This is a genomic window from Sphingobacterium corticibacter, from assembly GCF_003076635.1.
GTDB classification, from domain to species: domain Bacteria; phylum Bacteroidota; class Bacteroidia; order Sphingobacteriales; family Sphingobacteriaceae; genus Sphingobacterium; species Sphingobacterium corticibacter.
In genome coordinates, this window is sequence record NZ_QDKG01000008.1 from 57,672 (window position 1) to 115,342 (window position 57,671).

The window sequence follows — 57,671 nt, forward strand, 5'->3', positions numbered from 1 at the left end:
CACTGCTTCGCTAAGATATGGTCAACGCCAATAAAAATATCGCTTTTGATAGTTTGAAATAAAGAGTAAATGCGTGCTTCATCTAAAATAGAAAAGCCCTTCGGAGAGATCCGAAGGGCTTTATTTATGTTAGATTAACGGCTTCTGCCTGAACTGCCACCGCGACTTCCGCCGCCGCCGCCACCACGACTTGCACCGCCGCCACCGCCGCTCATACTTCCACCGGAGCTACCTCTACTCATGCTACTTCCAGAGGAGGTACGCGTTGGTTGAGAAGTTCCTCTATTTATCGTTGATCTAGATGGTGGCGTAGTTGATCTTGGCGTAGCACTTCTGCCAACTGATCCACCTTGCGACCTACCTACTGGTTGGCGTGTAGAGCCAGTAGCTCCGCGGCCAACTGTTCCCGTATTTCTCGATGGGTTGCCTGCTCCTCGTACGGTAGAGGATCCGCCGCGATTAGATGGAGTTCCGGCAGCACCACGATTGCCTGTCGTTGCACCACGACCTACTGTTCCAGCTCCACGAGGTGAAGTAGCAGTACCTCTTCCAGATGACGCACCGCGACCGCTAGACGCCGTTGCACCACGAGAACGACCTGCTGCTGTTCCATTCAATATTCTACCATTGGCATCGCGAGAAACCCCTCTTGAAGTATTCCTACCGGCAACACTACTACCACCTCGGAAATTATTTCCTGATGTACGACTACTAGCTACTCTATTATTTCGATTGGTGTAATACATATTGCCATATCCGCCGCCCCAGCCGCCGTAATAATTTCCATAATATGGATGACCCCAAGAGTTGTAGAAAGAGTTGAAGCCCCAAGGACCCCATCCGCCTCCCCAACCGAAGCCGCCACCCCAGCCCCAGCCGAAGCCACCGCCCCAACCAAAGCCCATGCGCCAAGGTGAACCCCAACCGAAGCCGCCACCCCAGCCCCAGCCGAAACCGCCGCCCCAACCAAAGCCCATAGCACCATAACCCATCCACGGATCGAACCATGGATCGTAATACATCATGCCTGGACTAGTGTAGTAGAAACGGTTAATGCGATTCGCGTACTCTAGATCACTAAACTCATCATCATAATAACCGCCAGCACCACCAGCGTACATTCCATCATCAGCATAAGCTTCATCAATTACTTCGTCGCCATAGTAATCATCTGCATAATAATCACCCTGAGCGCTAGATACGCTCCCAGCCGATCCTGTATAATAATAGTCGGGGCTTTGATAGACTCCTCTGTCGCGCGATGCTACGCTTCCGCTGTAGCGTCTGCTAGAGCAGGAACTACTGATTAGCACAAGCATCACTGCCAAAACGCCGTAGTATATTTGATTATGTTTCATGTTTCTCATCCCGTTAATCTTTCGATAATTTCAGTCCTAATTGTTAACTTAGACCCCTAATTAGGGAGGGGGTTTAATCCAGCTCACTAAAATAAATATATTTTTCGATTCAAAGATTTTATGAGTAAGGGTATTACGAGCAGAGGCGAAGATTATTCGCAATGGTATAACGATTTAGTAGTAAAAGCGGATTTGGCTGAACACTCTGCTGTTCGTGGTTGTATGGTCATCAAGCCTTACGGATACGCCATCTGGGAGCGCATGCAAGCAGTTCTAGATAAGCGATTTAAAGAGACGGGTCACTCCAACGCTTACTTTCCACTTTTTATCCCAAAATCTTTCTTTTCTAAAGAAGCCTCGCACGTAGAAGGTTTTGCGACCGAATGTGCTGTTGTAACGCATTACCGTTTGAAAAATGATGGGACTGGTAATATTATCGTTGATGAGGAGGCTAAGTTAGAAGAAGAACTCATTGTAAGACCTACCTCAGAAACTATCATCTGGAATACTTATAGAGGATGGGTAGAGTCTTATCGTGATCTGCCAATATTAGTAAACCAATGGGCAAATGTGGTACGTTGGGAAATGAGAACACGGTTATTTTTACGTACCGCAGAATTTTTGTGGCAGGAGGGACATACCGCGCATGCGACAGAGGCGGAAGCGATTGAAGAAGCAGAACGCATGTTGGACGTATATGCTGAATTTGCAGAAGGTACATTGGCCGTACCGGTCATTCGTGGTCGCAAAACAGAAAACGAACGTTTTGCGGGAGCATTGGATACCTATTGTATAGAAGCTTTGATGCAGGACGGGAAAGCCCTGCAAGCAGGTACATCTCACTTCTTAGGGCAGAATTTTGCAAAAGCTTTTGATGTGAAGTTTACCTCCAAAGAAGGTAAATTGGATCATGTATGGGCCACCTCATGGGGCGTTTCTACGCGCCTAATGGGCGCGCTTATCATGGCGCACTCCGATGACCAAGGCTTGGTATTACCTCCTAAATTAGCGCCAATTCAAATTGTGATTGTGCCTATTTTCCGTACTGAAGAAGAGAAACAAGCAATCGATAACTATGTAGACGCTTTGTCTAGCGAGTTGAAAGGTCGCGATATTTCTGTTAAGTACGACGATCGCGATACCCAACGTCCAGGCTTCAAGTTTGCTGAATGGGAACTGAAGGGCGTGCCATTACGCATTGCTTTAGGCGCTCGTGATATGGCAAATGGTACGGTAGAACTCGCTCGAAGAGATAATCAAACGAAAGAAACCGTTTCTCAAGAAGGATTAGCAGACTACGTGGTAGCGCTATTGGACGAAATTCAAGAGGCGATCTATACGAAAGCACTTACGTTCCGCGATGAACATATCACGCCAGTTGAAAGTTATGACGAATTTAAATCCGTATTGGATGGTAAAGGTGGATTTGTATCCTGCCATTGGGATGGTACAGTAGAGACGGAGAAACGTGTGAAGGAAGAAACTAAAGCTACGATTCGCTGTATTCCATTGGATGTGAAAGAAGAAGAAGGTATTTGTATTTTTACTGGAAAGCCATCGCGCCATCGCGTACTTTTTGCTAAAGCATATTAATTTATAGCAAGAATATAATACGTCGCCATGGCTCATTTCTTAATTCTTGGATGCGGATGGGTTGGTGAAGCATTTGCACAATTAGCCTTAGATCGCGGGCAAGAAGTTACCGTCACTGTAACGTCTGCCGAGAAAGCACAGCGATTGCAAGCGCAAGGCGTGAATGCATTGGTACATGATTTTGATCAAAGCGCAGACCTTCTGTTGAAGGATCTGCGCTTTGATTATGTTTTAAATAGCATACCCGCCTCGAAAAAGAACGATTTACCGACCTTGGAAAACAGATTTCAAAATCTGTATCATGCTTTGGAAGGGCTGACCTATCAAAAGCATATTTACCTGAGCTCAATCGGCATCTATCCAGAGCAGTCTCGATCGTTTGATGAGTCCTTTGCGGTAGAAGAGGAGATGAGCAAGCATTTACTACTTGCTGAAAGGAAGATGCGGTCTTTATCGCAGACTGTTGTATACCGATTAGGTGGATTATTTGGACAACAGCGCATCTTTGCAAAATATTTTCAAGGTAAGGTTTGCCAGACTGGGCAACAGTCTGCCAACTTTATTCATTTGGATGATGTTGCTCAGTTGATGTGGCTGGGTTTCACCCAATCGCTTACACACGCTACATACAATCTGGTATGTCCGCAGCATCCTAAAAAAGAAGCTGTGATCCGTGCTTCGGCAGCGAAATATGGATATGACTTACCCGCTATTTTCGAAGAGGATGCATCGTATGATAAGGTGATAATCGGCGAGCGCATTGCGCGCGAACTTTCCTATACGTTCGTGTACCCATCTCCCTTAGATTTTTAAAATAAATTTTCAGTAAAAATACATCAAAGATTAAAGACAGGCAAAACGGTTGTAAATAAAGGCTTTACAGCCGTTTTATGATTTTTTGGTAATGCGGTAAAAGGCAGTAAAAAGCGAGGTTTGGCAAAAGTAAGGTTACTAAAACATTACTTTTAAATATCTGAAACGCCTATTTTAAAATACTGTATTTCAGCTTTCTGCATAGTTTTTCACATTGTTCCGTAGCTCACATAGGTTTAATTTTATCATTAAGAATTGTGAGTATGGAAACGACAAAAAAATCAACATTTAAGGTACTTTTCTACCTTAAAAAGAACGCCCCAAAGAAAAATGGAAAAGTTACGGTTATGTGCAGGATTACCGTAAACGGCAAGCTGTCTGCATTTAGTACCAAGCTGGATATTTCCGCATCGAATTGGGATTTGAAGTACGGCAGGGTTTTAGGCAAAAGCAGGGAAGCCCAGGACGTGAACGGTAAACTTGACAAGATACGTTTGGATATCGAGGAATGCTATTCCAAAATACTGAAAAACGAGGGAGCGGTAAACAGTGCGAAACTTAAAAATGCCCTTCTCGGTATGGAAAACGGAGAACTGACCTTTTTCAAATTCTACGAACAGTTCCTGTCGGACTACGAGAAAAAGGTCAATAGCGGACTTCGAGTTATCGGAACACGCAGGAAGTACAAAACGCTTTTAAAGCACCTACGCAATTTTGCACTTACAAAATACGGTTACTTCGATATGTCGTTTAACGACCTTACCCCGGATTTTGTACAGGATTTCGATTACTACTTGCGTGATGACCAGAGTTTAACCCACAACACCATTTGGCTGTATATGATTGGTTTTACCACGCTTTGCCGATTGGCAATGAGCAGAAAGCACCTTGCCTTTAATCCGTTCAGCGAGTACAAGAACACGAAAAAGGACAAAGACCGTGGTTATCTGTTACGGAACGAGCTGGAACAGCTTGTAATGTTCAACTGCGACTTAAAGAAAGACGAGTTGGTAAAAGACCTGTTTGTTTTCAGTTGCTTTACAGGGCTTTCTTATTCGGATATGAAAGGACTTAAAAACAGCAACATCCAGGATTTTTTTGACGGTAACCAATGGATTATTGTGCGCAGGAAGAAAACGGCTACATCGTCCAATGTAATGCTGTTGGATATTCCGAAAATGATTATTGAGAAATATGTAGGATTGTCAAAGGACGGCAAGGTATTTCCTGTACCCTCAAATACAGTCTGCAATGATAGTCTAAAACGAATATCCCAACAGATTGACTGTCTAAAAGAAAAGAAAGTAACCTTTCATTTGGCACGGCATACGTTTGCAACCTTGTTTTTGAGCGAGGGAGTTCCGTTGGAGAGTTTAAGCAAGATGTTGGGGCATAAGAACATTGCCACCACACAGATTTACGCCAAGATACTTAATGAGAAAGTTGGAAAGGATATGCAAAAGGTATCACATAAATTTAAGGGTATGGAGAGTTCCTTTATTTCGCAACTCTGAACAGTGATTTGTAATTCTGATGTACAAAAGTCAATGTTAACTGCATTGGCTTTTTTTGTAATTTAGGCATTGATAAAATAATATCTACGAAAAGTTAAAATAGTATAAATATTGACCAGTTTCGGGGTTATACAAACAGTAAAGAAGATACCGAAATCAGGAGTAAAAAAGAAAGTATGACACAAGAAGAACTGATAATAAATTGGAGCGATAAAATCCTTCAACATTTACTGAAACTCAAAGAAGAAAAATATCCTGACCTAACTTTTTGGCTTAGAAAAAAAGATAGTGAAAGACTTAGAAAAGGATATTGGTTTCAAGGAAGTCATTACATTTTTCTCGGTTTGGTAAATAAAGGCGATTGGAAAAACAAAACTAGACAAGCAGGTTTGGTATTTAATTTTTGGGATATTGAAAATCCCAATGCCTATCTTGAGTTAGCATTTCAATCAGAAAAAGATACACAAATTATACAAGCTTATGAAGAAATAATTGAGAAAATAGGAGGATTCGAACAAAAGGGCAAAGGCAATTACTATAAGCATTATCCTGAAACAGATTTCATAAAAATAATTAACTCTTTCTATTCAAACGAGTGGAAAATATTTATAGAGACTTTTGAAAAATTTAATCTTACAGAAGAATTAATCATACCCGAAGACAAGTTTCAGAGCTTATTGAACAGAACATTGCAAGTTAAAGAGAATAGAGATATTGAATTACCACAAGATACTACTCACGAACCAGATGACGACATAAATTATTGGTGGTTAAATGCAAATCCAAAAATTTGGTCAATTAGTAAACATAATGTTGGGGAGAAACAGACCTACACCACCCATAATGAAAAAGGAAACAAAAGAAGAATCTACAAACATTTCGAAGCTACCAAAAGAGGTGATTTAATGATTGGGTATGAAAGTACCCCTACTAAGCAAATAAAAGCTATCTATGAAATTACACAAGGAATTCATAATACAGTCAAAGGAGAAGAAATTGAGTTTGAACTGATTGAAAAATTAGAAATTCCTATTCATTGGAATGATTTGAAAAACAATCCCTCGCTTCAAGAATGTGAAGTCTTTATAAATAACCAAGGAAGTTTATTCAAGCTGACAGAGGAAGAATATGAAATTATAAGAGAGATTATTGATAATAAAAATATTATCACAGAAAAACTCCTTCAGTCTGAAAATATCAAGAGTTACAAATTTTCTGAAGATGCAGACAAGCCATTTATCAGTGAAGAAGATTTCTCGAATACCGTTTCATTATTAAAGCGGAAGAAAAATATAATTCTACAAGGTCCTCCAGGTGTAGGAAAGACTTTTATCGCTAGAAAACTTGCTTATGAAATTATGCAAGAGATAAAAGATACTAATATTGAAATGGTTCAATTTCATCAATCTTATAGTTATGAGGATTTTATACAAGGTCTACGCCCTACCCAAAAAGGAGGTTTTGATTTACGAGATGGGATTTTTTACTCATTTTGTCAAAGAGCGTTGGCTCATCCTGACCGTCCTTTCTTTTTCATAATTGATGAAATCAATAGAGGTAACTTAAGTAAAATATTTGGCGAGTTATTGATGTTAATTGAAGCTGATAAAAGAGATGAAAAATTTGCATTAAAACTTACATATTCAGAAGATGAAGAAGACCGATTTTATGTTCCAGAAAATCTGTATATAATTGGTACAATGAATACAGCTGACCGTTCTCTTGCAATAGTAGATTATGCTTTGAGAAGAAGATTTGCTTTTGTTTCATTACAGCCTGATTATGGTCTAAACTTTCGCTCGTTTTTAAGTGGCAAAGGTTTATCAGAAGGAATTATTGAACACATATGCACTTCAATTTCAAAATTAAATATCAAAATAAGAGAAGATGTTAACCTTGGAGAAGGCTTTCAAATTGGACATAGCTATTTTTGCACATACTCAAATGCTAGAAATGAAAATCAGTGGTGGTCGGACATATTAAATTATGAACTAAAGCCGTTGCTGGAAGAGATTTGGTTTGACGACCTTTCAAAAGTTTCTGATATATTAAAACAGCTTTCAAGATAAAAAATGGCAATCCCAATCGAAAATATATACTTTTTGCTTTGCTATGCTTGGAACAAGTTAGACGAAAAAGAGCGTGTTGATGTTTCTATAGATGACAAAACAGAATTACTCGATTTATTTGCTAAGGTACTAATTACCTCTTCAAAGCTTTTACTCAAAAGAGGAATCGATAAAAGTTATATTGACCACCAAGAAGAAATTTCAGGGGTTAAAGGCAAAATTGAAATCAGTCAGACTCTCAAGAGAAATTTACTTTTCAAACAAAAAACTGTTTGTACTTATGATGATTTCTCTGCCAATATTATCACAAATCAAATTTTGGTTTCAACAATTTATAGGCTCATGAGAACAAAAGGCATTGACCCTTTCCTAAAAATGGAATTAGCAAAATTGCAAACAATGTTACTCGGAGTTGACTTAATTGAAATCAAAGAAAGTCACTTTAAACAAGTCAAATTAAACAGAAATAATCGTTTTTATGGTTTTGTGATGAATGTATGTCATCTTATTTTTCAAAGTACATTCCCATCAGAAGAGAAAGGGAAATACAAATTTTCTGACTTTACAAAGGATGAAAAGAAAATGAATCAGTTGTTTGAAGCGTTTATTAGAAATTTTTATCGTATTGAGCAGAGAAAATTTAATACTGTTAAAAAAGAAATAATTAAATGGCAATTTCAAGAAGATGATATCGAAAGTCATCAGTATCTACCTCAAATGGAAACTGATATTTCATTGGAAAATGAAGAAAAAAAGATAATTATTGATGCTAAATATTATAAAGAGACAATGACTGTCAATTACGACAAAGAGAGAATTAGGTCATCTAACCTATATCAGCTATTTAGTTATTTATTAAATCAGCAGGATGGTAGTGAAAAAACTAAAATGGCAACTGGAATACTTTTGTACCCAACTATTGAGAGAGATTATGATTTAGATTTTAAATATGACAATCATAAAATTCAGATACGGACTGTTAATCTTGACACAAATTGGAAAAATATATCGACAAGGCTTAAAGAAATAATAAACGTTTGATTTAACATTAATAAAGTAAGTTATATAATTTAAAACAACCCATCGCTTTAAGCAGTGGGCTGTTTCTTTAATTGACCGATACGGATAAGGTTCTAAACACTCTTTAGTCGGCTACCGCTGATAGTTGTCTTCCAATATCTTGATAATATCGCTTTCACGAAACAAGATTTTCCGTTCGAGCTTGATAAAAGGTATCAGTCCGTCATCCCTGTACTGTTGCAACGTTCGTTTGCTGATGTGTAGCATCTGGCAAATCTGTTCGCCTGACAGGTAGATTTCCCCTTTTAGCAATGGATGGAAATATTCCCTGATATACAGCAGTTCATTTTTGATACCTACCACAGCTTCGAGCAGGGCAAGCATATCTTCGTTTGAATTTCCAATCTGTTTCATTTCTTTTGCTTTTTTAATGGGCGCTCTCCTTGCATCAGTAATTCCACATCGGATAATCTGAAATATGTTTTCCGATTGATTTGCGTTGCCCCAAGAATGCCCTTTGCTCTGTACGTTTGTAAAGTTCTTTTACTAACATTTAGTAGTTGGCAGGCTTCCTGTTGGTCGAGCCATTTCGTTGCCTGTTGTAATGCTTTGTAGGGTGCAATCATTTCCTCAATCAATAGAGAAACTTCCTTTACTTCCCTATGCAATGCCTTTAAAATCTGAATGTCCAAAACCGTTATTTCCATATCTAATCAATTTAGACTTCAAATGTATAAGGTACTTATACAGGGATTTCCAATGTTGACGTCAGAGGTAGCGTTTGGCGTTCAGATGTCAAATACTCGGCTATAATCCCAACTTTGGTTTGTTGTTTTTCGGGCGAGCCTGTTGTGTTTTGATTGTATTGTCTATCTTCAAGGCAGGCTTTTTGTTTTTCTGTACAGTCTGACTTTTTTCATCGTTTTTGTAATCCGAAAGCATAACCGTTTTTGTTGCACCTATTATGCTTTCAGGTTCGGCAGTCTGTTTTTGTTGTTCAACACGCTTGCTCCCGAACAGTCTGTCCAGACCTAAACCCTTTGCATCTTTGAATTGACGTTTAAAGTTGTCAATGAAATTGGAAATCGGGTCGCTATGCTTATCGACCTGCATAAAAGGAGTATTCTTTTTCTTCTCGGATAGCTCTTTTTCTTTACGCTCTTTTTCGGTAATTGATTTTTGTGCCATAGGTTCAAAATTTCCCCCCAATATAGAACACAAAGGAATGTATTATTTTCATTTGGCATTATGTGGCAGTATTTGGCTTATGTTGGCACAATAGGAATGGAAAGTAATCCTTGAAAACACTTTAAATTTTCCTCCCAAAGCCCTCACACATTTAAAAGAGTTTTGTACGGATGAAGGAAAGCATACCAAAAACACCCTATCCTTAGCCCTTACGTGTTTTTTGTACCCTTTCTTTGATTGGAATTGATTAAAAAAAGAATAAAAAGATAGCAAAGATAAAGCGGACAGCCACCGCACCACCCAACCAAAAGACTACGGCATAATGGCAGGGCAAAAAAGTGGCTTCGCCGAGTTTATTGTGTGATTGCCCTGCCACCCTTCGGGATTTATTCCGTTTCCTTTTGGTTTTTCCGCCTGTCCGCCTTGTTGAAATGGCTTTCTTTTTTTTCTGTTTTTTCTTTTGGAAAAAATTTTAAGAGGGAGTTACACATCCTGACCAAAGGACGTTATCAAAACAACGGCTTGTGCTTATCGTTATAAATTTCCTTAATCAGTTCTCCGAACTCCTGAAAGTGATACTCGATAATGTTGTCCAGATAAGCATAAATTGTGAGCTTGTCGACACCCATAATGTTTGTAAGCCTGTTAAATGTTTCGTGGTGTTCCTGCCTTACATAGACAGATTTGCCTTTGCTTGCATTCCTTTTAGGGATTTTAAAGAACTCTCCGTAATAATCTTCTTTCGTCAGCTTCTTTGGTTTTGAAACGGTTCTTTTGGCATTACCTGCAATAGACTTTGTATCTTCTGCTTCTACAGATTTTTCGCTTATTTCTATCGCAGTAAGGTCATCACTATGCGGTAAGGTGTTCTGCTCTTGTGCAGGTTGTTTCTTTTCACTGCCAAGAAAATTTTCTAAAGAAAAATCTTGTGCTTCGGATTGCTGTTTTTTGTTTTCTTCATCTATCATATCTATCGTTTTTAATATTATATCAGATTCACTATTTAGTTAGCTAAACAGTCAGTTGTAAATATCATAGCACATATGTAAGTTGCTATGCACCTATATACTCTTAATTAACTGTTTCATTAGCTGAAAAATCTGTAATCCGCCTGCAATCATTCACACTGATTTGCTGTCGGAATTTTTACTGTTCAGTTATTTAATTAAGGACATAACCAATCAGCCAGCTAACCAGATACAAAGGAAATAAAAGCTAATAGACTTAAAGAAATGTGGCACTCAAAGGCACTATTTGGCGTTCATTGGCTTGATTGTAAATAGTTGTTATTCAAATAGTCTTACCGAAATTTGTAGTAGAAGCGATGGGGTTTCCCTGCTAACCCGAATCCGTTTGCAAAACGGATTTTTCTGAACTCCTGTTCAGAGCAAGTTATCTCTTGAGGTCCTCGAAATAAATTTCCGTACCTCAAGAGCACTTGCCCTTGCAGGGGGCTGGAAACGGCTCCGAAGTCGCTCGTTTGTTTAAAAATTAAAATGGATTATTATGGAAGAGAAAAACAGAAAACAGATTAGGAAAACAGGAAGGAAACCAAAGATTGACCCTGCGGTTCATCGGTATTCCATCAACCTGAATGCGGAGGACAATGCCAAATTTCTTGCCCTCTTTGACCAGTCAGAAATGAAAATAATCGCTCATTTTATCACAGCCTGCATCTTTCAGAAGACGGTAAAAACCGTCAAAATTGATATGGATGCAATAGAATATCACGAAAAGTTGACCCGATTTTTTAGTCAGTTCCGAGCAATCGGAACAAATTATAATCAGATTTTAAAGATATTGTACCGCAATTTTTCAGAGAAAAAAGCAGGAACATACCTTTTTAAATTGGAAAAGGAAACCATTGAATTGGTAAAAGTCACTAAGGAAGTTATCCGTTTAACACAGGAATTTGAAGAAAAGTATCTGAAAAAAGAGTAAAGTTATGATTGCAAAAATCGGAAAGGGAAGCAATATGTACGGAGCGATTTTGTACAATCAGCAGAAAGTGGAAACGGAAAACGGAGCAGTTCTATTGCTGAACAAAATACCCGACACTGTGGACGGTCGGTATTCCACAGCGTATTTTAATCAATGCTTTGAACCGTATTTATCAGCAAATATCAAAACGGAAAAGACGGTTCGCCATATATCACTGAACCCAGATCCTTCGGATACGGTAAGTGATGAACAGTTTACAGAAATGGCACAGGAATATATGGAACGTATGGGATATGGTAACCAACCTTATATCGTTTTCAAGCATACGGATATTGACCGCACGCACATTCATATCGTTTCAACCTGTGTAGGTATTGACGGAAAGAAAATTTCCGATGATTACGACCACCCACGCTCAATGGTAATTTGCAGGGATTTGGAACAGAAATACAATCTGTATGTCGCGACCGAGCAAGAGCAGAAAAAAGCCAATAAAGTTTTCAAGCCTGTAAATTATAAAAATGGCGACATCAAGAGCCAGATTGCTTCGATAGTACGGCATCTGCCAAATTATTATAGCTTTTCTACTATGGGTAGTTACAACGCTTTGTTATCATTATTTAACATTACAGCGGAAGAAGTAAAAGGCGAACGTAATGGTCAGACCGTAAACGGATTGGTATATGTAGCATTGGACGAAAACGGCAACAAGGTAAGTAATCCGTTCAAAGCATCACTTTTCGGAAAAGAAGCAGGAGTTGCACAGCTTCAAAAACACTTTGAGCAGTCAAAAGAGAAAATGAAAACCAATCCTGCAAGGTCTGTTCTGAAAAATGCGGTGGAACTTGCCATACATACCACAAACAACGAGAAAGAATTTAGAAAACAATTGACCGAACAGGGTATTAATATAGTTGTAAGACGTAATAACGAAGGACGAATTTACGGAATGACTTTTATTGACCACGAAAGCCGTAGTGTTTGGAACGGTTCGGCTTTAGATAGAAACCTATCTGCAAATATGTTTGAGGATTGGTGGAACAATGGAAATAAACCCTTATTGAAGATACAGGATAACCCTGTTTCCAAAACAAATGAAATAGACAACCTACCGACAAAAGACCTTTTTGAGTTTCTCTCACAGGAAAACTCGTCTAATTCCGCTTTAGGATTGTTTAGCTTGTTACCCGATGCACAAGGCGAGGATTATGAGGAAGAACAGTTTGCCAACCGAATGAAGAAAAAGAAGAAAGGGAAGAGATTGTAGAATAGAATTGAAAAATATTTATGAATTTTATTGTTTTTAGTTAGTTACTATTAACTACCATTCCAGTACATTAGCCGACACTCAGAACAAAAGAGCTTTTATGAAACAAGATTTCATAAAATACCATTATATTTGACCAAAATTAGACAAGTACATAAAGAAGCAATGACACTTGGGCAGAAAATAAGAGAATTGAGAGAACAAGCTGGTCTTAAACAAAGAGAGCTTGCATATCAACTTGGAATTGGAGAAGGTTTTCTAAGCAAAGTTGAGAATGACCAGAAACCCTTAAAAAGAGAAGATTTAACAAAATTGAATGAACTCTTTAAAACGCCAATCAAAGAACTTGAATCATTGTGGCTTGCTAACAAGGTTTACTCGATTGTTAGAGATGAAGAGTCCGCTTTATCAGCATTGAAAGTAGCCGAGGAACAAGTAAAATATAAAAATCTTAAAAATGCTTAATTCAGTCTGTGAGCCATACAAAGAATTAGAAGAGGTTGTACAAACCTTCGAAGAACAGTTGGAATTATTTTTTTCAAAGGAATTCGAAACAAAATCTAACGATCCTAAACAAGATGAAAATTTAGGACAAGTTTTTACGTCTGCAATTCTTGCCAAGTTTATGATTGGTTTATTGAAAGACACATTAAAACCAAATTCTTTTATACTTGATCCTTGCATCGGACCAAACACTTTTTTTAAAGCAATGACTGAAGACTTTTCTAAATGCAATTTAAAAGGAATTGAAATTGACAATAACTTAATCACTGTAGAAACAACGAAGTTTTACGAAAGCCCAAATAGAAGTTTAATTCAGGGTAGCTTCTTTGATTTTCCAGTTAGCGAAAAGTTTGATCTAGTTATCCAAAACCCCCCTTACGTAAGGCAAGAACTATTAACAGATGGGGCAAATTCAAAAGAAAGCATCAGATACAATGTATCTTCACTGTTATCAACTATTCCATCACAATCAAATTTATATATCTACTTTTTATTGAAGTCCATTTTGCATTTAAAGAATGGGGGTGTAATGATTGCCGTGATATATGACAGTTGGCTTTACAGTAGTTTTGGAAAATTTTTAAAAGAGTCTTTCCTAAAACTTGGAAGATTAGAAAGTATTTATCATTTTAAAAAAAGTGCCTTTGATAATGTAGAAATAGGTGCAACTGTGATAAAATTTGTAAAAGATAAGAACCATAAGAAATCTATATCATATTATTCCCTGAATGATTTGAACGATTTAAGAACTTATAATGGCTTAAATGTAAACTGTATAAAACTAAAACAGCAGGAATTACTGACTTATAGTTTCAATAATCACAGTATAATCAATTTTAAATCCAGCCTATTTAGAGAGCTTAAATCAATTGTTTCACAACCAATCCAGAGAGGAACATCGGCAGTAGTAAATAACCATTTTATTTTCTCAAAAAATGAGCTTCCCGAACTAAAACCAATTGTCAAAGATGTTTCACAAATTAAAACCTATACTGTAAACAAAGAGAATGCTTATATTTTAGCTATAAATGGATCAATCTCCAATGAAACTAAAAAGTATTTAGAATCAGTCAAGAATGAAATCTTAAAAACGCCTGCACAAAAATTTGTAGCTGTTAAAAGAGATATTGGAACTAAAATAGATTGGTATAAAATAAATTTAAAAGCAACAGGCAATTTTATTTTCAACTATTATTTAAGAAACAATATTGATTTCATTTATAACCCTAACAAATTTTTATCTTCTGATAATTTTTATATTCTCAATATAAAGGACAATGAATTAGCTAATCTTGCAATTTTAAACTCCTCTTTTACTAGATTGAATACGCTAAGCAACTCAAGAAGTCAGGGAAATGGTTTGAGAAAAATACAGCTTTACGAATTTAAAGAGGTGAAAGTATTTGACGTAAATAAACTTTCTGAGCAGACCGTAAATAAATTGAATTTACTTGGAAAAGAATTGATGAAGGCTAGCAGATATGATAACGGACAAATGTATATAATTAAAAAAATTGATTTGGTGCTAATTGACGAATACAATGAAAAAAACAGCTCATCATTAGCGATTGATGATCTAAATAATGAAATAAAAGAATACTTGAATTAAAATGATAAACCTTTGGTATAACTCTGATGAAGTTACTGGATTTCATCCTGTCGTTGAAAGTGCTATTAATAATGCAATCATAAATTGTGGTTACGATTCTGTGATGGAATTAGTGCATCATCCTGCCATTCCAAATAGCACAATCATACCTGACTTTGCAATTAAGTTAAAATCTTCAAATAGATATATTTTTGTTATCGAAGTAAAAAAAACAGCAAGAGATGTTACATCTCAAAGATTTCAAAATCAATCAAGGTCTTATGTGTCTGATTTCTCGCCTTATTGGGAACCAAATTATCCGAAGTATTTTTGTTTGACAAATATTGAGGAATTAATCTTGTTTGCAGACCGTCAAGGTCCTATTTCAACTTGCATACTAAAAGGAAATCCAAAATCACACACTCGTTTTAATCCTCAAAATCGAGATGCAACGCAAACAAGTATTGAGTTCCAATCAACTATTGAACAAATTTTGCCAATAATTTATAACCGAATACAACCCGATTGGGAAAACAATTGGCAACCTATAATTGATACGTTTGTTCAGAATTATCAAAGTGTGAGTAACAGTTTAGCTTTAAGTAAGGACTTGGCAGATGAAATCTCACTTTATGAATTTTTCAGATTATTGGCTTTTGCATATTTAAAAGATTATTACAATCAAACGAATAATCCAAATCAAAGTTTTTTCCGAACTTTTCCACTTGACAATGATAATCTACAAACTTTCATTACCAAACTAACCAATAACTACAATCGTGTATTACAGTTAGATTTTAATCAAGTATTTTCTAATCACCCGAACTCAACCGATAGAATTTTTCCTGAAAATTTTAGTTCTTCGATTATTCAATACTTCAAAAATACAATTCACGCTTTAAACAGTTATAGCTCACAAGCAGTTTCTGACAATCCTTTGCCTGAATATATTTTCAATTTATTGACTTCAAAAGTTTATGACAAAAATACACTTCATAAGAAAGGAAAAATAATGTCTGATACGGAGTTGTCAATTTTATTGGCAACTGTAACTATTATAAATGAAAATTCAACTGTAATCGACCCTTGTTCTGGAGATGGTGCATTATTAGATGCTGCATACGATTATTTGAATATTTTAAGCCTTTCAAATACCGTAACTAAATCTCATAATCAACTACTAAATCAAGTTAATGGTATTGAAATTGACCCTTTTTTAGCTCAATTAGCTACTTTTCGGCTTGTTTCAAAAAATCTTTCTGGTGTAAATAATTCCACCAATGCAAATATTATTACTGGAAATGCTTTTACAAATCCAAATATCGCTGGTTATGATGTTTTGTTGATGAATCCTCCTTTTCTAAGAAATGATAATCCTGATGCACCAATAACAATTGCAGATAAAGCTTTGATGAATAATGCAATAACAACCAATGGACAAACAAATTTCGTTACACTTGCATCACAACCTAATCTATACTTTTATTTCGTGAATTATTCTTGGCATTACTTAAACTCCCAAGGTAAGGCTGGATTGATTTTAATGGCTAAATTCTTAAACAATGAAGAAGGCGAGCATTTAAAGCAATTTATTTTAGACAAGGTTGAATCTGTTATTTTATACCCAAGAAATTATTTTGAAGATTTTAAAGTAACAACTGTAATTACTGTTTTAAGCAAACAGCCATCTAATCAGATAAAATTTTTGAGAATTATCGATTCTGATTTACTATCTCGGCCTAATGATATAAAAGCAATACTTACCTCTACCAATAATACCGTTGTAAATGCAAATTATACATTAAAAGTTACAGATAGGAATATTGACCCGTCAGCAAATTGGAAGATGTTTTTCAATGACCCTACTGATAAATTTCAAACTTTGGATTCACTTTCATTTTTAGAGCCATTAGATACTTTTTTTGTAAACAAAAGACGTGGAGGAGCAGAAAATAGCGGTGGTTCTGCAATAATCTTTCCTGATTTTAACCAATCGCCTTACTCAGGAATTATAAATTCAAATAAAGGGTATGGAATTAAAAACAGCAGAAGTGCCCGAAGATTAATCTTAGAACAAACGAATTTAGAAGAAGAACCTGCAATCCATTTCCCTGCTCAATACGATGACAGTACACCAAATGGATTAACCGCTAATCATCAAGCAGATAGTTCACTCAATTCAATATTTTCAACTAATAATACAGCGAATTCAGCCAAGTGGAAACAAATTGTAAATGCGGCATTCAGAAATAAGGTTTCATTTGATATTCTTATTCCTAGAGCTGAAAGAACTAAACACACTTGTTATTACAATCCTTTTTCGACACCAGTAGTTCTTTCTACTAATTTCTTTTATCTCTCTGGATTTCAAAATGGGAATTCCGATACTTTAATCTCGAGCGAAAGCCAGATTAAGTTTATCACAGCCTTCTTAAATTCTTGTTTTGGTCAAATTCAATTTGAAATTCATTCCAATAATCAAGAGGGTTTAAGAAAATTGGAAGGTTTTCATATTAATGAATTAAAAGTTCCTGACTTGAGACAACTAACAAAAGTTGAAATTGATTCTGTTGTAACTGCTTTTGAAAATTTCAACAATTTAAATGTATCAGTAAGCGGAGATGAAGGTTTAACTACACCAAGAAGATTATTAGATGAAGAGGTTTCAAAAATTATTTTTTCCAAGAATAATTTAGGGTTTAATTCAAGTACAGAGATGACCACCTTTTTTGAACTATTTTTAGCTGACCTAGTAGAAGACAGAAGATTATGAAAAAAAATAAGACTAAAGTAATAGGTTTATTTTCAGGATGCGGAGGTTTAGATTTAGGTTTTAAACAGGCTGGCTATGAAGTAATTTGGGCAAATGATATTTTAAAGGATGCTTGTGATACTTACAAATTGAACATCGGAGACCATATAGTAAATGAAGATATTACAAAAATTGATTTAAACACAATTCCAAGTGCTGACATTATAATTGGTGGTCCGCCTTGTCAAGGTTTTTCAGGAATTGGGAAAAGAGACCCTAACGATGATAGGTCTTCATTGGTATATTCCTATTTAGATGTTGTAAATAAAGTTCAACCGAAAATATTCCTTTTTGAGAATGTAACAGGCATTAAATCTTCTAAAGCTGTTGACGGCTCAAAAGTAATTGACAATTTAAAAAAAGCATTTGAGGATATTGGGTATCACATAAATATTTATACTCTGAATGCTGCTGATTATGGTGTTCCTCAACGAAGAAAAAGAGTATTTATAATTGGCAACAAAATGGGAATTGATATTTCTGCACCTTCTCAAACTCATTTTGAGAATGAAGAAGGAAAAAATAAATGGATTACATCTTTTGAAGCAATATCGGATTTAGATTCTCCAACAGAAAACGGAGAAACCAAATACAAACACCAACCAAATAATCCATATCAGGCTTTAATGCGTAGAAATGCAAAAAACACAACTTTGCATATAATTCCTTATTCTAGTCCAACTGATAAAGAGATTATTAGTCACGTAAAACCAGGAGGTAATTATATGGATATCCCTGATAGTGTTTCAACAAAAAGAATTATGTATTTCAAGAGTACAGGTGGAAGAACAACAACTTATGGTAGACTTGATCCTGAAAAACCTAATTATACTATAAATACTCACTTCAATCGTCCTAATATTGGCTGTAATATCCATTATGAAGAAGATAGAATGATTACTATTCGTGAAGGTTTAAGATTTCAGTCATTTCCTGATGATTTCCAGCTGGTTTCAAAGACTCAAAGAAATTATTATGTGCAAGTTGGAAATGCAGTTCCTCCTTTATTATCTAAAGCTTGGGCTGAGCATTTATTATCTTATATAGTAGACACTCCTCCCATTATAAAATCAGTAAAGATTACTAAATCTTCAAATAAGATATTACAAAAACCAGAGCTTGTTAAGGATTAACGTTTGCTTTCTTCACAATTAAATTCATTTAATTGTGAAGAATAGGTAATTTCTATTCAACTTCTGATGTCTAAAAATAAATAGAATTGATACATTATTTTTTATATTTTTGTATTGAGCGAACGGAAACACGTTGAGAAGCAAAGCAATAAGCACCGTTACCAAATCGTTACCTGACTTTTTTGATAATCTTTATAAAAGCTTAGTATTCAAACGATACAGCTTTTTCCTGAAAACTTTAAAATAAAAAACGGAACTATACAACGATATTTTTGAAATTTATTTTCAATCGGATGCAGACTTTCGTACATTTGTGACGTATTTAAAAGAGATCAACAATTTTATGGAAAATACAGTGTTTGAAAGGCCGGCAAAGACGACCGACAATAATGCAAATCGTACAGAATATTATGTAACCCTGACCTTCGCCATCATCATTGGTTTGATCGGTGTTTTTATCCGTTTTGTACCTGATGTGATTGTAGCGCTAGATCAGTTTGGATCTTTGTTCTCTTGGATTGCCAATATTGCTATCGTTATCGCGTCGCTTATCGCTTTCAAAATCGTTTTTGAAATCTTAGGCTTCGGAAAGAATAAGTAAACCACTTAATCTTATCAGATATTCAAACTCCTGATCGTTTATATGCGTTCAGGAGTTTTTTGTTACCTGCTCTTCAAGCAGTGAACAGAAGATGCCGAAGTATCCTTCCGCCATTTTGTCCCAGCTAAACTGTGCCAAGGTGTAATCACGAAACTGTTTGCGTAGCGTTGGAATATCTTGCGTGTTATTATCCAAGCGAGCGAGGCTTTCTATCCAGGCAGCGGGATTTCCCGATTTGACCAAAAATCCATTTTTCTCATGTTGAATGGCGTCTGTAATACCTTCGATTTCGGCCGCGAATACGATGGCGCCGTTACTACTGGCTTCCAGACAGACCAAGCCAAATCCTTCCATATCGCCAGGTACAGAAATATTGGGCATCATAAAGGCCATCGCTTCGCTCAAAACAATTTGAAGCGCATCTGCCGAAATTTTGCCTAAATAACTTGCTCTTGCCGAATAGGCAGGATGTTGCAGCAAAGTTCTCAACGCTTGCAGATCGGAAGGGTGACCAAGAAACAGCATCAACAGATGCCGCCATCGCGCAGGGATAATGCTAAATAGTCGTTCTTGGGCGGAAATATTCGGCATAAAAGGACCAATCACCAATACATGATACTTCGGATCTAGGTGCGGAAGTACATCCTTGATAAACCATGAAAACCCTTTTCGCTTCACCGGCCTGCCGAGTAGCACCAAGTATTGCTTTCCAAGTGGTACCTGATGCTTTTGCAATAGCGCATCGAGTTTTCCCACAGTTCTTTCGTTCGACCATTCATGGTCAATACCGTTCTTGACAACTTGTACCCGACGGCTGTCTACGCCGCGAGCTACAATCTCTTGCGCGGTAGCTTGGCTCACGGCAATAATTTGATCGAAACGATTGAATCGAGGAAGAATCTTACGCTGATAAAAACCTAAAGGAAATACCACATCCAAGCCGTGTACCGTGACCACTTTTTTCAAATGATCGTATCCGCTGTGGTATAGTGCTAGGCTGGCGATTAGTCCATCATTAAAATGAATAATACGAATTTCTGGATGATGGTGTACCAAGTCTAGGATTCGTCTATTTAATTTCCAGAAAAATTGAATAATGGATTCTGATCCTTCATAGACCAATGCATACACCTTTGCATATTGATGCATGCGCGTGATCAATTCGTAGCTTTGCTTTTCCATCCCGCCGGTACTTGGTGGGTATTTATGACTTACGAACAGAACGGAAAATTTACTCATGGACGGCGTATGGAGGTTTGATCTGTTTGCTAAAAAAGAAATAAGCGATGCAGCCTATGAGAGCCCACACCAATTGTCGGAATCTGCGTAGTAACGAAATACTTAACCAGATGACTCCACTTTGTACACCGATGGCGGCGAGTACCACCTTGTTCCCAAATTCTTCTACCCCAATTTGACCGGGAATAAATGCTCCTACGCTCTTGATTAGGATCACACCCATATCCATCAGAACTGCTTGCATTATCGCGATATCTATTCCCAAAAATGATAAGATCAGAAAAAATTCCAGACTGCCTACAACCCAGTGCATCAAGGCAAGAGAATAGGATAAGAAAAATGCTTTCCGATCTGCTCTAACAGTTGTTTTTAAATCGGATAATGTCAGCAGCATTTTGTTTTTAAATCGATCAATTCTACTAGTTGCTGCGGCTTCTTGTACCAGAGAAGGTGTCGCATCATACGGACGATAGATCCAGTAGAATAATCCGATCTGTACCGTACATAGCAAGAATAGCAAGATATATAGTGCTGGTCGTGTATTTGTCATCCAGTCCGTTTCTCCAGTTTGATATAGCAGCCAGATGAGTGCGATAGTCGCTAATAATATTTGAGATAATATCATCGTCATACGGGCGGATACGACCGAGTTCACGGCCGAACGTTCGCTGATTTGGTATTTCTGCAGATAATATACTTTGGTCAGATCTCCACCGACTATACTGGTAGGATTAAAAAGCCCGACTGTCTCCCCAACTTGTCGGATGAAGAACAACCGAAAGGTATTTATTTTTTTTGAGCCGTCGGCCAATAGCACTTGCCACGATAAGGTGCCCAGGTAGTAGGCGAATGCCGTAAGCGGAAAAACTAGCAAAGTACGAAATCCTACTACCGATAACGTGCCGAAGACGGATCTGAAATCTGTTTGATACAGGAACAGTACCATGCAAAAACAGACTGTGATAATGATGATATACTTGATAATATGCATTAACTAGCTTTTCCTATCCATTTAGCCTCTTTTTTACCGGCCAATTGCGCTACATCATCAAAGTATCGATTCGCCAACGTGTCCCAGTTCAGTTGTTGCACTGTTGCCAATCCGTTAGCACGGATCTGGCCATGCAATTCCGGATCTTCTAAGAGTTTCCTGATGTAGCGTAGATATTCTTCTGGATTCATCGGGTCGCATTTAAACCCGTCTATTCCGTGTGAAACTAAGTCGGCACTGCCACCACCATTAGCAATCACACAGGGTAAACCAGAAGCCATTGCTTCGGTGACCACGTTGCCATAGGTTTCTGAGATCGATGGGAAAACAAATATATCGGCCGATGCGTATAAAGTAGCTAAAGCTTCGTGATGTTGCTTGCCCAAAAAGTAAGCATAAGGCATTTGCCGCTGCATATCTTTCATGGCTGGCCCATCGCCAGCAATAATTAGATTATATGGTAGTGATTGCGTATCAATTAGACAGGCCAAGCTTATCAGTGCTTGTACGTTTTTCTCCCAGACTAGTCGACTGGCGAACAAGATATTTTTACGATTATTCCCCGTTACCTTCTGGATAAATTTACAATCACGATGTGCCGGGTTAAACAGCTTTACATTGATACCGCGTTGCCATAGCTTCATGTGTTTTGGATTGATGCCAATCTGTTCTAAGCTGCGCAGCATACTTGGAGTGGGCACATAAATCTTATCACAGCTATTGTAAAAACGGAGCATCGCTCCAGCCATCCAATTCATGACGGGTTTTACCAAAAAAGGCAAATTCTTAAAGTAATAGGGGATGTAAGCTAAGAAATGAGTGTGATAAATGCTGATCACCGGAATATTTCTTTTTTGCGCGTAGCGCAATGCAAAGAAGCCCAATGCCGATGGCGTGGTGATGTGAATAACATCAGGAGCAAACTCATCTAGTTGGGTGTAAAGATGCTGTTTCGTCAAAGCAGGTAGTGCCAGAGAATAATCGTCATTGACTGGAAGGCGTAATCGCGGAGTTTTTACAGATTTGAAATCTCTAAATTGCTCCGGGCCATTCCCATAGACGAATAGATAAGAGAACTCGTTCCGGTCTATGCGGTCGATGAGCTGAAAAAATGTACGAGCGGCTCCATCAAAGTCTTTGATCAGGATCTCTGCAAATAGCGCAACTTTTATCATAGGCTGTAAGCGTATTTTATAAATCTACCTTCTGAATATTACTTGTAGATGTTGCTAGTGTTAAACTTTAATGAATAAACTATTCGCGGTAGTTTATTGTTAGTATATTAGAGGGTGGTAAATTAAGTGAAATATTAACAGCAAATTAGTATAAAAGTCATATGAGTTTTATCACTTTGGTAATAGAACAACACCTTAAAGTCATGACATGGACGAGTGTTTTTATTCCGTACGAGCGTTGGCGCCTCATCGTGGGTATTTTGCTCATTTTTGGTATTATGATTTGGTACATGGTGAATTACAAGCGTGCAACCGCGCGGAATACCTACGTGTACAGTGTGCAGCACGAATTGACAGATGCACATGCAGGCAGCCTCAATTTGTTGACTTATAATATTGCTGGATTGCCCCAAGTGATCTCAAGTGCCAAGACGCCTCGTGCCGAAAGTATTCGTGCGATTGGATTAAAAGTCGATCAGTTTGATCTGATCAATGTACAAGAGGATTTTCACTACAACGTGGATCTCTATCAATATAATCAGCATCCTTTCCGTACGGAGACCAAAGGCAAAGTGCCTTTTGGAGATGGACTGAATACGCTGTCCAAATATCCGATAATGGAAATTCGTCGTGTTCCTTGGCTACACTGTAGTGGTACAGATTGCCTTACGCCTAAAGGTTTTGCTTACATGCGCGTACAACTTGCTAAAGACGTATTTCTCGATTTATACAATATGCATGCTACTGCACATACTAATAAAGCCGCTCTCCAAGCGCGAAGACATAATATGGAGCAGCTGGCAGCATATATCAATACGCATTCGGAAGGCAATCCACTAATCGTGATGGGCGATTTCAATGCGCATTATGCTTTTATGGGAGATAACATTCATGATTTCAAAAAGAAAACAGGTGTGGTCGATCCTTGGGTCGATTTTTTTCTGGAGGGTAAAATACCAGAGCCTTATGCCGACTTTATGATTCCACACAAGTTGGAGCTAAAGCCCGAGGTAGAATCAATCGACAAGATATTATATCGCCACGGAAAGGATGTAAAATTAATTCCTAAAAGCTATGCTATCGAAGATGATTTGTTTTCGACTGATGATGGCGAACACCTAAGCGATCACTTGGCTATATCGTTAAAGTTAGATTGGGAATTTATTGGTCATAATTCTAAAAATTAGCCAATAACCTCGCGTATTCCAGCTAGAATCACAGCGCAGGCTTGATCTATCTCTGCTTCCGATATGGTGAGCGGTGGCGCTAATCGAAGTGCCGTTTCGCAATGCAAATACCAATCAATCATCACACCTCGTGCTGCACAATAGTTGCTCACACCATAGACCTGATCGAATGTTTCCAGTTGCAGGCACATCATCAATCCGAGTCCGCGGATTTCTTTAACTTGAGGAATATCTAATGCTTTTCTAAAGCGATCCGCTTTAGCAGCTACCTGCTCTACTAATTTTTCCTCTTGAATCACTGACAAGGAAGCAAGCGCTGCAGCACAGCTTACGGGATGCCCACCGAAGGTGGTAATATGACCCAACATGGGATTGTCTTTAAAAACGTCCATCATGTGTTTGGGTGCGACGAATGCGCCTAAAGGCATGCCGCCTCCAATTCCTTTTGCTAGCATTAATACATCGGGAACCATACCAAAGTGCTCAAAGGCAAACATTTTTCCGGTGCGGCCGAATCCCGTTTGGATTTCATCAAAGATGAGCAATGTACCCATTTCGGTACATTTTGCGCGGAGCGCCTGCATATATGCTGCCGTTGGTACACGTACACCAGCCTCGCCTTGTATCGGCTCGATAATGACGGCGGCAGTCTCTGTTGTTATCAAATCAAGATCAGCAATCGCACCAAAATCGATGAAAGATATTTCAGGAAGGAGTGGAGCATACGCATGATGATAATCTTCATTGCCAATTAAGCTCAACGCACCTTGGGTACTTCCGTGATAGGCCTTGCGAGCCGCGATGATTTGCCTTCTACCGGTAAATTTCTTCGCGAGTTTCATGGCGCCTTCTACCGACTCGGCGCCGGAGTTGGTAAGGTACACGGAGCCAAAAGAGGAAGGTAGACAAGACAAGAGTTCAGTCGCAAAGTGCACTTGCGGCGCTTGAACAAATTCGCCATATACCGTGACATGTAGGTATTTGTCTAATTGTCTTTGAATCGCTTCGATCACTTTCGGATGCCGATGGCCTATATTGCTCACATTGAAACCTGATACCAGATCCATGTATTGCTGCCCATCAGGGCCATAAAGATAGATCCCTTCCGCTTTAGCGATTTCTACTAACCGAGGTGAATTGGAAGTCTGTGCCGTATTACGGAGGAAAAGTTCTCTATTGCTGATCATAGTTGCAAAGGTACATGCCCTAAAACAAAGAAAGAAGCTTTGGAGCTTCTTTCTATCTATTTTGTCGGCTTTGCCATTCTCGGTAAAGCATATCTTTGAACTCTTGCTCTACCATAAAAAATTGCGATGCTCGCGCAGCACCAATTACTTCAGCAAATTTGTTGCGATATTGTTTCTTCAACTCCACTTCTTTACTATCGAACTCGATCATATCGCTATTCTGATGTTCGTGCTGATGAGATCGTAGGTTAGATTTGGCAGATTTTATGTTCTGCATACTTTTACTATACTGATTGTAGAGCGGGAAAAAACGCTGCGCTTCTGATGTCGTGATGTTCAGATGCTTGGTAATATAAGCTATCTTTTGGTTTTCAATCTTCTCAAAACGATCGTCGCTCTGAGCTGTAGCGGTCAACAGCATACTACAGGATACGAATAAGGTCAATAAAATTTGATTCAAACGGATCATTATAACATGTGTTTTATATAAGCTTCTAAATCTTTGTCTTCCAGTTCTGAGCAGCGCACTTCATCCTCATCTTGTTCTTGGTCACTAGCATAGATATAATCTACGTAATAATGCAAATCATCGCTATCATTATTAGAAGCAATATAATCGACTAACTCATCATCCGATATGGCAGACAAGGAGGTCTCTGCAACAGCGGTCTGCACAACAGGTGACGTTGCTTCATCAGAATTTTGCCCAAAATATGCACCAATAGATAATACGCATAGCAAACAAGCTGCTGCTGCGGTATATTTGATCCACGGCCGGATAGAAATTACCTTAGCCGGTTCGGGATTATTTTCCAGAGCAGAAGATTCGCTGGCAATACGTTCTTTGATTCGAGTACTCAAAGAATCGAAGTACTGGCTGTCCACTTGGAAAGTGTTCTCTTTATGCGTACCAACGAGCGTGTCAAGTTTTACAGCGGATGAGATTTGCTGTTCTGCCTCGGCAAAATAGTCCGCGGGGATATCAAAACCAGATGCTTTTCTCTCTGATAAAATTTCTTCTAAAGAAATGCGTAGTTTGATTTGTTCGGAAAGATCTTCGAAATAGGTGGGAGAAATACTGGAGTCAGACAACGGTACATCATCTCCGACAAAAGGTAATTGGCATACACGCTTGATATGTGCAGCGGCTTCTTCAAAGTAATCGGAGGGCACCGTGAAGGGGTTTACAGCACGGAAATCGGGAAGTTCTCCTCCTTCAAGATTGTCGTCGTATGTGTTGATTTCCTTCATAATAAGTCTATAGAGTGAACCGCTTCGAAAAGGTTTAATCGTTTGATCGAAAAAAAAGTTCTATTTTCTTCACCGCTAAATGGTATGACGCTTTAAGCGCCCCTACGCTAGTCCCCACAATCTCTGATATTTCTTCGTATTTAAGATCTTCGAAATATTTCATATTAAATACCAAGCGTTGTTTCTCTGGCAATTTAAGCAAGGCTTGTTGCAACTTCATCTGTGCCACATCCCCATTGAAGTAAGAGGAAGCAGTCAGCGTGCTCGACAGGTAGGACGAGTCCTCTTCATCTAACGAGACATGTTGTCTCTGCTTCTTCTTATTCAAAAAGGTGATACATTCATTCGTGGCAATACGATAAAGCCACGTGTATAGTTGGGAATCTTCTCTAAACTTTTCCAAATTGCGCCATACCTTCACAAAAACATCTTGCACCACATCGTCAGCATCGTCATGATCGATAACCATACGGCGTACGTGCCAATATATTTTCTGTTGGTATTTTTTGAGTAGCAGATTGAAGGCTTCTTCTCTCGTATTCTCGTTGGCAAACTTGGCTATTATTAGATCGTCTTCCATATATTATTTACGCGTTATTACTTTGCGTGCAGCGGCAACAATCGCAGCAGCGTTCAGGCCATACTTATCCATCAATTCGTCTGGTTTGCCTGATTCGCCAAAGCTATCATCCACTGCTACGTATTCCTGTGGACTCGGTAATTGGCGTGCCAATACTTGTGCAACGCTATCACCTAGGCCGCCTAGTCTATTGTGCTCTTCTGCTGTCACGACACACTTAGTTTTCGCGACAGAAGCCAAGATCGCTTCTTCGTCCAAAGGTTTGATGGTGTGAATATTGATAATCTCTGCCGAAATACCCAATTTTTCCAATTCTTCACCGGCTTGGATTGCTTCCCATACCAAGTGTCCGGTAGCGACGATAGTCACATCCGTACCTTCGTTCAGCATGACTGCTTTTCCAATGACGAATTCTTGATCTGCAGGCGTAAAGTTTGGCACGACGGGACGGCCAAAACGCAAATAGGTAGGTCCCACATGATCTACCAACGCTAATGTAGCCGCTTTTGTTTGGTTGAAGTCACAAGTGTTGATCACCGTCATGCCTGGCAACATTTTCATCAAACCAATATCTTCTAGTATCTGGTGCGTTGCTCCGTCTTCTCCCAAGGTTAATCCGGCATGTGAAGCACAGATCTTCACGTTTTTGCCCGAATAGGCAATAGATTGACGAATCTGATCGTAGACGCGGCCGGTAGAGAAATTAGCAAATGTTCCCGTGAAAGGAATCTTGTCACCAATGGTCAATCCCGCAGCGATCCCCATCATATTAGCCTCAGCGATACCGATTTGAAAGAATCGCTCTGGAAATTCTTTGATGAAATCATTCATCTTCAACGAACCAATAAGGTCGGCACATAGTGCCACTACGTTTTCGTTCTTTTTTCCCGCTTCCAAAAGACCTGCGCCAAAGCCCGAACGTGTATCCTTTGATTCTGTATATGTGTATTTTTTCATGTCTTCTTTACTGTTCTGATTTGTTTAGTGATCCGATAGATAATAGTCGTATTGTATCGACTAGTAATCGCCTAACGTTTCTGGATTTTGCGCCAAAGCCGAAGCTAATTGTTCGTCATTAGGTGCTACACCATGCCATTTGTGCGATCCCATCATGAAATCTACGCCATATCCCATGCCTGTGTGCAACAAGATCATCACTGGCTTGCCTTGGCCCGAGCGTGATTTTGCTTCGTCCAATCCTGAGATGATTGATGCCATATCGTTTCCTTTTTCGATGTCCAACACATCCCAACCAAATGCTTCCCATTTAGCACGAAGATCGCCTAAACTCAATACATCTTTGGTCGCGCCATCGATCTGTGCGCCATTGTAGTCGACTGCCGCAATGACGTTGTCCATCTTGTTGTGTGCCGCGTACATGGCCGCTTCCCAGACTTGTCCTTCTTGTAGTTCACCATCGCCCAGCAACACGTATACTGTTTGCGCATCTTTATCTAATTTTTTCGCTTGTGCCGCACCAATCGCTACCGAAAGACCTTGGCCTAAAGAACCAGAAGCGATGCGAATACCTGGTAAATGCTCATGCGTAGTTGGGTGGCCTTGCAAACGAGAGTTAATCTGTCTGAAAGTAGCCAACTCCGATGCAGGGAAATAACCTGCACGCGCTAGCGTGCTGTAGAATACCGGAGAAATATGCCCGTTTGACAGGAAAAATAAATCTTCGCCAGCCGCGTTAAAATTGAACGAAGGATCATGCTTCATGGCATGAAAATACAAAGCAACGAAATAATCGGTACAGCCCAACGATCCACCCGGATGACCGGATTGACAAGAATGAACCATACGCACGATGTCGCGCCTTACTTGGGATGCAATTTGTTCTAACTTAGTGATATCTGCACTCATTATGTATCAGGTTTTATCAAAATTTCCCTAATATACTCAATTTGAAAGAGTATTTAAATGAAATGTCAAAAACAGATTGTTTATTTCAGTGCATTTTTGCAGATCAGTAAATCGCTATTGTACGGTGCATTTTAGCATCTCTACAATAGATCCTGCTGTTATTTTGGTAATAAATTCAGATGATTAATCATTTTTTAAAACTAATTCATGCTCTGGGAGATTAGTCACATCGCTGACGCAGCGAAACCCCGTATGATTTGTCGTACTATTGACTTCGCCTTTACCGCGGGCACCTGCTTTGTAGCGTTCGCAATAGTGATCATTACATAAGAAAGAGCCGCCGCGCTGTACCCGCTTTACGGCAAGGGCCTCTTGTGGATCGTAGGAAGATTTTGGCCCTATTGGATTGGAAGTTTGCGTCGGATCATAGCTCGGTTGGTAAAAATCAGAACACCATTCCCATACATTTCCCGACATATCGTAGAGTCCGTAGCCATTAGATGGGAACGAGCCAACTGGTGCTGTGCCTACGTAGCCATCTTCTGTAGTGTTTTGCGAAGGGAATATTCCTTGGAAAATATTGGCCTGCCATTTACCGTCTATTTTCAGATCATTGCCCCAGTAGTATTCGGCGGTGGAGTCAGCGCCTCCTCTTGCCGCATATTCCCACTCGGCTTCCGTTGGCAATCGCTTGCCAGCCCATTTCGCATAGGATTCGGCATCTTCATACGCTACGTGCACTACCGGATGATTTTCGCGGCCAATGAGGTTGCTCTCTGGCCCTTCCGGATGCTGCCAAGATGCAGATGGCACAAATTGCCACCATTGTAAGGGATTTCGTAATCCTACTATTTCTTCAGATGGGCTAAATACGGCAGAACCGGGAATGAGTAAATTAGGATCTACCCCTTCAAAATCGTCGGGATCTAGCGCACGTTCGGCTACCGTAATATAGCCAGTTGCTTCTACAAAACGGGCAAATTGTGCATTAGTAACCTCGTGTGTATCGATCCAAAAATCGGATATGGTTACATCGCGCACTATTTGCGCATCGGGAAATCGGCTGCTTCCCATCGAGAATCTGCCTCCTTGGATAAGTACCATCCCAGACTTTTGTACTACCACGGAATCTTGTTGTACTACGCGTTCACGCTGCGCGAAAAGCGCTGCGCGCGATACGATGTTTTCGGTGCAACAAGAGGGTAGTTCTTGTGCATGAAGTGGTGCTGCGATTAGGAAGGTAATCAGCGTTAGCTGAATGCATTGTTTCAACATTCGCATACTTTTGTCATTGGTAAAATAATTCTTAACTTTTATAAGGTTGCTTATTTTGTTATGAGCAAATATATATCTTTAGAGCGATGAATGATTTTGTATTTGGATAATATTGTCTATTCATCCTTACTAGCTTAGAATAGTATACGGCAATTTACAAGAAGATAGTCTACGCCTTACATCTTACAAAACGAAAAAGGGCATGATTCTATCGCACCATGCCCTTTCATTATCTTGAAAATACTTACATCGCTTCTGCTACCACTTCTTCTACGTCAGGCACCATTCTTTTCAATAAGCCTTCAATACCCGCTTTTAGCGTAATGGTAGACGATGGGCAACCACTGCAAGAACCGCGAAGCTCTACCGTTACCGTGCCATTTTCAAAAGATTTGTAAGCAATCGCTCCACCATCTTGCTCTACAGCAGGGCGTACATAATCGTGCAATACTTGTTGTATCTTCACTTCCGTTTCCGTGCCTTCGAAAGATACATTCTCATCGGCAACCACTTCCTGAACCTTCAATTCTGATTCCACAGCGCCCTTTACGAAATCCTTCAACAAGGCCTCGATATCGCTCCAGTCAGCGTCGTCGGTTTTCGTAATCGTCACAAAGTTACTAGCGAAAAATACACCGTTCACGAAGTTGAATTTGAACAATTCTCTCGCAAAAGGAGAAGCTTGCGCTTTTTCCTGATCTGGAAAATCCACACTGCCGTTGATCAATAACTTATTGACCAAGAACTTCATGGTCGCTGGGTTAGGAGTTGTTTCTGTATATACGTTTATTGTAGCCATGGTAATTTCAAATGAATATAACTTTTACAAATATACGTGATGCAAGTTTGACACACGTCATTAATCCGTAAAACCTGTCGCCTTTACCCCAATGTAGTTGCTTGGCGAGATCGCGATCAACTCTTGTTTTACATCCTCTGATACGTTTAGATTTTGCACGAATTCGGCGATTGTATCTTGCGTAATATGTGTATTCGTGCGCGTCAAATCTTTCAATGCTTCGTACGGTTTTGGATAGCCTTCACGACGAAGAATCGTCTGAATCGCCTCTGCCACGACTGCCCAATTGTTTTCTAGATCTTTGGCCAGTGCATCTTGATTCAAGATCAATTTTCGCAATCCGCGCAAGGTAGATTTGAAAGCGATCAAGGTGTGTCCAAATGGTACACCAATATTGCGCAATACCGTAGAATCTGTCAAATCGCGCTGCAATCTAGAGATGGGTAACTTAGCTGCCAAGTGCTCAAAAATCGCATTGGCAATGCCTAGATTTCCTTCTGCATTTTCAAAGTCAATTGGATTAACTTTATGCGGCATCGCCGACGAACCAATCTGTCCGGCTGTGATTTTCTGTTTGAAATAATCAATAGAAATATAAGACCACACATCTCTACACAAGTCGATCAAAATATTGTTGATACGCTTCAAGGCATCACAGCTTGCTGCAAAATTATCGTAATGCTCGATCTGTGTCGTCGTTTGTGAACGCGTTAAACCCAAGTTTTCCTGCACGAACTGATTACCAAAGGCTACCCAGTTTTGAGCTGGATAGGCCACCGTATGTGCATTGAAATTTCCGGTGGCGCCGCCAAATTTTGCGGCATGAGGTACTTGAGCCAATAATTCCAATTGTTTTTCCAAGCGTTCTACAAAAACAAAAACTTCTTTACCCAATGTAGTTGGAGAAGCCGGTTGCCCGTGCGTACGCGCCAACATGGGAATATCGCGCCATTCTGTGGCTAAACCTTTCAATTCATTCACCAATTCCTGTACAGTTGGTAGGTATACTTCTTCCAAAGCCGCTTTCCAAGAATAGGGGATCGCCGTATTATTAATATCTTGCGAAGTAAGGCCGAAGTGGATAAACTCCAATGAATCATGCAAGCCCAACAATTCGAATTTATGCTTCAAGAAATACTCTACCGCCTTTACGTCGTGGTTGGTCACCTTTTCGGTGTCCTTAATCCATTGCGCATCCTCTAAACTAAAATTCTGATAAATCTCACGAAGTTTTTCATTTAGGCTGCCATCCAAATGTGCCATTTGTGGAATACCAGAAGTGCTAAGGGCAATAAAATATTCTACTTCAACTAGTACGCGGTATTTAATCAGCGCAAATTCGGAGAAATAGGCAGAAAGCTCGTTTGTCGTATGGTAATACCTGCCATCGATAGGAGTGACAGCAGTTAAAGGGGATAATGTCATGATAAACTATATTTTGGGACTCAAAAATACAAAATTGCCCCTAGTTCAACAAGCACTATTTAAGGTTGGTCATAAACAACAAAGGCCCATAAATGGGCCTTTGCAGTATTGTCGATTTTAGTTCGGATTATTGAACGTTCTCGATAGTGTCAGTAGTAACAGTAGTGTCACTAACTACAGCAGTAGTATCAACAACTACTTCTTCTTCGATTAACAAAGTAGTATCAGCAGTTTCTTCAGTTTTCTCAGCAGAGTTGTTACAAGCTGCGAATCCTACTGTTAACGCTAGACCCAAAAATCCGAATTTGAATAAGTTTTTCATTTTACTAGTTTTCTATTTAATTAAAACAAATTTGTTTATTTAATCCTTAATACCTCGCACTACAATTAGGTAACCCACTAAATATATTTAATTTTAAAAATTTATATAAACACTTGTTTTTCAGTGTTATAAATATTTTTATGATTGCTTTTCTTTTGATAAAAATCGCCATTTTTCATTTAAAAACTATTTGGAATCGAATTTGTTATAAAGAAGTATAAAAGTGTCCCCTAATGATTGGTAAGATTAAAAACATGATGAAGTTCGCGAAGTCTATTGACTTCAATGAGCTGGAAAAGCTTTCGAAAAAGGTAGATCTAGGTGAAGTCATTGCCGCCGTTTCCAAAATGGATGAGAAACAATTGCAAATGGCTATGAAAATGCTCACTGGATCTAAAAAGAAGAAAGAATCTCCACCCATCAATGCCGACTTTTATGGCGTAGAGCAAAAACTGTCTGCTGAAGATCATGCGCTTAAAATGAAAGTGAGCGCGTTTCTCGAAGCCGAAGTGAAGCCCATTGTCAATAATTATTGGCTGCACGATGATTTTCCTTTCGAGCTTATTCCCAAACTTGCTGAGCTCAATATCTGTGGATACGTGTATGAAGGCTATGGCTGTGCGGGCGGCTCGTCTTTAATGGATGGCATTATCGCGAGCGAATTTGGTCGTATTGATCCATCTATCGCTACATTTCTGGGCGTACAAAGTGGATTGGCTATGGGCTCGATTTACTTATGCGGATCGGAAGAGCAAAAACAAGAATGGCTGCCGCAAATGCAACAACTGAAAAAGATTGGTGCATTTGGATTAACAGAACCGGAAGTAGGATCGGGGACGGCCGGTGGATTAACCACTACCTGTAAGAAAACCGCTGATGGCTGGGTGTTGAATGGGCAGAAGAAATGGATTGGAAATTCTACTTTTTCGGACATTACCATCATCTGGGCACGCGATGTAGACGATAATCAAGTCAAAGGCTTTATTGTTCGCAAAGAGAATCCAGGTTTCTCTGTCGAGAAGATCAAAGGCAAAATGGCTTTGCGTATTGTGCAGAATGGACTAATTACCATGACCGACTGTGTGGTGCCAGAATCAGATCGTTTGCAAAATGCCAACAGCTTCCGCGATACCGCAAAAGTATTGCAAATGACGCGTGCAGGCGTAGCTTGGATGGCCGTCGGTTGCGCACGAGGCGCGTATGAAAATGCACTGGAATATACCTTAAAACGCGAGCAATTCGGGAAGCCGATTGCCTCTTTCCAACTTATTCAAAACCATTTGGTAGAAATGCTTTCTAACCTTACGGCGATGCAAACGTTGGTATTTCGCTTATCCGAGATGCAGGATGAAGGTTTGTTGAAAGATGAGCATGCTTCCTTAGCTAAAGTATTTTGTACGCTGCGTACGCGCGATATCGTGTCTCGCGCTCGTGAAGTCATGGGCGGAAATGGTATTTTGTTAGAATACAATGTTGCGCGCTTTTTGGCAGATGCCGAAGCGATCTACTCGTACGAAGGTACTAAGGAGATCAATTCCCTAATCGTTGGAAGAAGTATTACCGGATTCAGTGCCTTCGTGTAAAACAGTACTTGTTAACTTATGAAAACCCCCAATATGATTACCAAATCTCTATTATTAAGTGCGGCGCTTGCAACAAGTGCTGTTCTATGTGCCAACGCACAAATCAAACTCAATTCTAAAACGGTGGGTGCTGCGACCAAAGCAGTCAAAGCGGTAACGTTGAGCAATGAGGATGTTATCGAATACACCAAAGAGTACATTCAATGGATGGATGAGCATAATCCTGTAGCTCCTGCCGATGATGAATTCGCGATCCGTCTTAAAAACTTGACCGCCAATCTGCAAAATTACGACGGACTCAATCTGAATTATAAAGTGTATTTAGTGAAAGATGTCAATGCCTTTGCCTGCGCGGACGGCAGTGTTCGCGTTTGCGCTGGATTGATGCAAGCCATGAGCGACAACGAAGTGCTGGGCGTTATCGGCCATGAAATTGGACACGTAAAAAACACCGATTCCCGTGATGCATTTAAATCCGCTTTAATGACATCTGCTTTGAAAGATGGCGTGTCTTCACAAGGAGGAACAGCCGCTGCATTATCTGATTCGCAGTTAGGCGAATTAGGTGAGCAAGTAGCCAATATGAGCTTCTCCCGTAAGCAAGAAAGCATTGCCGATGATTATGGTTACAAATTTTTGAAAGACAATAACATCAATCCATGGTACATGTCAATGGCTTTCCAGCGTCTTTTAGACTTGTCTGGTGGTGCATCCGAAGGTGGTTTTACCAAAAAATTGATGTCTTCGCATCCTGATACACAGAAACGTGTAGACGAGATGGCGAAAAAGGCAACCAAAGATGGTTTTGAAAAGCCAACATCATAATCTAGTCACAACGCAATAGGTATAAAAGCAAAAAGCTCGGAAATATTTCCGAGCTTTTTGCTTTTATACGAAAGAATATTATTTATTCTTTTTCTGATTCTGTGCCGCTTGTTGTTGGCGCATCATATCTTCCATACGTTTTTGGAAAGAAGAAGTTTTCTTTTCAGCTTGTGGCTTCTTTTTGAAAGCTTCGATCTTCGCTAAGATTTTCTCATCGTCGATGAACTGGCGAATGATTACCTGCGTCAAGAACGTAAATACCGCTGCTAAGAAGTAATAATAGTTCAATCCAGCAGGGAAGTTGTTCAATAAGAAGAAGAACATCAATGGCATGATGTAGCCAATGTATTTCATTTGCCCAACGGCGCCAGCGCCAGAAGTCGTGTTATTATACCAAGTAGTCAATAGCGTGGTGATTGTCATCAACACACACATCAAAGAAATGTGATCAATCATACCAAAGAAGATCGGTGCGAAAGAGAATGGCGAATCATATGTTGATAAATCTTTGACCCACAGGAAGGATTCTCCACGAAGCTCAAACAAGTTCGGGAAGAAGAAGAAGAAGGCTAGTGTAAATGGCATTTGCAATACCAAAGGTAAACAGCCACCCAATGGATTTACACCCGCTTGCTTGTACAGCTTCATCTGTTCTTGTTGCAATAGCATCGGGTTATCTTCGCCTACTTTTGCTTTAATCTCATCCAACTGCGGTTTCAATACGCGCATCTTCGCCATCGACAAGTACGATTTGTACGTCAATGGGAACATCGCACCTTTTAATAATACCGTTAAGATCAAAATCACTAAACCGTAAGACAAGGCAAATCCATCCAAGAAATCGAAGATCGGCACCGTGATGAAACGGTTGATCCAGCTAATCGGGCCCCAGCCCATGTTAATGATCTTGTTGTAATCATTGCCTTCGGCCTTCAAGGTATTGTATTGATTTGGCCCGAAGAAGAAGTTCAAATTATAGCGCTCGTCACGACCTGTATTAGCCAATTCTGTTTTGGCTTTGTAGAATTTCACGATGCTATCGCTTGTTCCGCCACGCACGGTCAGTTCGACTTTGTCAAAACCTTCTTTACTCGAAAGGATGTTCGAGAAATAGTGTTGCTTGAAAGCGATCCAGTTTACTTTTTCTTCTACCGTCTCTTCATCATCTTTGCTCTCCGACAAGTGATCAATGTTGCCTTCTGTATCACGATAATAGATCGAAGATTTGTCGCGCTCCGAAGAAATGTTTTTCTCTTTTTGGGTCAGGATCGTTTCCCAGTTTAAGAAAATACTTTTTGATTTGACATCAATCGTATTGTGAATACCTTTTGTTTCGATAGCCAAGCCAACGTTGTAGCTGTCGTTTTCTAAGGTGTAAATATAATCGATGTATTGCGAGTCAGAATAGTTGAGGCGCATCGTAACAGCCCCATTATTACCTCCCTGAGAAGTGAAATACAAATCATTGGTATTTACCGCTTTGCCCGGAACGTTGAATTCTAAACCGAAACGATTGTGGTCGCCACTGAATAAAATCAAAGGATTGCCATCAAAATTCTGCTGTCCTTTGAGCTCAACCGATTTGATACGACCACCTTTGGTAGATATTTGAGCAATGATCTTGTCATTTTCCAACCTGATCAATTCTTCGTTGCCGAAGCTGCTAGCCCCGAATGGCTCATTTAATTTTGCGGAATCTACTTCATTAGATGCTACAATTGTTTGCAAAGAATCTTTTACTGGAGCTAACCCCTGTTTTGCGCGCTCTGTAGAATCCTGACGAGCTTGCTCTGCTTTGATCTCTTGCTCCGAAGGTTTCATCAGGTAGAATGAACCTGCGAAGATCGCAAAGATCAGAATCAGCCCTATAATATTATTTCTATCCATTTTTACTTATTTTCTCTCTTTTTTAATGCTTATTTGCTTGCTGCTTTTTTATGTGTCAATGCAGCGGCTACAAAACTAACAAAAAGTGGGTGAGGATTTGCAACTGTTGATTTTAATTCCGGATGAAATTGTCCAGCTACGTAAAAAGGATGATCCTTTAGCTCGACGATTTCCACCAATCCGGTTTTTGGATTCTTTCCCGAAGCGATCATACCTGCTGCTTCGAACTGTGCTAAATATTCGTTGTTGAATTCATAACGGTGGCGGTGGCGTTCGGTGATCTTCGATTTGCCGTAGATCGCTTGCGCTTTCGTGCCCTTGCGTAGTTCACAATCATAAGCGCCCAATCGCATGGTGCCGCCCATATTTTTGATCGACTTTTGTTCTTCCATCAGGTTGATGACTGGATGTTTCGTTTGCTCATCCATCTCAAAGCTGTTGGCATCTTTCAACGATAACACGTTGCGTGCAAATTCGATCACCGAGCATTGCATACCCAGACAGATACCAAAGAAAGGAATGCGTTGCTCACGAATGTATTTAATCGCTACCAGCTTGCCTTCCAATCCACGAGCCCCAAAACCAGGTGCTACCAAGATGCCGTCCAAACCTTTTAACTTATCAGCTACGTTTTCATCATTGATGCTTTCGGCAGCGATAGATTTTACTTTAACCTTCGTTTCATTTGCCGAACCTGCATGAATGAATGCTTCATTGATGGATTTGTAAGCATCAGGCAACTCAATGTATTTCCCTACCAAGCCGATATTCACTTCATTGGTCGGGTTCTTCAATTTACCCAAAAATGTTTTCCAGTTTTCAAGATCTGGTTCTATTTTGGTCGATAGCTTTAGCTTAGTTAAAACCGTTTTGTCCAGTTGCTCCTTCAACATTAATAAAGGTACATCATAGATCGTCGATGCATCAATGGACTCGATAACCGCATTGATGTTTACGTTACAAAACAATGCCAGTTTTTTACGGATATCTTGCGTCAACTTGTGCTCGGTACGACAAACCAAGATATCTGGCTGTATACCGTACTCCAATAAAGTTTTGACCGAATGCTGTGTAGGTTTGGTTTTTAATTCGCCAGCTGCCGCAAGGTATGGGATCAATGTCAAGTGAATCACTAAAGAATTGCTACTTCCCAATTCCCAACGCAACTGTCTTACCGCCTCGATGAATGGCAGCGACTCAATGTCGCCCACCGTACCACCCAATTCAGTGATGATGATATCGTACTCACCCGATTCACCCAATAGTTGCATTCTGCGCTTGATCTCGTCGGTAATGTGTGGAACAACTTGTACCGTTTTTCCCAAATAAGCACCTTCACGCTCTTTTTGGATGACGTGTTGGTAAATACGTCCTGTTGTTACGTTGTTAGCTTGGGAAGTCGGCACATTCAAGAAACGTTCGTAATGACCTAAATCTAAATCGGTCTCCGCACCATCTTCCGTTACGAAACATTCACCATGCTCATAAGGATTAAGTGTTCCCGGATCGATATTGATGTAAGGGTCGAATTTTTGAATGGTAACTTTGAGTCCGCGTGCCTGGAGAAGTTTAGCCAGAGAAGCTGCAATGATGCCTTTTCCCAATGACGAAGTTACGCCGCCCGTAACAAAGATGTATTTACTCATAGTAATTGATGGATTTTTGAGCGATGATCCATCCCTAAAAAGCAATGGAAAATCTGTCTTTTGTACGGGATACAAAGATAGCATTTTTTTTGTGCTTTACGGGTAAAAATGAATATCCCCACCCAATGGGTGGGGATCAGGTTGTTATCGCAAAGACCGTAGCAAATTGATGGTTTTTGCGTCGAATTCTTGCTCGCCAAATAGCGATACACCGGCCGCACCATTCTTTTTTGCCAGCTCAATTCCCTTTTTGAGTTCTTCGCTGTCTTTGAAGTCTGGTAAATAAAGTCCGGCGTATAATGGAAATTTTTTATTCAACGTTTGTACGCCTTCCTTCACAGCTTGGCCAACCCATTCTACAGGTTCCTGATAAAAGCCATGATAAATCATCGGGAATACCGCGTCCAAATCCCAGTTTGCCCAATCCTGTCGCACAATGCGGCGCGCGAGATCTGGCGTAGGGAAAACGGCTGCGGTTAACGGTTTCTGATATTCTTTGGTTACTTTTGCAATTCGATTGACCACGCGATTGATCTGCTCGTAACGGAAAGCTCGCCACGAAGGACTCTGCTCCGGTCGAGCAACTTTATCGATATCAATACCAGTTTCTTTCAAGTAAGCTGCCTTGGTAAATGGACTGTAACAAAAATCGTAATCCGCTAGCTCGGTCGACTGATCGATATTATAATTTTGCCATAAGTTTACCGGTAATACCACATCTGGATAGCGGATATAATCGAGGTGCAAACCATCAATATCTTCTTTCTCCAATTGTTCTCTTGCTTTATCTTCCAAGTATTTAGGAACATCGGGATGCGAAGGGCATAAGAAGCGGTAATAATTCACGTATGGTGGCTGGTCTGCACAAGACTTTCCAGAGCGGCTTACGGCATAATATTCGGGATGTTTGCTCAGCAAATCTTGTTCGCCACGATTCATCGTCCACATCCAACGATGCGTTTCCAATCCTAAGCTTTTTGCTACCTGAAAATGCCGAACGCTGTAATCTTCAAACAACAAACCACGCACACCGGCTTCGCGGTAAGAGGTATACCGTTTTTTGATCGCAGCATCACTGTCTTTCGTATTAGGGCGTATCCACATCCAATAATCAAAAGAGAGTGGTGTAGCATCTGCCGCCAAAGAGATAGAGGGCAATTGTAAGCCGGCGAAGCCGAGCAGAGAAGTTTTGATGAAATCGCGTTTATTCATAATAGGTGTTGTTACCGAGGTGATCTAGACGAAAGGTAGCATTATTTTCTGAATCGCTCACACGCACCGCATATCCGGCTGCATCGGTCTGTAAATCGTACTTGAGCGTAAATTGTTTTAAAGAAGGAGCTATGTATTTAGCATAAACCGGAAGTTGATCTAGTTCAGCCGCATACTTACCATGTTTGCGCTTATATACTTGCTGCAAATAGTGGATATTCCAGGCTAGTTTTTTAATTTCAAAAGAAGCCGGCAAGGTTGGATTCCCCAACTTGTCTACAAATTGAATGTATCCCCATCTTTCAGGATAATGCATATTCACTAATCCGATCGGCGACCATACCCAATTATCTTCCGGCAGGATATTCCCATTTTCAGATTTGCGCTCGTAGGTGTTGTTTTTTATGGTGTGTTGCCATTGCACTCTGGAGAAATTGAATAACCAATAGGAAGACAGTTGAGGCGTACCGCCTGATCCAAAACTTTGTAGCGCAGTAAACGGAATGGCAATCTCCATGCTCCAATATTTGTCTTTATCTCGAGGATTGTTCAAGGTGCCTTCTACGTGCACCGCGCTTTTGAGCCCCTTCATATCCCAGTGGATAAGTGCTTTGCCTCCGTAGCGATAAGGTTTTACCAGTGCTAAGTCGAATATCGTATTCAGCGCATTCACTTCCAGTTCATAGTAATGATCTTGGTGAATATCGGGCTTGATGAATACTTCAAAATCATTATTATGAAAGATAATGTCGTCATACTTGGTTATATTACCCCATACGTGCGGTTCTTCCATTTTGGCGTAGATGTACAGGTTCGCATCATCGTACATCATTTTAAACCGGGTTTCATACGCTGGCGTTGCTTTGTCTGCTCCTTCAATATCGATGAATTTGCTCGACCAAGGAATGTTAGCCCATTGTGCTTCTGCATCCCGACCATCGATCTTGATGGTACCGTCCACCTTTTGAACTTGATAGACTAATGGGGTAGACTGTAATCTTTCTACCTCGTCGATGGTAGATTGAGCATGGGCGGCCGTGATACAAAGTAAACCCGGCAAAAAACGTTTTAGCAAATTCATAACAAAAGAAATCAACTCCAATTATAAGTAAAATAATTGGATCAGCTATGTAACATAAACGTGATGGATACGCGGCTAAGCGCTACGGAATGTTCAGGTATTTGTGGGTTTGCAATGAGATCTCCCATTTCGGGTTATTCATCACATAATCGATGATGAGCGGCGTCATCTCCGCGGCTTTCGACCATTCGGGTTGCAAGTATAGTTTGCAGTTCGGACTCACCTGTGCGGCATGTTCTTCTGCCCATTGGAAGTCACTTTTGTTAAAAACAATGACTTTCAATTCGCCAGCAGCTTCCAAAACATCTTTTCGAGGTGCTTTGAATTTCTTTGGTGATAAACAGATCCAATCCCATTGTCCGCTCAACGGATAGGCACCAGAAGTTTCCATAAAAGTGCGAATGCCACGCTCTTGCAAGCTTTTGGTCAATGGATCTAAGTTATAGATCAGCGGTTCGCCACCCGTTACAACGACTGTTTTTGCTGGATGCTGATCAGCATGTTGCACGATTGTATCCACCGATGTAAGCGGATGAATGCTGGCATCCCAACTTTCTTTGACATCGCACCAATGGCAACCCACATCACAACCTCCCAAGCGAATAAAATAAGCGGCTTTACCCGTGTGGTAGCCTTCGCCTTGAATGGTGTAAAATTCTTCCATTAATGGAAGTTGAATGCCGTCTTCTGGAACTTGTCGTGACATGCGATTTTTATTAAGAAAGGCAAAGGTAAGGATTTTTTAATCAGTATCCTTGGCTTTGGAACGCCATTGCGTCGAGAAGGATTTATCCGGTACGCGTGGCAGTACACGCTGATCTCCCCAAGATTTTTTAAAAAATAATTTGATGAACATATTTTTTAGTCCTTTTCCAAGGAAGTCAATGTACTTTCTGTTCTTCGCTAGCTTCGTATACCAACTCCATGTTCGAGATTCAGGCAACGGTTTTGTAGCCTCGTTAACCCGATCATGACGATTTTTTAAAAGCAATCGATCAATATCTATATTCAATGGATTAGCACGCTGCGTATCGGTAAAGCTGGCGGCATGTTGCAGATAATCGTACGATTCTTCTGAATCGAGATGTTGGGTGAACACGGCGCCCATAGGGCCAGGATATGTATTTTGATACGCTTCTCCACCAATGGTTTTATACATCGCACAAGCATTGGTGCTTGCGCCGCACTCCATCCAATACAAGGCTTGTCGCTGTTCGGTAAGTGCTAATAAATTAGATCGGCCATTATCTACCAATATCAATACCATTTGAGTTGGGCCATCGGTTTCGCGGCCGCGCTGTGGTCCGGTCAACAAACTGTGGTGACGCTGCAATCTTTGTCCATGATCGTGTAATGATCCCAATGGCAGAAATAAATCCAAATCATGGATGGAAGGCAATATTTTGTCGATACCCGCAAATACAATATGATAAGGAGCAAAGGCATTGTGCAAACGATTATTTCCTTCGTTCTCGCTAATCACTACGCTGCCCGTATCGGCTAATAGATGCGATGCACCCGATATCATCACATCTGTCGAAGTGGCGCGTTCGCGCTGAATCTTTCGAAAACCATGCAAAATTTTAGTTGCAACTGCTTCTGCTGGTGCTGCTTGATCGTCTTCTAGATCTGCTTCGTCTTCCGCTGCTTTTTCAGCTTGCGTGCTTTCGACTGGTATAGTTTCTGGATGCTTTGCGTCCCAGAGTGCTTTTGCTTGCTCTTCACTTAGCTCAATGGCTGGTTGGATAACATGAGTTGGTTTTGTACCATTTAGCTGTGCTAAATATCGACCCAAATCCGCTTCATCCGCACGGTATTTCGATTCTGCAAGGTATTTGGGAAGGCCAATTTCCTCGTGGATCATGGCATGATTGGTCGCGATATGGCTCGGTTGATACGTTGCCAAAAGCTTATCTAGCTCTTCTAATGCTTCTGATGCGGTATTTGCCCAGATAACTTTACCACCCGCTCTGCTGAAGTTGGTTTCGAAGTCCAATAGATAACGATCCATATTTTCGATCGCTTTCCACTTGATTAGGTGTGCCTTCTTCTTGGCATTTTCTAGATTTTGAAAACGAGGAGCTTGATTTTGAAAGGCTTGGCGATAGTTTTCCAGATGCTCGTGCAGGACCGTATTGCCCTGGGCATCCAAGGCGCTGGCCTCGCAAGCTTTTCTAAATTGTTCTTCCTTCGTATTCGGCATATGCAATCGGGTGGGGTATTATTTTATAGTAAAAGTCGGCAATCATCTTGCCAACTTTTACTAAATAGGATTTCCGAGCTGTTTATCGTGCGAAAAACGACGCTGCTCAGCACTATAAAATTATGCTTTAACTTCTAACGTCAACTCCTTCAATTGCGCTGGCGCAATGCTAGAAGGTGCATCAATCATCACGTCGCGACCGCTGTTGTTTTTCGGAAACGCGATGACATCGCGAATACTATCCAGCCCAGCGAAGATCGATACCAAACGATCTAAACCAAAGGCCAATCCACCGTGCGGTGGCGCACCGTAAGTAAATGCTTCCATCAAGAAACCAAATTGTTTCTGCGCTTCCTCTGGAGAGAAACCTAAATGCTTAAACATGTTGGATTGCAGATCGCGATCGTGTATACGAATCGATCCACCGCCCACTTCTACGCCGTTGATCACCAAATCGTAAGCATTGGCGCGCACATCGCCAGGGTTGGATTCCAACAAATGGATATCTTCGGGTTTTGGCGAGGTAAATGGATGGTGCATCGCATGGTATCGCGCCGACTCTTCATCCCATTCTAATAATGGGAAATCGATTACCCATAATGGGGAGAATGTATTTTTGTCGCGCAGGCCTAATTGTCCAGCAACCTCTAGACGAAGCTCGTTCAATTGCTTGCGTACTTTATCTGTCGGGCCAGCCATGATGAGTAGCAAATCGCCTGGCTCACTGTGGAATGCTTTCGACCAAGCATCCAAGGTCGTAGCATCATAGAATTTATCTACGGAAGATTTAATGCTTCCATCTTCGTTATGACGCGCATAAACGATTCCAGTCGCGCCTATTTGTGGTCTTTTTACAAAATCGGTTAGAGCATCGAGTTGCTTTCTCGTATAACTAGCACAATTCTTCGCATTGATACCAATAACTAATTCTGCTTGCTCAAATACCGGGAAATCGTGCCCTTTTGCCACGTCATTTAGTTCTACGAACTGCATGCCAAAGCGCGTATCCGGTTTGTCGGATCCGTACAAACGCATCGCATCATCGTACGTCATGCGTGGTACTTCGCCCAAATCTACTCCTTTTACCGTTTTGAATAGGTGTTTGGTCAATCCCTCAAACATGTTTAAGATATCTTCCTGCTCTACAAAAGCCATCTCGCAGTCGATCTGTGTAAACTCTGGCTGTCTGTCGGCACGCAAATCCTCATCTCGGAAACATTTTACAATTTGGAAATAGCGGTCGAAGCCCGAAACCATGAGCAATTGCTTAAAGGTTTGTGGGGATTGGGGCAAGGCGTAGAATTCGCCCGGATTCATGCGCGAAGGAACTACGAAATCGCGCGCGCCTTCTGGTGTTGATTTAATCAATACCGGAGTTTCTACTTCCAAAAAGTTTTCGCCATCTAAATAACGGCGGATTTCTTGCGACATCTTGTGACGCAAGATCAGGTTTTCGCGCACCGGATTACGGCGTAAGTCCAGATAGCGGAACTTCATACGAATATCGTCGCCGCCATCTGTTTCATCTTCGATGGTAAATGGGGGCAAAGCCGAAGCATTTAATATATCCAGTTCCGATACCTTGATTTCAATCTCTCCGGTAGCGATCTTATTATTTTTGCTAGAACGCTCGATAACGGTACCCGTCACTTTAATCACGTATTCGCGACCAAGATCCAATGCTTTTGCGCGCAAGGTCTGATCATCATCGACGTTAAAAGCCAATTGCGTAACGCCGTAGCGATCACGCACGTCTATAAACGTCATTCCTCCTAAGTCACGTGATTTCTGGACCCACCCACTCAAGGTGACGGTCTTTCCCAGATCGGACAACCGCAGTTCGCCGCAAGTATGTGTTCTGTGCATTTCTATTATATATTTATCTATTTCAGAATCTGATGACAAAAATATCGGTTTTTGGACACAAAAACGAAACTTAATTTGACCGGAGTAAAGAGGAAGAGATTATCTCGTGACACGATTTCCCACTACAAGGTCGCTTCTCCCACTTTCACCCCAATTTTGAGATAAAAGTAGACCGATGTGCTTTTGTATAGCTTGATATCAGTCAGCGTTTTAGGAATTATCTGAAGGGAAAATTTGCCTTGTAAATGCAAGATAATGAGGTTGTAAGCGTGTTTTGATGATTTCTGGTGGGATATTACTGTTGTGGAAAACTTTTTTGTGGGACAAAGTGTTGTAAAGTGGGAGAAAGTGTATAATTTTACATTTGATTTCGAATAGGCTGATTAGCTATATGACCGAACTGACAGGAGAATATACATGTAAGTTGGACGCCAAAGGCAGAATGGTAGTTCCTGCGTTGCTCAAAAAACAGATACCTAGTATTGAGCAAGAAGGGCTTATCGTGAACCGTGGTTTCGAAAAAAACTTGGTGATATATCCTCGTTCAGAATGGTCGAAGATGATGCGGCAGCTGTCACGTTTGAATAAGTTTAAAGCGGAGAACCGGAATTTCATTCGAAAATTTATGAGTGGTGCCACCGAGCTAACGTTGGATTCAGCGAATCGGGTATTGCTTCCTAAAAGTTTGATGGAATACGCCGAGATCAGTGGTGAACTGATGTTGGCTTGCCAGTTTGATCGCATAGAAGTATGGTCCAAATCTGTTTACCTGGAGACGTTGGGAGAGATGAGTGAAGATGATTTTGCCACTTTAGGTGAAAAAGTAATGGGTGGATTAGATATAGGAGACCTAGAAAATGAGTAATCCAGTATATCATGTGCCCGTGATGCTGCAAGAATGTATAGCAGCGCTAGATATAAAACCTAATGGTGTTTATGTAGATGTCACTTTTGGTGGGGGTGGACATTCCAGAGAAATATTAAAACACCTCGGACCAGACGGGCGTCTATTTGCCTTTGATCAGGATCCTGATGCGCTTCAAAACGCAATTGATGATCCAAGATTTCGATTGGTACATCAAAATTTCAAGTTTTTGAAAAACAGCTTGCGATTAGAAGGTGTGCGCCAAGTAGACGGTATTCTGGCGGATTTAGGTGTTTCTTCACATCAGTTTGATGATGCAGAACGTGGTTTTTCCATTCGCTTTGAAGCGAATCTAGACATGCGTATGGATCAGGTGGCTGATTTGGATGCAGCAAAGATTCTTAATATGTACGCGGAGGAAGAATTACACCGCATATTCGGTATGTATGGTGAAATTCAAAACGCTAAATCATTAGCCAAAACGATTGCGACAGCGCGTCTTTCTAAACCAGTCACTTCGGTAACGCAGTTAAAAGAGGTGATCAAGTCGCTCGTGCCGCGTGGAAAAGAACATAAATACCATGCGCAGGTCTTTCAGGCTTTGCGTATTGAAGTAAATAAAGAATTAGAAGCACTAACTGATTTTTTAGAACAAACGGTACCTGTGCTTAAAAATGAAGGCCGATTGGTCGTGATGTCATACCATTCTTTAGAAGATCGTTTGGTGAAGAATTTTATAGCCAAGGGCAAGTTTAAAGGAGAAGTCGAAAAGGATTTCTTTGGCAACGAGATCAAGCCTTTTCAAGTCATTAGCCGCAAGGCGATCGTGGCGACTGATGAGGAAGTGCAACAAAATAACCGGGCTCGAAGCGCCAAATTGCGCGTCGCTCAACGGGTAGAAAAAGATTAGCAGATGGCCAGAAACAGGATAAAAAATGGCGAGCTGAGCGAAGAGGTTCAGGAGGAAATGTCTGACGAACTGGAAGAAAAGGTCGAGGAGACCCAAAATTTCATTCGTACGATATTCTCTTCCAATCCGCTTTCTACCTATTCAGTGACCAAGAATTTGCCGTTCATCGCTTTTATTGCTTTGCTCGGATTGCTGTATATCTCTAACCGACATTTGGCAGAGAATACGGTGCGTAGAATCGATAGACTTGGTAAGGATGTCAAAGAGCTGGGTTGGGATTACAAGTCGCTACATGCAGAATTGATGAAGCTGACGACGCAGACTGAGATTGCCAAGCGGGCAGATACGTTGGGGTTGACCGAACGTACCGAACCGCCAATAAAAATAGAATTAGTAAAAAAAGATAAATAAGGAGCGCAAAAAACGCATTTACCATGAATATCAGAAAGTCCATCTTGATTCGTGTGTACCTAGCCTTCGGGTTAATGGTGTTTGGCGCCCTATTGGTGTTTGGCAAGCTGCTGCATGTGCAATATGTCGATGGTGATAAATGGCAAACTATTGCGGATTCACTCACTATAAAAGAGCGCGTGGTAGAAGCCGCACGCGGCAATATCTATTCAAATGATGGCAGTTTGCTCGCAACCTCAGTTCCCGAATACACCATACGCTTTGATGCGATGGCGATCCCAGAGGAAAATAGCGATGTATTCCAGTCGCGAGTAGATTCACTAGCGGCACGCCTTTCCCAATTTTTTGGAGATAAATCCGCTCGTCAATATTTGACGCAATTGAAAGAAGCGCGCGCCAAAGGCCAGCGCTATATGCTATTGAAAAGAAATGTATCGCATCAAGATCTGAAAGAGCTGAAGACTTTCCCTTTGTTGAAAACATTCAAGGAAGGTCGTAGTCGTTATTCGGGTGGCTTGATCGCAGTACAAGAAAACAAACGCATCTTACCTTTTACCAATTTGGCGGCGCGTACCATTGGCTATCGCAATGACGAGTATCGTGTAGGATTGGAAGGAGCTTTTGGGGATTATATCGAAGGAAAAAGCGGTATGCAAATGATGCAACGCATCGCTGGTGGCGTTTGGGTACCGGTGAGTCGCGAAGTCGAAATTGCACCAGTCGATGGTTCGGATATTATCGCGACGATCGATGTGAATATGCAAGATATGGCACAGCGTGCTTTGGAAAAGCAATTGATCCAAAGCAATGCCGATAATGGTTGCGTGATTCTGATGGAGGTAGAAACCGGCGAAATCCGCGCGATTGCGAACTTCACCAAAGATACGGATGGCGTATACCGCGAGAAATTTAACTACGCCATTGCGCAAGGCGCAGATCCAGGCTCTACTTTCAAGTTAGCTTCTTATTTGGCAGCAATCGATGATGGCTATGTCGATACCACCACGGTGATCGATATTGGTAATGGTACGTACAAAGTGCCATCGCATACCATCCGCGATTCGCATGCACCAAAAAAATCACGCGTAAGCGTACAAGAAGCTTTTGAAGAATCTTCGAACGTGGCGGTCACGAAAATGATCCACACGCATTATGGCAATAATCCAAGCAAATTCATCAATAAGCTGCATAGCTGGGGATTGCACAAACCTTTGGGTTTACAGATTCCGGGCGAAGGTGATCCTTGGGTGAAAACACCAGAAAGCAGATCTTGGAGCAAACTGTCACTGATCCAGATGGCGTATGGTTATGAATTGAAGTTGACGCCATTGCAAACACTGACATTATACAACGCCGTAGCGAATGATGGTAAGATGATCGCGCCGCTTTTTGTTAAAGAGATCCGCAATCTTGGAAATACGGTAGAGCGTTTTGAAGCGCGTGTGATCAATAAGCAGATTGCTTCCGAAGAAGCGATCGACAAAATGCAAGGCATGATGCGTAGCGTGATGACTAATGGTACAGGAAAACGCTTGCGCAGTCCGCTATATAATGCGGCCGGTAAAACGGGCACAGCGCAGATGGCCGACGGAGCGAGAGGATACGGAGCGCGTCGCTATCAATCTTCGTTTGCAGGATATTTTCCGGCAGAAAAGCCAAAATACAGCATGATTGTGGTAATACGCAATCCGCGGAATGGCTATTACGGTGGTTCTGTTGCTGGTCCGGTATTCAAAGAATTGGCGGATATGGTCTATGCTAACGATTTGAGTTTACACCAGAATTTTGAGAAACGACATGTAAATAGCAAAGGGGATAAAACGCCAAACACTTTGGTGGGCTCTAAAGAAGCATCTTCTAAAGTATATGCGTGGATGGGATTGCAAGTAAACAATTGGTCGTCGCTAACGCGCCCCGTTAAAGATAGTGCACAACGGAGCACCAATGTATTTAGCGAAGCGCAATTTACAGAAGGTGTGGTGCCAAGTGTACTAGGAATGGGATTGATGGATGCCATCTATGCGATGGAAAATGCTGGATTCAAAACCGCCGTAAAAGGAAAGGGACGCGTGGTGTCTCAATCTTTATTGGCTGGACAGAAGCTGACGGCAGGATCAAAGGTTTTATTAGAATTGAATTAAACACAGGATTGTATGATATTGAAAGATCTACTTCATGCTGTTCCGGTAAAGGAATATAAAGGCCAACTCGATATCGAGGTGACAGGTCTGTGTTTTGATTCACGCGCAGTGGTAGATGGTAATCTCTTTATTGCGGTACGCGGAACGCATACCGATGGCCATTTGTACTTGCAAAAGGCCATTGACTTAGGTGCCAATGCGGTGTTGGTGGAAGAATTGCCTGATGAAACAAATGAAGACATCACCTATATCTTGGTGGATGATTCTTCTTATGTTTTGGGTTTGGTCGCTGCCAACTATTACGATAATCCTTCGCATCAATTAAAATTGGTGGGTGTGACGGGGACGAATGGAAAAACCACCGTAGCTACGCTCTTGTACAATCTATTTATTGGATTGAGCTATCAAGTAGGGCTATTATCAACGGTAGAAAATCGTATTTCTGGTCGCATCATACCGACTACACATACCACCTTAGACCCGATCTCTCTCAACAAATTGTTGCGCGAAATGGTCGACGAAGGTTGTGATTATTGTTTTATGGAAGTGAGTTCGCACGCGGTGGTACAGCAGCGCATTGCAGGTTTGCGTTTTGCGGGTGGTATATTCACCAACATTACGCATGATCACTTAGATTTCCACGAAACCTTTGACAACTATATCAAAGCAAAGAAGAAATTTTTTGACGATCTAGATCGGGATGCCTTTGCATTGAGCAATGCCGACGATCGCAATGGCGCGGTAATGTTGCAAAATACCGTCGCTTATCAGAAAACATACGGTTTAAAAGGTTTAGCCGATTTCAAAATGCGCATCGTAGAGAGCCATTTTGATGGTATGCTGCTACACCTTGACGGGCAGGATGTGTGGGTGAAATTAGTGGGACATTTCAATGCCTACAATTTATTAGCCGTATATGGCGCTTCGATTCTATTAGAGCAAGAAACCATGAAAGTGCTCACAGCGATCAGCAATATCGTTGGCGCAGAAGGAAGGTTTGAGGCCTTACGTTCACCGCAAGGACAAATCGGTATTGTGGATTATGCACATACGCCTGATGCGGTCGAAAATGTACTAGATACGGTAGCAGACTTACGTCAGGCCGGACAACAGATTATCACCGTCATTGGTTGCGGTGGGGATCGCGATAAAACAAAAAGACCGAAAATGGCGAAGGTAGCAGCGCTGAAAAGCGATACCGTGATTCTGACGTCTGATAATCCGCGAAGTGAAGATCCTTTGCAGATTATCCGAGAGATGGAAGCCGGTATTCCGGCTGATAAGCGCAAAGGCGTATTTAGCATTTCGGACCGAAAAGAAGCCATTCGCGCGGCCTGTCATTTGGCGCAGCCAGGCGATATCATTGTCGTAGCGGGCAAAGGACACGAAAAATATCAAGACATCAATGGTGTGAAGCATCATTTTGATGATAAAGAACAATTAGCAAACGCATTTAACGAGCAATAAGAAGGATGTTGTATTATTTATTTACCTGGTTAAACGAGCATATGCACATTCCTGGAGCAGGATTGTTCCAGTATATCTCCTTCCGTACGGCCATGGCAGTAATTGTGTCGTTGATTATTACCACCGTATTTGGTAGCAGACTCATCCGTTTGCTGCACCGCAAGCAAGTGGGCGAAACGGTGCGCGACTTAGGTTTGGAAGGTGAGAAGCAAAAACAGGGCACGCCGACGATGGGTGGTTTGATCATCATTGCTGGTATATTGATTCCAACACTATTATTTGCTAAGCTGGATAATATTTATGTGATCATCATGATTATCACCACCCTGTGGATGGGAGCGATCGGTTTCTTAGATGATTACATCAAAGTTTTTCGCAAAAACAAAGAAGGACTTGCTGGTCGCTTTAAAGTAATTGGTCAGATTGGTTTAGGAGTTTTTATTGCTGTGACGATGTATTTCCACCCGAGTATTTTGGTGCGTGAGCAAGTAGCTAATCCGTCCTATTCCGTGCCGGTATCTGTTGTGATCAATCCTTCGACGGGCGAGAAAACCTACGTAGAGGATGTGAAATCTAGCAAGACCAACATTCCTTTTTATAAAAATAATGAGTTTGACTACGCCAAGTCACTGAGTTTCTTAGGAATCTCTGGTACGTGGATCACGTTTGGTATGACCTTGCTCGTGATTGTGTTTATCGTGACCGCGGTGTCCAACGGAGCCAATATTACGGATGGTATTGACGGCTTGGCCACTGGTACGTCGGCCATTATGGGAATCACCTTGGCGATTCTCGCTTACGTTTCAGGTAACGTGATTTTCTCCGATTACCTCAATATCATGTATATCCCAAATAGCGGTGAGCTCGTGATTTTTGCAGGCGCCTTTATCGGAGCGTGTACTGGTTTTCTGTGGTACAATGCCTATCCAGCGCAGGTTTTCATGGGCGATACCGGGAGTTTGACTATTGGTGGTATTATCGCGGCATTTGCGATTCTTATCCGCAAAGAATTATTGATTCCAATACTGTGTGGTGTTTTCTTGATCGAAAATCTGTCGGTCATCATGCAAGTATCGTATTTCAAATACACTAAGAAAAAATTTGGTGAGGGCCGACGCATCTTTTTGATGTCGCCATTGCACCACCATTATCAGAAGAAAGGTTATCACGAGTCGAAGATCGTGACGCGCTTTGTAATTGTATCCATCATGTTGGCCATTTTGACCATCGTCACTTTAAAAATACGTTAGATGCCAAATATCGAACATAGCTATTATCCGCACGCCGGTCGTGTCGTCATCTTAGGTGGCGGTGAGAGCGGAGTGGGTGCTGCTATCCTTGCGAAGGATAAGGGCTTTGAGGTGTTTGTATCCGATATGGCGCTATTAGCAGAGCAATTTAAAGCGACGCTAACACAAGAAGCGATCGCTTTTGAAGAAGGTCAACATACGGAAGCGGAGATTCTGAATGCGGATTTGATCATCAAAAGTCCGGGTATTCCGGAGACTGCGCCGCTGATGCAGCAATTACGCAAAACCAGTATTCCGGTGATTTCGGAAATTGAGTTTGCCGCACAATATACCGATGCCACTTTATGTTGCATCACCGGATCAAATGGTAAATCGACCACCACGATGCTGACGTACGAAATCTTTCGTCATGCCGGATTGAACGTGGGTGTGGCCGGGAATATCGGACAAAGCTTCGCTTTGCAAGTAGCGCGCGAGCAACGCGATGTATACGTATTGGAGTTATCGAGCTTTATGCTCGATGATATGCATCATTTCCGTGCGCATATCGCGATACTGCTCAACATCACGCCAGATCATCTGGATCGGTATAACTATGACATGAATGCGTATGTGGATTCAAAATTCCGCATTATTCAAAATCAGCAGACGGAAGATTATTTTATCTATTGCGCCGACGACGAAGAAATTACCAAAGGATTAGCTCGGCATCAGTCGCCCGCGATGTCCTTGCCATTCACGCAAGTGGATACTGCGCTAGCACAAGGCGCTTATATAGACGAACAAAAGAACTTGATTATTAACATACCTAAACGGGAACCATTTACGATGAATATTGAAGAACTATCACTACAAGGCAAGCACAATGTTTACAACAATTCTGCTGCTGGATTAGCCGCTAAAGCACAGCAATTGCGTAATAGTGTGATGAAGGAAAGCATGCAATCCTATGTCAATATCGCGCATCGTTTGGAGCACGTGGCGTGTATTGGCGGCGTTACTTACATCAACGACTCCAAAGCGACTAACGTTAATTCCGTATGGTATGCCTTAGAAAGTTTCTCGCCCGATATCGTGTTGATCATGGGTGGTGTAGACAAAGGAAATGACTATGACATGCTGCGTGACCTCGTAAAAAGCAAGGTAAAAGCGATCATCTGTATTGGTAAACACAATGGTCGTATTCACGAGGCATTTGAATCGGATACGGATGTGATTGTCAATAGCGCTTCCATGGGAGATGCGGTAGAAATCGCTTCGCATATTGCGAAAAAAGGAGATACGGTATTGTTGTCACCTGCTTGCGCAAGTTTCGATTGGTTTAAAAATTATGAAGATCGTGGGGATCAATTTAAAGAAGCGGTAATGGCCCTTTAAGTTGTTAGAGATAACAGATTATGACAATAGAACAGATTTTTTCAAAACTCAAGGGAGATAAGTGGATCTGGATAATCGTACTTATCCTGTCTGGCTGGTCTTTGTTGGCGGTATACAGCTCGGTGGGCACCTTAGCTTACAAAGAGGGCAAGGGTACTGAATTATATCTGTTTAAGCATTTTGCCATTATCGCGGTTGGATTGGTGCTGATGTATCTGTCGCACAAATTGGATTACCGGTACTATGCTGGTATCTCCAAATTGCTGATGATCATCACGATTCCACTACTACTCGCAACATTGATATTTGGAGATTCCATTAATCAGGCGAATCGTTGGTTGACGATCCCGGTGATTAATCAATCATTCCAAACTTCCGATTTAGCGAAGTTGGCCTTGATTACTTTCCTCGCGCGTATGTTGTCGCGCAAACAAGAAGAAATTAAGGATGTCAAGAAGTCATTTGTGCCGATTATGGGCGCTGTATGCGCAGTATTCGTACTCATTGCGGTAGCGAATATGTCTACTGCGGTGATGCTATTTGGCGTGAGCATTTTGCTGTTGTTAATTGGCCGGATCTCTTTCAAACAAATTACGATTGTCTGTATTGGCTGTGGTATTTTATTGATGTTGGTTGCTTTCTTAGGTCCACGCCGTGCCACGTACATGAGTCGTATCGAAGGATTTTTTCATACCGAAGAAGCGATTGATGGATCTGGAGCAGTACCTTTTCAAGAAGATAAAAACTTCCAGGCGAACAATTCAAAAATCGCGATCGCGACGGGTGGATTTTTTGGTAAAGGATGGGGAAATAGTGTGCAACGTAATGTGCTGCCGCACCCATATTCAGATTTTATCTTCGCGATTATCATCGAGGAATATGGCACAGTCGGTGGTTTCGTACTCTTGACCTTATATCTCGCTTTGATGTACCGCATTATCCGCATCGTGACCTTAAGTCCACGTGCGTTTGGCGCTTTCTTGGCGGCAGGATTGGGTTTCAGCTTGACGATTCAGGCATTAGCCAATATGGCGGTAGCTGTTGGTTTAGGTCCGGTTACTGGAGTTCCATTGCCACTAGTGAGTATGGGCGGAACGTCGATTTTATTTACGAGTGTGGCCTTGGGAATTATTCTCAGCGTAAGTCGTAATGTCGAAGAATTAAAAGGTAAAGAAGAATTAAATGATGTCGTAAAACCACGTCGTGTGGTCGTCGGCAGTATATAATTGAAAAAGCATGGCAAACAAAGTAATCATAAGCGGTGGCGGTACGGGAGGACATATCTTTCCGGCAATTGCTATTGCAAATGCCCTTCGGCAGTTGCAGCCCGATGTGGAGATTTTGTTTGTGGGCGCCAATGGTAAAATGGAAATGGATCGCGTACCTGCTGCAGGTTACGAGATTGTGGGCTTAGATATTCAAGGTTTCAACCGCCAATCCATGTTAAAGAACTTGATCTTGCCATTTCGGCTGATCGCTAGCATGTGGAAAGCGCGGCAAATCATTCGTCAGTTCGGCGCGCAGGCAGCTGTCGGTGTTGGTGGATATGCTTCTGGTCCTTTGCTTCAAGTGGCGAATATGATGGGCATACCGACTTTGATTCAGGAACAGAATTCTTATGCCGGATTGACCAATAAACAATTGGGCAAAAAAGCCCAGCGGATTTGTGTGGCTTATGAAAATATGGAGCGATTTTTTCCAGCGGAAAAAATCATGCTAACGGGTAATCCAATTCGTCGTTCGTCGGTACAAATCGAGGGTAAACGCGAAGAAGCAATACATGCCTTCGGTTTGGATCTAGACAAAAAAACGGTTTTGGTCACCGGAGGTAGTCTGGGTGCCAAAACATTGAATGATTGTCTGACGGAAGGTCTAGAGCGGTTATTAGATAAGAATATACAAATCATCTGGCAATGCGGTAGTTATTACTACGAGAAATTGTCCGAAGAGTTGAAAGATAAGCTAACAGATAGCGTGAAGCTCATGCCATTTTTGGAGCGCATGGATTATGCGTATGCGGCGGCAGATTTTATTGTTGCACGTGCAGGAGCTGGTACGATATCAGAATTGGCCGTAGTCGGCAAGCCGGTTGTCTTGGTGCCATCGCCAAATGTGTCAGATGATCATCAGACAAAAAATGCCTTGGCTTTATCGGAGCATAAAGCAGCTATTATGGTGAGCGATCTTTCTGCACGTATGCATTTAGTTGATGAGTTGATGGCGGTGATTGATGATGAAGCGACAGCTTACGAATTGGGCGAACGAATTAAAGAGATGGCCTTGTTGGATGCCGATGTAGTAATCGCACAAGAGGTTTTAAAAATGATAAAATAAGGGTTATGCATATCGACCAAATTAGAACAGTTTATTTATTGGGCATTGGCGGCATCGGCATGAGTGGATTAGCGCGCTATTTCCAACATTTAGGTTGTGCTGTATCGGGTTATGATAAGACCGAAACCGAACTGACCAAGGCTTTGGTCGAAGAAGGTATTGCGGTTACGTATCAAGATGATGTTCGCGAATTGCCCGATCATTTGGCTACGCCAAATGAGGAAACTTTGATCATTTTTACGCCAGCCGTACCAACTGATCTGACCTTGAAAAACACGTTGATCGAACGCGGCTTTACCTTGTACAAACGTTCTCAGGTTTTGGGTTTCATTAGTGCGAGTCGTTTTACGATTGCGGTGGCGGGTACACATGGCAAAACCACGACCTCGACCATGATTGCACATGTCTTGAAAGATTCAGGATATGATTGTTCGGCGTTTTTAGGCGGTATTAGCACTAATTATCAGAGCAACGTTTTATACGGTGACAACAATACGGTCGTGGTAGAAGCGGATGAGTTTGATCGCTCTTTCTTGACGCTACATCCCAACATCGCGATTGTCACTTCAGCAGATGCTGATCACCTAGATATTTATGGTGATGCAGCACAGCTGGTCGAATCTTTTGAGCTTTTCTTGGATCGCGTAGTGGCAGACGGTATTAAGATCGTCAAGAAAGGCTTGCCTTTTTCGGGTGATATTTCTTACGCGAAAGAAGAAAAAGCAGATGCGTATGCCGACAATATACAGATCAAAAATGGAGAGTTCTACTTCGATTATCATGCGGATAATTTGACGCTGAAAGATATTCGATTAGGAATTCCCGGGTTACATAACATTGAAAACGCAGTTTCGGCAATTACGGTCGCAAATTTGCTAAGCATAAGCGGCGAAAAAATCATCGCTGCTTTAGGTACATTTCAGGGAGTAAAAAGACGTTTTGAATATGTCGTAAGACAGGAAGATGCTGTGTACATAGATGACTATGCACACCATCCAGAAGAGTTGCGCGCTTTTCTAACGTCTATGCGTAAGCTGTATCCAGAAAAGAAGTTGACCGTGGTCTTTCAACCACATCTATTCACACGCACGCGTGACTTTGTCGACGGCTTCGCGGAAGTGCTCGGCTTAGCCGATACGCTGTATTTGATGGAGATCTACCCAGCGCGGGAGAAACCGATTGATGGTGTAAATGCGCAGTGGTTGCTCGACAAGATCGACTTGGAAGATAAGCACATCTTGACGGCACAGCAAATATTGGATACCGTAGAAGAAACGCGTCCTGAATTGATCGTAACAGTAGGAGCAGGAGATATTGATCGACTGGTAAAACCTTTAAAACAACTATTGACAAATGCTTAACTGGCTTAAAAATATACCATGGCGCTTGATCGGTTCGATAACACTCGGACTGGCGGCTTTCGTGGGCGTCATGATGTTGATGGGTTTGGTTGCCAGAAAGGATGCCGCACAATCCTGCACCGCCTTGCAAATCATGGTTGAAGGAAAGGAAACTTTCATCGATCAAGCAGATATCACCGCCATTATTGAGAATCAATATGGTAAGGTAGTCGGTAGACAATTATTGGATATTCCTTTGCAAAAGATAGAAGCTTCGTTGAAAGCATTGCCTTATGTATCTAATGCCGATATCCATGTCGATATCAATGGCGTGATGAAGGTGTCGGTGCAACAGCGTGCGATTTTGCTACGCGTGATCAATCGCGTCGGTCAAGAATTCTATGTAGATACTGAAGGAAAGAAGATTCCGACTACGCTAAAATATGTGCCGCACACGATTGTAGCCAACGGGTACATTCGCGAATCGTTTGGCAAACCGTTGGAAGCGATCGAATCGCCAGTGGTAGAAGATTTAGCCGCAATTGTGCGCCATATCAATACGAGCGAACTGTGGA

At 41.0% G+C, this 57,671-nt stretch carries 51 protein-coding genes (1 of these 51 only partly in view); 26 read left to right on the forward strand and 25 right to left on the reverse strand.

Translation table 11 applies throughout. The annotated features are described in order from the left end of the window. Window positions 1-134: 134 nt before the first annotated feature. Entirely contained in the window at window positions 135-1,358 is a 1,224-nt protein-coding gene (locus tag DC487_RS17300) for a hypothetical protein (protein WP_165799118.1), read from the reverse strand. A gap of 120 nt (window positions 1,359-1,478) precedes the next feature. Here DC487_RS17300 and proS point away from each other — a divergent pair, with 120 nt between their 5' ends. The 5 genes from proS (at window position 1,479) to mcrC (ending at window position 8,388) form a co-directional block, all read left to right on the forward strand. After that, window positions 1,479-2,951: a proline--tRNA ligase gene (gene proS / locus DC487_RS16230; RefSeq protein WP_116777027.1), complete on the forward strand. Its 1,473-nt coding sequence runs from the start codon at window positions 1,479-1,481 to the stop codon at window positions 2,949-2,951. A gap of 27 nt (window positions 2,952-2,978) precedes the next feature. Next, window positions 2,979-3,764 (forward strand): NAD-dependent epimerase/dehydratase family protein, encoded by a 786-nt coding sequence (locus DC487_RS16235; protein WP_116777028.1) that lies wholly within the window; start codon window positions 2,979-2,981, stop codon window positions 3,762-3,764. A 263-nt stretch (window positions 3,765-4,027) separates the two neighbouring features. Further along, complete coding sequence (locus DC487_RS16240; RefSeq protein WP_116777029.1) at window positions 4,028-5,278, forward strand: site-specific integrase; 1,251 nt, start codon at window positions 4,028-4,030, stop codon at window positions 5,276-5,278. A 176-nt stretch (window positions 5,279-5,454) separates the two neighbouring features. Beyond that, window positions 5,455-7,347 (forward strand): AAA family ATPase, encoded by a 1,893-nt coding sequence (locus DC487_RS16245; protein ID WP_116777030.1) that lies wholly within the window; start codon window positions 5,455-5,457, stop codon window positions 7,345-7,347. Between the two features lie 3 nt (window positions 7,348-7,350). Further along, on the forward strand, window positions 7,351-8,388 hold the full coding sequence (gene mcrC, locus DC487_RS16250; protein WP_116777031.1) for a 5-methylcytosine-specific restriction endonuclease system specificity protein McrC: 1,038 nt from the start codon (window positions 7,351-7,353) through the stop codon (window positions 8,386-8,388). A gap of 111 nt (window positions 8,389-8,499) precedes the next feature. On the opposite strand, the gene DC487_RS16255 is transcribed toward mcrC, so the two are convergent. The 4 genes from DC487_RS16255 to DC487_RS16270 all read right to left on the reverse strand — a co-directional run bounded on the left by DC487_RS16255 (window position 8,500) and on the right by DC487_RS16270 (window position 10,523). After that, window positions 8,500-8,781 (reverse strand): helix-turn-helix domain-containing protein, encoded by a 282-nt coding sequence (locus tag DC487_RS16255; RefSeq protein ID WP_116777032.1) that lies wholly within the window; start codon window positions 8,779-8,781, stop codon window positions 8,500-8,502. Then, window positions 8,778-9,074, reverse strand: coding sequence for a helix-turn-helix domain-containing protein (locus tag DC487_RS16260; protein ID WP_116777033.1), 297 nt, complete (start codon window positions 9,072-9,074; stop codon window positions 8,778-8,780). Before DC487_RS16260 ends, DC487_RS16255 begins: the two co-directional genes overlap by 4 nt. Window positions 9,075-9,174: 100 nt before the next feature. Continuing rightward, on the reverse strand, window positions 9,175-9,555 hold the full coding sequence (locus DC487_RS16265) for a hypothetical protein (RefSeq protein ID WP_116777034.1): 381 nt from the start codon (window positions 9,553-9,555) through the stop codon (window positions 9,175-9,177). A 509-nt stretch (window positions 9,556-10,064) separates the two neighbouring features. Then, window positions 10,065-10,523, reverse strand: a complete 459-nt coding sequence (locus tag DC487_RS16270) for a DUF3408 domain-containing protein (RefSeq protein ID WP_116777035.1) — start codon at window positions 10,521-10,523, stop codon at window positions 10,065-10,067. Window positions 10,524-11,061: 538 nt separating this feature from the next. Between DC487_RS16270 and mobA the strand changes: the two genes are divergently transcribed. From mobA to DC487_RS16305, 7 genes are all read left to right on the forward strand, one after another. Continuing rightward, a complete protein-coding gene (gene mobA, locus DC487_RS16275; protein WP_116777036.1) occupies window positions 11,062-11,496 on the forward strand; it encodes a conjugal transfer protein MobA in 435 nt (144 codons plus the stop codon). 4 nt (window positions 11,497-11,500) lie between these two features. Then, a complete protein-coding gene (gene mobB, locus DC487_RS16280; protein WP_116777037.1) occupies window positions 11,501-12,763 on the forward strand; it encodes a conjugal transfer protein MobB in 1,263 nt (420 codons plus the stop codon). A 132-nt stretch (window positions 12,764-12,895) separates the two neighbouring features. Next, entirely contained in the window at window positions 12,896-13,228 is a 333-nt protein-coding gene (locus DC487_RS16285; RefSeq protein WP_207774450.1) for a helix-turn-helix domain-containing protein, read from the forward strand. After that, window positions 13,221-14,876, forward strand: coding sequence for an Eco57I restriction-modification methylase domain-containing protein (locus DC487_RS16290; RefSeq protein ID WP_116777038.1), 1,656 nt, complete (start codon window positions 13,221-13,223; stop codon window positions 14,874-14,876). Before DC487_RS16285 ends, DC487_RS16290 begins: the two co-directional genes overlap by 8 nt. A 1-nt stretch (window position 14,877) precedes the next feature. Next, window positions 14,878-17,628 carry a BpuSI family type II restriction endonuclease gene (locus DC487_RS16295; protein ID WP_116777039.1) on the forward strand — a complete coding sequence of 917 codons (2,751 nt, stop codon included), beginning with the start codon at window positions 14,878-14,880 and terminating at the stop codon, window positions 17,626-17,628. After that, window positions 17,625-18,800: a DNA cytosine methyltransferase gene (locus tag DC487_RS16300; RefSeq protein WP_116777040.1), complete on the forward strand. Its 1,176-nt coding sequence runs from the start codon at window positions 17,625-17,627 to the stop codon at window positions 18,798-18,800. Before DC487_RS16295 ends, DC487_RS16300 begins: the two co-directional genes overlap by 4 nt. Window positions 18,801-19,143: 343 nt before the next feature. Beyond that, window positions 19,144-19,401 carry a hypothetical protein gene (locus DC487_RS16305; protein WP_116777041.1) on the forward strand — a complete coding sequence of 86 codons (258 nt, stop codon included), beginning with the start codon at window positions 19,144-19,146 and terminating at the stop codon, window positions 19,399-19,401. A 48-nt stretch (window positions 19,402-19,449) separates the two neighbouring features. Here DC487_RS16305 and DC487_RS16310 read toward each other — a convergent pair whose 3' ends face one another. Genes DC487_RS16310 through DC487_RS16320 form a run of 3 tightly spaced genes read right to left on the reverse strand, consistent with a single transcriptional unit; the run spans window position 19,450 to window position 22,806 of the window. After that, the gene (locus tag DC487_RS16310; protein ID WP_116777042.1) at window positions 19,450-20,640 is read right to left on the reverse strand and encodes a glycosyltransferase family 4 protein; all 1,191 of its coding nucleotides are present in this window, start codon (window positions 20,638-20,640) and stop codon (window positions 19,450-19,452) included. Further along, entirely contained in the window at window positions 20,633-21,631 is a 999-nt protein-coding gene (locus DC487_RS16315) for a lysylphosphatidylglycerol synthase transmembrane domain-containing protein (protein ID WP_116777043.1), read from the reverse strand. The genes DC487_RS16310 and DC487_RS16315 overlap by 8 nt, the downstream gene beginning before the upstream one ends. Further along, window positions 21,631-22,806, reverse strand: a complete 1,176-nt coding sequence (locus tag DC487_RS16320) for a glycosyltransferase family 4 protein (RefSeq protein ID WP_116777044.1) — start codon at window positions 22,804-22,806, stop codon at window positions 21,631-21,633. Before DC487_RS16320 ends, DC487_RS16315 begins: the two co-directional genes overlap by 1 nt. Window positions 22,807-23,009: 203 nt before the next feature. On the opposite strand from DC487_RS16320, the gene DC487_RS16325 reads away from it, so the two are divergent. Further along, complete coding sequence (locus DC487_RS16325; protein WP_116777045.1) at window positions 23,010-23,993, forward strand: endonuclease/exonuclease/phosphatase family protein; 984 nt, start codon at window positions 23,010-23,012, stop codon at window positions 23,991-23,993. Here the strand turns inward: DC487_RS16325 and DC487_RS16330 are convergent. The 10 genes from DC487_RS16330 to DC487_RS16375 all read right to left on the reverse strand — a co-directional run bounded on the left by DC487_RS16330 (window position 23,990) and on the right by DC487_RS16375 (window position 32,698). Beyond that, window positions 23,990-25,180 (reverse strand): aspartate aminotransferase family protein, encoded by a 1,191-nt coding sequence (locus DC487_RS16330; RefSeq protein ID WP_207774452.1) that lies wholly within the window; start codon window positions 25,178-25,180, stop codon window positions 23,990-23,992. The two genes, DC487_RS16325 and DC487_RS16330, sit on opposite strands and share 4 nt — an antisense overlap. Before the next feature lie 52 nt (window positions 25,181-25,232). Next, complete coding sequence (locus DC487_RS16335) at window positions 25,233-25,649, reverse strand: hypothetical protein (protein ID WP_116777046.1); 417 nt, start codon at window positions 25,647-25,649, stop codon at window positions 25,233-25,235. Next, window positions 25,649-26,431 (reverse strand): hypothetical protein, encoded by a 783-nt coding sequence (locus DC487_RS16340; protein WP_116777047.1) that lies wholly within the window; start codon window positions 26,429-26,431, stop codon window positions 25,649-25,651. The genes DC487_RS16335 and DC487_RS16340 overlap by 1 nt, the downstream gene beginning before the upstream one ends. 34 nt (window positions 26,432-26,465) lie before the next feature. Next, window positions 26,466-27,011 carry an RNA polymerase sigma factor gene (locus DC487_RS16345; protein WP_116777048.1) on the reverse strand — a complete coding sequence of 182 codons (546 nt, stop codon included), beginning with the start codon at window positions 27,009-27,011 and terminating at the stop codon, window positions 26,466-26,468. A gap of 3 nt (window positions 27,012-27,014) precedes the next feature. Next, window positions 27,015-27,968, reverse strand: a complete 954-nt coding sequence (locus tag DC487_RS16350) for a transketolase family protein (RefSeq protein ID WP_116777049.1) — start codon at window positions 27,966-27,968, stop codon at window positions 27,015-27,017. Between the two features lie 60 nt (window positions 27,969-28,028). Continuing rightward, window positions 28,029-28,877, reverse strand: coding sequence for a transketolase (locus DC487_RS16355; protein ID WP_116777050.1), 849 nt, complete (start codon window positions 28,875-28,877; stop codon window positions 28,029-28,031). A gap of 183 nt (window positions 28,878-29,060) precedes the next feature. Continuing rightward, on the reverse strand, window positions 29,061-30,152 hold the full coding sequence (locus tag DC487_RS16360; protein WP_116777051.1) for a formylglycine-generating enzyme family protein: 1,092 nt from the start codon (window positions 30,150-30,152) through the stop codon (window positions 29,061-29,063). A 244-nt stretch (window positions 30,153-30,396) separates the two neighbouring features. Next, on the reverse strand, window positions 30,397-30,951 hold the full coding sequence (locus tag DC487_RS16365) for a NifU family protein (RefSeq protein ID WP_116777052.1): 555 nt from the start codon (window positions 30,949-30,951) through the stop codon (window positions 30,397-30,399). Window positions 30,952-31,011: 60 nt separating this feature from the next. Beyond that, entirely contained in the window at window positions 31,012-32,376 is a 1,365-nt protein-coding gene (gene purB / locus DC487_RS16370) for an adenylosuccinate lyase (protein ID WP_116777053.1), read from the reverse strand. Between the two features lie 127 nt (window positions 32,377-32,503). After that, window positions 32,504-32,698: a PG1828 family lipoprotein gene (locus DC487_RS16375; protein ID WP_116777054.1), complete on the reverse strand. Its 195-nt coding sequence runs from the start codon at window positions 32,696-32,698 to the stop codon at window positions 32,504-32,506. A gap of 254 nt (window positions 32,699-32,952) precedes the next feature. Between DC487_RS16375 and DC487_RS16380 the strand changes: the two genes are divergently transcribed. Both DC487_RS16380 and DC487_RS16385 read left to right on the forward strand, forming a co-directional pair. Then, on the forward strand, window positions 32,953-34,281 hold the full coding sequence (locus DC487_RS16380; protein WP_394341845.1) for an acyl-CoA dehydrogenase family protein: 1,329 nt from the start codon (window positions 32,953-32,955) through the stop codon (window positions 34,279-34,281). Window positions 34,282-34,314: 33 nt separating this feature from the next. After that, window positions 34,315-35,106 (forward strand): M48 family metallopeptidase, encoded by a 792-nt coding sequence (locus tag DC487_RS16385; protein ID WP_239016411.1) that lies wholly within the window; start codon window positions 34,315-34,317, stop codon window positions 35,104-35,106. A 78-nt stretch (window positions 35,107-35,184) separates the two neighbouring features. Here the strand turns inward: DC487_RS16385 and yidC are convergent, their stop codons facing one another. From yidC to aspS, 7 genes are all read right to left on the reverse strand, one after another. Then, the gene (gene yidC, locus DC487_RS16390) at window positions 35,185-36,993 is read right to left on the reverse strand and encodes a membrane protein insertase YidC (RefSeq protein ID WP_116777057.1); all 1,809 of its coding nucleotides are present in this window, start codon (window positions 36,991-36,993) and stop codon (window positions 35,185-35,187) included. A gap of 29 nt (window positions 36,994-37,022) precedes the next feature. Beyond that, window positions 37,023-38,639: a CTP synthase gene (locus DC487_RS16395; protein WP_116777110.1), complete on the reverse strand. Its 1,617-nt coding sequence runs from the start codon at window positions 38,637-38,639 to the stop codon at window positions 37,023-37,025. 144 nt (window positions 38,640-38,783) lie between these two features. After that, window positions 38,784-39,851: a family 10 glycosylhydrolase gene (locus DC487_RS16400; protein ID WP_116777058.1), complete on the reverse strand. Its 1,068-nt coding sequence runs from the start codon at window positions 39,849-39,851 to the stop codon at window positions 38,784-38,786. Continuing rightward, window positions 39,844-40,932: a carbohydrate-binding family 9-like protein gene (locus DC487_RS16405; protein ID WP_116777059.1), complete on the reverse strand. Its 1,089-nt coding sequence runs from the start codon at window positions 40,930-40,932 to the stop codon at window positions 39,844-39,846. Before DC487_RS16405 ends, DC487_RS16400 begins: the two co-directional genes overlap by 8 nt. Window positions 40,933-41,014: 82 nt before the next feature. Next, entirely contained in the window at window positions 41,015-41,638 is a 624-nt protein-coding gene (locus DC487_RS16410; protein ID WP_116777060.1) for a 7-carboxy-7-deazaguanine synthase QueE, read from the reverse strand. 36 nt (window positions 41,639-41,674) lie between these two features. Next, a complete protein-coding gene (locus DC487_RS16415) occupies window positions 41,675-43,135 on the reverse strand; it encodes an LUD domain-containing protein (protein WP_116777061.1) in 1,461 nt (486 codons plus the stop codon). Between the two features lie 120 nt (window positions 43,136-43,255). Further along, window positions 43,256-45,001 (reverse strand): aspartate--tRNA ligase, encoded by a 1,746-nt coding sequence (gene aspS / locus DC487_RS16420; protein ID WP_116777062.1) that lies wholly within the window; start codon window positions 44,999-45,001, stop codon window positions 43,256-43,258. Window positions 45,002-45,392: 391 nt separating this feature from the next. Here aspS and mraZ point away from each other — a divergent pair, with 391 nt between their 5' ends. The 11 genes in view from mraZ to DC487_RS16475 are tightly spaced (at most 23 nt apart) and all read left to right on the forward strand, a layout consistent with a single transcriptional unit that may run on beyond the window. After that, window positions 45,393-45,866, forward strand: a complete 474-nt coding sequence (gene mraZ / locus DC487_RS16425) for a division/cell wall cluster transcriptional repressor MraZ (RefSeq protein WP_116777063.1) — start codon at window positions 45,393-45,395, stop codon at window positions 45,864-45,866. After that, window positions 45,859-46,776, forward strand: a complete 918-nt coding sequence (rsmH, locus tag DC487_RS16430; protein ID WP_116777064.1) for a 16S rRNA (cytosine(1402)-N(4))-methyltransferase RsmH — start codon at window positions 45,859-45,861, stop codon at window positions 46,774-46,776. The genes mraZ and rsmH overlap by 8 nt, the downstream gene beginning before the upstream one ends. Window positions 46,777-46,779: 3 nt before the next feature. After that, window positions 46,780-47,187, forward strand: coding sequence for an FtsL-like putative cell division protein (locus DC487_RS16435; RefSeq protein WP_116777065.1), 408 nt, complete (start codon window positions 46,780-46,782; stop codon window positions 47,185-47,187). Window positions 47,188-47,210: 23 nt separating this feature from the next. Beyond that, window positions 47,211-49,328, forward strand: coding sequence for a penicillin-binding protein (locus DC487_RS16440; RefSeq protein WP_116777066.1), 2,118 nt, complete (start codon window positions 47,211-47,213; stop codon window positions 49,326-49,328). A 12-nt stretch (window positions 49,329-49,340) separates the two neighbouring features. Next, on the forward strand, window positions 49,341-50,795 hold the full coding sequence (locus DC487_RS16445; protein ID WP_116777067.1) for a UDP-N-acetylmuramoyl-L-alanyl-D-glutamate--2,6-diaminopimelate ligase: 1,455 nt from the start codon (window positions 49,341-49,343) through the stop codon (window positions 50,793-50,795). Window positions 50,796-50,800: 5 nt separating this feature from the next. Then, window positions 50,801-52,045, forward strand: a complete 1,245-nt coding sequence (gene mraY, locus DC487_RS16450) for a phospho-N-acetylmuramoyl-pentapeptide-transferase (protein ID WP_116777068.1) — start codon at window positions 50,801-50,803, stop codon at window positions 52,043-52,045. Continuing rightward, window positions 52,046-53,422: a UDP-N-acetylmuramoyl-L-alanine--D-glutamate ligase gene (gene murD / locus DC487_RS16455; protein WP_116777069.1), complete on the forward strand. Its 1,377-nt coding sequence runs from the start codon at window positions 52,046-52,048 to the stop codon at window positions 53,420-53,422. It abuts the gene before it with no gap. 20 nt (window positions 53,423-53,442) lie between these two features. Further along, on the forward strand, window positions 53,443-54,648 hold the full coding sequence (locus DC487_RS16460) for an FtsW/RodA/SpoVE family cell cycle protein (RefSeq protein WP_207774456.1): 1,206 nt from the start codon (window positions 53,443-53,445) through the stop codon (window positions 54,646-54,648). Between the two features lie 10 nt (window positions 54,649-54,658). Further along, a complete protein-coding gene (murG, locus tag DC487_RS16465; RefSeq protein ID WP_116777070.1) occupies window positions 54,659-55,756 on the forward strand; it encodes an undecaprenyldiphospho-muramoylpentapeptide beta-N-acetylglucosaminyltransferase in 1,098 nt (365 codons plus the stop codon). Between the two features lie 5 nt (window positions 55,757-55,761). Further along, window positions 55,762-57,117 carry a UDP-N-acetylmuramate--L-alanine ligase gene (murC, locus tag DC487_RS16470; RefSeq protein ID WP_116777071.1) on the forward strand — a complete coding sequence of 452 codons (1,356 nt, stop codon included), beginning with the start codon at window positions 55,762-55,764 and terminating at the stop codon, window positions 57,115-57,117. Next, window positions 57,110-57,671, forward strand: partial view of a cell division protein FtsQ/DivIB gene (locus tag DC487_RS16475; protein ID WP_116777072.1) — the 5' portion only. 263 nt of this gene lie beyond the right edge of the window; only the first 562 of its 825 coding nucleotides appear in the window; the start codon lies at window positions 57,110-57,112; its stop codon lies off the right edge, out of view. Before murC ends, DC487_RS16475 begins: the two co-directional genes overlap by 8 nt.

Coding starts and splice junctions, on each gene's coding strand:
- DC487_RS16345 (WP_116777048.1), bottom strand. CDS start 27,011: ATGGAAGACGATCTAATAATAGCCAAGTTTGCCAACGAGAATACGAGA.
- DC487_RS16350 (WP_116777049.1), bottom strand. CDS start 27,968: ATGAAAAAATACACATATACAGAATCAAAGGATACACGTTCGGGCTTT.
- DC487_RS16445 (WP_116777067.1), top strand. CDS start 49,341: ATGATATTGAAAGATCTACTTCATGCTGTTCCGGTAAAGGAATATAAA.
- DC487_RS16380 (WP_394341845.1), top strand. CDS start 32,953: ATGATGAAGTTCGCGAAGTCTATTGACTTCAATGAGCTGGAAAAGCTT.
- yidC (WP_116777057.1), bottom strand. CDS start 36,993: ATGGATAGAAATAATATTATAGGGCTGATTCTGATCTTTGCGATCTTC.
- DC487_RS16320 (WP_116777044.1), bottom strand. CDS start 22,806: ATGATAAAAGTTGCGCTATTTGCAGAGATCCTGATCAAAGACTTTGAT.
- DC487_RS16245 (WP_116777030.1), top strand. CDS start 5,455: ATGACACAAGAAGAACTGATAATAAATTGGAGCGATAAAATCCTTCAA.
- rsmH (WP_116777064.1), top strand. CDS start 45,859: ATGAGTAATCCAGTATATCATGTGCCCGTGATGCTGCAAGAATGTATA.
- DC487_RS16415 (WP_116777061.1), bottom strand. CDS start 43,135: ATGCCGAATACGAAGGAAGAACAATTTAGAAAAGCTTGCGAGGCCAGC.
- mraZ (WP_116777063.1), top strand. CDS start 45,393: ATGACCGAACTGACAGGAGAATATACATGTAAGTTGGACGCCAAAGGC.
- DC487_RS16400 (WP_116777058.1), bottom strand. CDS start 39,851: ATGAATAAACGCGATTTCATCAAAACTTCTCTGCTCGGCTTCGCCGGC.
- aspS (WP_116777062.1), bottom strand. CDS start 45,001: ATGCACAGAACACATACTTGCGGCGAACTGCGGTTGTCCGATCTGGGA.
- DC487_RS16255 (WP_116777032.1), bottom strand. CDS start 8,781: ATGAAACAGATTGGAAATTCAAACGAAGATATGCTTGCCCTGCTCGAA.
- mcrC (WP_116777031.1), top strand. CDS start 7,351: ATGGCAATCCCAATCGAAAATATATACTTTTTGCTTTGCTATGCTTGG.
- mobA (WP_116777036.1), top strand. CDS start 11,062: ATGGAAGAGAAAAACAGAAAACAGATTAGGAAAACAGGAAGGAAACCA.
- DC487_RS16460 (WP_207774456.1), top strand. CDS start 53,443: ATGACAATAGAACAGATTTTTTCAAAACTCAAGGGAGATAAGTGGATC.
- DC487_RS16300 (WP_116777040.1), top strand. CDS start 17,625: ATGAAAAAAAATAAGACTAAAGTAATAGGTTTATTTTCAGGATGCGGA.
- DC487_RS17300 (WP_165799118.1), bottom strand. CDS start 1,358: ATGAAACATAATCAAATATACTACGGCGTTTTGGCAGTGATGCTTGTG.
- DC487_RS16355 (WP_116777050.1), bottom strand. CDS start 28,877: ATGAGTGCAGATATCACTAAGTTAGAACAAATTGCATCCCAAGTAAGG.
- DC487_RS16340 (WP_116777047.1), bottom strand. CDS start 26,431: ATGAAGGAAATCAACACATACGACGACAATCTTGAAGGAGGAGAACTT.
- DC487_RS16290 (WP_116777038.1), top strand. CDS start 13,221: ATGCTTAATTCAGTCTGTGAGCCATACAAAGAATTAGAAGAGGTTGTA.
- DC487_RS16240 (WP_116777029.1), top strand. CDS start 4,028: ATGGAAACGACAAAAAAATCAACATTTAAGGTACTTTTCTACCTTAAA.
- murG (WP_116777070.1), top strand. CDS start 54,659: ATGGCAAACAAAGTAATCATAAGCGGTGGCGGTACGGGAGGACATATC.
- proS (WP_116777027.1), top strand. CDS start 1,479: ATGAGTAAGGGTATTACGAGCAGAGGCGAAGATTATTCGCAATGGTAT.
- DC487_RS16435 (WP_116777065.1), top strand. CDS start 46,780: ATGGCCAGAAACAGGATAAAAAATGGCGAGCTGAGCGAAGAGGTTCAG.
- DC487_RS16330 (WP_207774452.1), bottom strand. CDS start 25,180: ATGATCAGCAATAGAGAACTTTTCCTCCGTAATACGGCACAGACTTCC.
- DC487_RS16395 (WP_116777110.1), bottom strand. CDS start 38,639: ATGAGTAAATACATCTTTGTTACGGGCGGCGTAACTTCGTCATTGGGA.
- DC487_RS16325 (WP_116777045.1), top strand. CDS start 23,010: ATGACATGGACGAGTGTTTTTATTCCGTACGAGCGTTGGCGCCTCATC.
- DC487_RS16440 (WP_116777066.1), top strand. CDS start 47,211: ATGAATATCAGAAAGTCCATCTTGATTCGTGTGTACCTAGCCTTCGGG.
- mobB (WP_116777037.1), top strand. CDS start 11,501: ATGATTGCAAAAATCGGAAAGGGAAGCAATATGTACGGAGCGATTTTG.
- DC487_RS16360 (WP_116777051.1), bottom strand. CDS start 30,152: ATGTTGAAACAATGCATTCAGCTAACGCTGATTACCTTCCTAATCGCA.
- DC487_RS16295 (WP_116777039.1), top strand. CDS start 14,878: ATGATAAACCTTTGGTATAACTCTGATGAAGTTACTGGATTTCATCCT.
- DC487_RS16310 (WP_116777042.1), bottom strand. CDS start 20,640: ATGAGTAAATTTTCCGTTCTGTTCGTAAGTCATAAATACCCACCAAGT.
- DC487_RS16270 (WP_116777035.1), bottom strand. CDS start 10,523: ATGATAGATGAAGAAAACAAAAAACAGCAATCCGAAGCACAAGATTTT.
- DC487_RS16410 (WP_116777060.1), bottom strand. CDS start 41,638: ATGTCACGACAAGTTCCAGAAGACGGCATTCAACTTCCATTAATGGAA.
- DC487_RS16405 (WP_116777059.1), bottom strand. CDS start 40,932: ATGAATTTGCTAAAACGTTTTTTGCCGGGTTTACTTTGTATCACGGCC.
- DC487_RS16235 (WP_116777028.1), top strand. CDS start 2,979: ATGGCTCATTTCTTAATTCTTGGATGCGGATGGGTTGGTGAAGCATTT.
- DC487_RS16375 (WP_116777054.1), bottom strand. CDS start 32,698: ATGAAAAACTTATTCAAATTCGGATTTTTGGGTCTAGCGTTAACAGTA.
- murD (WP_116777069.1), top strand. CDS start 52,046: ATGCCAAATATCGAACATAGCTATTATCCGCACGCCGGTCGTGTCGTC.
- purB (WP_116777053.1), bottom strand. CDS start 32,376: ATGACATTATCCCCTTTAACTGCTGTCACTCCTATCGATGGCAGGTAT.
- DC487_RS16335 (WP_116777046.1), bottom strand. CDS start 25,649: ATGATCCGTTTGAATCAAATTTTATTGACCTTATTCGTATCCTGTAGT.
- DC487_RS16385 (WP_239016411.1), top strand. CDS start 34,315: ATGATTACCAAATCTCTATTATTAAGTGCGGCGCTTGCAACAAGTGCT.
- DC487_RS16305 (WP_116777041.1), top strand. CDS start 19,144: ATGGAAAATACAGTGTTTGAAAGGCCGGCAAAGACGACCGACAATAAT.
- mraY (WP_116777068.1), top strand. CDS start 50,801: ATGTTGTATTATTTATTTACCTGGTTAAACGAGCATATGCACATTCCT.
- DC487_RS16265 (WP_116777034.1), bottom strand. CDS start 9,555: ATGGCACAAAAATCAATTACCGAAAAAGAGCGTAAAGAAAAAGAGCTA.
- DC487_RS16365 (WP_116777052.1), bottom strand. CDS start 30,951: ATGGCTACAATAAACGTATATACAGAAACAACTCCTAACCCAGCGACC.
- DC487_RS16260 (WP_116777033.1), bottom strand. CDS start 9,074: ATGGAAATAACGGTTTTGGACATTCAGATTTTAAAGGCATTGCATAGG.
- murC (WP_116777071.1), top strand. CDS start 55,762: ATGCATATCGACCAAATTAGAACAGTTTATTTATTGGGCATTGGCGGC.
- DC487_RS16315 (WP_116777043.1), bottom strand. CDS start 21,631: ATGCATATTATCAAGTATATCATCATTATCACAGTCTGTTTTTGCATG.